We start from the raw sequence: 57,671 nt of genomic DNA, 5'->3' as shown, positions 1-57,671 counted from the left end.
TCGGCCAACGCGGTTACCTGCCGCGCCTGCCAGGCGCTATCGAAACCCAACTCGCGGGCCAGCAGGGCGGCCACCGTGGGCGCGGCGCGCCGGGCGGCGGCAGCGTCCAGAAACAGCAGGCGCACGCGGCGGGCCAGCACGTCCTCCACGGTGCGGGCCAACTCGTGCCGGGCCGCCCACACTACTTCGGCCTGAAGAAATTCAAACTGCGCATCCAGCTTCTCGCCCAGCGCGGGCACGTCGGCAATAAGCTGGCCCAGGGCCGGCTGGTCGCTGCCGTAGGCGGCCAGATGGCCGGGCCGGGCGGTCATTTCGGTAGGGGTTCCTCCGGCACCGTGAATGGGCAGGTGGGCCGTTTGGCTGGGGCTGCCGGGCAGCTGGCCCAGGGCAATGGCGCGGTCGAGGGTGTCCTGGCCCATGCGGCGGTAGGTGGTCCACTTGCCGCCGGTGATGGTAACCAAGCCACTGGCCGAAGCCACGATTTTGTGGCGGCGCGAAACCTCTTTGGTGCTGGTGCCGGCCTCTCCGGCGGCTAGTGGGCGCAGGCCCACGAAGATGCTGCGCACGTCGGCGCGGGTAGGCGGGCGGGTGAGGTAGCGGGCCGCGGTGCGCAGCAGAAAGTCAATTTCAGCTTCCTGGGCGTGGGGTTCCAGGGTGGCATTGGGCACGGGCGTATCGGTTGTGCCCAGCACCAGGCGGCCCTGCCACGGCACGGCAAACAGCACGCGGCCGTCATCGGTACTGGGTATCATCAGGGCCGCCGCGCCGGGCATAAATGACTGGTCCAGTACCAGGTGCACGCCTTGGCTGGGCTGCACCAGCGGGCGGGCGCCCGGCTCGTCGAACTGCCGCACGGCATCCACGAAAACGCCGGTGGCGTTCACTACCGTCCGGGCCCGCAGCTCGTAATCGCGGCCGGTTTCCTGGTCGCGGGCACGCACGCCGGCCACGCGGCCGCGGGCGTCTTTCAGCAAAGCCCGCACTGGGAAGTAATTGAGGGCTGTGCCGCCGTGGTCGATGCAGGTCTGGGCCAGGTTCACGGCCAGGCGGGCATCGTCGAACTGGCCGTCGTGGTAGCGCACGCCGCCGCGCAGGCCAGCCGGGCGCAGGCCGGGCAGCTGGCGCAGGGTTTCGGCCCGGCTCAGGTGCGTGGAGGCACCCAGGCTCAGGCGGCCGGCCAGCAGGTCGTACAACTTCAAGCCAAGGGTGTAGAACGGCCCGCCCCACCGGTTGTAATTCGGAATGATAAACGCCTGGTTATGGCACAGGTGCGAGGCGTTTTGCAGCAGCAGGCCGCGCTCGTGCAGGGCCTCGCGTACCAGCCCGATGTCGCCCTGCGCCAGGTAGCGCACGCCGCCGTGCACCAGCTTGGTGCTGCGGCTGCTGGTGCCCTGGGCAAAATCGGCCTGCTCGAGCAGCAGCGTGCGGTAGCCCCGGCTGAGGCCGTCGAGGGCCACCCCCAGCCCCGTAGCCCCGCCCCCGATGACGATGAGGTCCCAGGCGGGCACGTCCGTCAGCTGCTGCACCAAGGTTTCGCGGCGGTAAGGGTTGGGCAGTGGACCGTGAGCCATGGGCGGAAAATTGAACGAAATCAGAACGTGATGCTGAGAATAGCCGAAACATCAAGTTCTTACTACTCACTACTCACTACTCACTACTCATCGCAGCATTCCTGTTACCTGCTCCACCAGCACGGGCACGGCCAGCGCACCCATCACGGCCACGACTGTCCAGCCGGCGGCCAGCATCCAGCGCGGGTGGCGGTAGCCGTGCATCAGGCGGGGGGTATTGGCCGCTACCAGCACAATGCCCAGCGCAATGGGCAGAATCAGCCCGTTGATGGCCCCGGCGAATACCAGCAGCTGCGTGGGCTTGCCGATGAGCACGAAAATCAGGGTGGAAAGCACGATGAAGACGGAGATGCAGGCCCGCTCGTAGCGCTCGAAAATGGGGTGGAAGGTCTTGAAAAACGACACCGACGTGTAGGCGGCGCCGACCACCGACGAGATGGCCGCGCTCCACAAAATCACCCCAAACACCCGAAAGCCCAGCTCGCCGGCCGCCGCCCGAAACACGCCCGCCGCCGGGTTGTCCTGGGGCAAAATGGCCCCCTGGCTGAGCACGCCCACAATCGCCAGGAACAGCACAAACCGCATAACGGTGGAAATGACAATGCCGCTGACGGCGCTGCGCGTCACCTCCGCCTGGCTGCCAATGCCCTTAATGCCCGCATCGAGCAGCCGGTGCGCGCCCGAAAACGTGATATAGCCGCCCACCGTGCCGCCCACAATCGTCACGATGGCGGCGGCGCTGATTTTGACCGGCAGCAGCGTGTGGTGCAGGGCCTGCAGCAGGGGCGGGTGCGCGCTGAAGGCAATGCCCAAGGTGAGCAGAATCTTGACCGTGCCGAGCACCTTGGTGAACCCGTCGAGCATTTTCCCGATTTCGCGCACCCAGAACAGCAGCAGCGCTACCCCGCAGCTTAGCATCGCGCCCTTTTCATACGACATCCCGGTGAGCACGTTCAGCCCCAGCCCGCAGCCCGCAATGTTGCCGATGTTGAAAGCGAAGCCGCCCAGAATCACCATGCCCGCCAAGAAATAGCCCAGGCCCGGCAGCAGCCGGTTGGCCAAATCCTGGGCCCGCAGCTCGCTCACGGTAAGAATGCGCCAGGTGTTGAGCTGCGCGCCAACATCCAGCACCACCGAAATCAGAATAACGAACCCGAAGCTGGTGAGCAGCTGCTGGGTGAAAACGGTCGTCTGCGTGAGAAAGCCCGGGCCGATGGACGAGTTCGCCATCAGGAACGCAGCACCCAGCGTGGCCCCGCCCCACCAGCGGGTTTTGGGCAATGCCGGCCTCATTGGGCAGTGACCAGCGGGCCAGCTTGCAGCGTCACGCCGGCCGCCTGAAGCTCCGTGTTCAGGCGTTGGGCAAACTCCAGCGCGTGGGCGCCGTCGCCGTGCAAACACACGGTGTCGGCGCGCATGGCCACTTCCGGGCCCTGCTGGGTGCGCACCACGCCGTGTTGCACCATGCGCAGCACCTGGGCAATGGCCACGCTGGCATCGGTGATGAGGGCGTCGGGCTGGCGGCGCGGGGTGAGCGTGCCGTTGGCCTGGTAGGTGCGGTCGGCGAAGACTTCGTGGGCGGTACGCAGGCCCAGCTTCTCGCCGGCTTTGGTGAGCTCGGAGCCGGCCAGGCCGTAGAGGACCAGCTCGGGCTGCACCTTGTACACGGCTTCGGCGATGGCTTCGGCCAGCAGGGCGTTGGTGGCGGCCATGTTGTAGAGCGCGCCGTGGGGCTTGAGGTGATGCAGGCGGCCCCCTTCAGCCCGGGCCACGGCCTGGAGGGAACCCAGCTGGTAGACCGTCATACCGAAGGCCTCGGCGGGCGAGATGTCCATGTTGCGCCGGCCGAAACCTGCCAAATCGGGTAGCCCCGGGTGCGCGCCAATGGCCACGTGGTGCTGCAAAGCGGCGCGCACGGTGGCGCGCATCACGGCCGGGTCGCCGGCATGGAAGCCGCAGGCCACGTTGGCCGAGGTGATGAAGGGCATCAAGGCGGCATCGTGGCCCAGCGTCCAGGCGCCGAAGCTTTCGCCCATGTCGCAGTTCAGGTCAACGGCGGGGAGAAGGGGCATAGGGGTGAAATGAGGTTTGAGTTCGAAAGAACGCCATGCTTCGGCAAGCTACGGCATCGTGCATGAGCGAATATACCCAACTGGCCCATCATAAGTCTGGCCGGAATTTCTGCATGAAGTAGCTAATGTAGTAGCTTCGTTCAACCGGCAGCGGTGTCGCCACCCGGCAGCTGGCAGGCTGCTGATACCCAACAACGTGCCCTGGCACTGCGTTGAATAACTTGCCCGATGGCGCGTGCGCACCAACACGGGCAAACGGGCCGCGTCGTTACCCGTTTGCCCGTGAACGAACCTGGGAATTATTCCCGCTACTTCCGCTTTCTTCTATGGCTGCCTATCCTTATCCTGATGTTCCCGCCGACGATGCCGACCGGCTGCGCAGCGTGCGTGCTTTTGAGGTATTACAGACCCTTACCGAGCCAGTGTTCGATGAGTTTGTGGCCCTCACGGCCCGTATTTTCAACCTGCCCATCTCCCTGATTTCGGTAGTTGAGGAGAAAGAGGTGTTCTACCCGACCAATTACGGATTGCCCGGCCACCAACGGCAGCCCCGCGCCGAAGCCATCTGCTCCACGGCCATTGCCCGGGCTCAGGCCGTCGTGTACCACGATGTCGGGCTGGAGGACGAATCGTCTATTCCGGAGGCGGCGCTGCAGGTGGCCCGGCGCCACGCCTTGCGCTTCTACGCCGGGGCGCTGCTCTACCTGCCCGACCAGCGTACGCTCGGTACGCTGTGTATTGTCGACCGCCAGCCTCGCACCTTTACGCCCGTCGAGCAGCACATTCTGGACCTGCTGGCGGCTTTAGTAAGCCAGACCATTGCCGTGCGCCATGTATGCTACCTGCATTCCGGGCCGGGTGAGGAAAAATGGTCGCGCTTCAGCGCCGAGCTTCAGGAAGAAATACAGGCCCTCAATGCCCTGGTGCGCTACCTCTTTGCCCGCCACGGTTCGCAGGTGCCCGTGCCGGCCGATTTTCTCAATCAGGTTGAACACCGCCTGCGGGACCTGCATGCCATCCTGCGCGATTTTCGGGTGTAAAGCTGAGCATGCGCGGGCGGAATGGCCAAAGCCCGAATGTTGTGCCGCACTGTGCCCAACCGTCTTTTTTGCTCTCAATACCCCTGCGCCCGCTGCCCAAGCGCCCGCTTCAACGCCCGCACCTGTGCTTCCCGCGCAAGGAACAGCGCCTGCGCTTCGGCCACCGACACTTCCCGAAACCGCAGCTGCTGCCCCGGCGCGGCCTGCGCCAGCACCGGCCAATCCACGGAAATAACCTGCGCCAGCCGCGGGTAGCCGCCGGTGGTTTGGTGGTCGGCCAGCAGAGCTATGGGCTGCCCACCGGCCGGCACCTGCACGGTGCCAAACGTGACGGCACTTGATAGCAATTCGGCTTCTTGAAGCCGCGCCAGGTGTGGCCCTTGCAGCCGGTAGCCCATGCGGTCGGCCGCAGGCGTGACGGCGAATGGCTCTCCCCAAAAAGCCCGCTGGCTTTCGGCCGAAAACTGCTCGTACTCCGGCCCGGGCACGGCCCGCAGCACCGGGCGAAAGCGCGGCAGCGGGCACAGCGCCGGGCCCGGCGTGAAGCCGGCCGCAGCCCAGGCAGTGCCCGGCCGCGCCAGTTGCTGCATAATTCTCGCACCAACGGCCGAAGGCTCGCCCGCGGGCAGCGCATCGCCGGCCTGCAGCGCCCGCCCCTCGTGCCCGCCAAAGCCGGCCCGCAGGTAGGTGCTGCGACTGCCCAGCACCAGCGGCACGGCCACGCCGCCCGCTACCGCCAGGTAGGCCCTGCACCCCGCCACGGCCGGCCCAAAGGCCAGCTCGGTGCCGGCCGCTACCCACACCGGGCGGTGCAGGCCCACCGGCTGGCTGTTGAGCGTAGGGGAGAGGTGCGCGCCGGTGAGGGCAATGAGGTGGTCGGCTTCGAAGCGGATGCGGGGGCCGAGCAGCGTGATTTCGAGGCCGGCCGCCGATTCCGCGTTGCCCACCAGCTGGTTGGCCACGCGCAGGGCCAGGGAGTCCATTGCGCCGCTCACGATAATGCCGTCCGGCTGGTAGCCAAAGCGGCCGAGGTCCTGCACGGTGGTCAGCAGCCCGGGGCGGAGGATATGAAGGCTCATGGCTGCTCGATTTTTGCGAATTCCGCCTCCGATACCGCCACGAATCGCAGCCGCTGCCCCGCCCGCAACCGGCTGGGCGTGGCCCACTCCGGGTTGAACAAGGCCAGCGGGGTGCGGCCGATGAGCTGCCAGCCGCCCGGCGTGGGCAGCGAGTAGATGCCCGTTTGCGGGCCGGCAATGCCTACCGCACCGGCTGGCACCAGCGGGCGCGGCTGCGACCGGCGCGGCGTGGCTAGGCGCGCATCAAGCCCGCCCAGGTACGGGAAACCGGGTGCGAAGCCAATCATGTGCACGAGGTACTCGGGCGCTGTGTGCAAGCGCACAACCTCCGCAGCGCTTAGCCCGGCATGCTGCGCCACAAAAGCCAAATCGGGCCCAAATGCGCCCCCGTAGCACACTGGGATGTCCACGGTAGCGGCTTCCTGGGCCGCTGCAGCCGGGGCCGGGGCCGCCAGCAGCTCCCGTAGCTGGGCCGCTACCCGCTCGTAGGGCTCCGGGTAGTGACCGTTTTCGCTCGCCAGCCACGGGTCGTAGTACACGGTGAGCGTGGTGAATGCCGGCACCATTTCGCGCAATCCTGCGAAAGGCTGCGCCGCCAGACGAGCGCCAAACGCCGCGATGGCCGCGTGCGTGGCCGGGCTGATGCTGGTGCCGAACTCCAGCACCACGGCCGCGTCGCCGAGCGGGAACAGCCGGACGGGCAGCGCGGATAGGGGCGGGGCGGTACTCACAGGGTTTGGGGCTAAAGTAGAGACGCATATTTGCGTCTCGTCGTTGAACAATGTTTGACCTGCGCAGTTCCGGCCGGCCAACGACGAGACGCAAATATGCGTCTCTACCGCGCCGGCGCTTGCGGCCGACTCAATCTCCTGTATGAAAATGCTGCTTTCCTACGCCCGGCCTGCCCTACTGGCCCTCGCCTTGCTCGCCACCGCCTGCCACCGCGTGCCGGCTCTCAACACCCCCGTGACAACTACGCTACGGCCCACGATGCCCGTCGAACCCGACCCGCCCATCACGCCGGGCGTGTCCGAAGTGCTGGCGCAGGCTCGCCGGGCCGCCATCAGCAGCGTGGCCTACAATCTCAGCCTGAATATTCCGGCGCAAAAAGCAGAGCCAATTGAGGTTGTCGAGCAGGTGTCGTTTACTCTGAAAAATAACCGCCACCCGGTGCAGCTCGATTTCAAAGCACCCACCGAGTACCTGCACCGCCTCACCCTCAACGGCCAGCCGCTCGCCATCGACCACCACGACGAGCACCTTGTACTGCCCGCTGCCGCGCTGCACCTGGGCCACAACGTGGTGCAAATAGACCTGCGAGCCGGTGAGCTTTCGTTGAACCGCAACGCCGATTACCTCTACACCCTGCTGGTGCCCGACCGGGCCCGCACCGTGGTGCCCGTGTTCGACCAGCCCGATTTAAAGGCCACGTTTACCTTGGCCCTCATGATGCCCCGACAGTGGCAGGCAGTGGCCAATGCGCCGCTGGTTGACTCGACTGAATCTGCTCTCGATGGCAGAGTGCCAGGGTTTAAAACCTACAGGTTTGCCACTTCCGACAGCATCAGTACCTACCTTTTCTCCTTCGCGGCGGGCAAATTTTCGCGAGTAAGCCGTACCGAAAACGGCCAGCCCATGACGCTGCTGCACCGCGAAACCGACCCCACCAAGCTGCGCCTCAGTCTCGGTCCTATCTTCCAGCTGCACGCCGATGCGCTGGCCTTTATGACTACGTATACCGGCCTGCCGTACCCGTTCCAGAAGTTCGATTTCGTGGCGATTCCCGATTTTCAGTACGGCGGCATGGAGCACGTCGGGGCCATCGACTACAAGACATCCAGCCTGTTTCTGGATGACGGCGCGACCCAGGACCAGGCGTTGGCCCGTGCCAGCCTGGTGGCCCACGAAACCGCTCACATGTGGTTCGGCGACCTCGTAACCATCCGCTGGTTCAACGACGTGTGGATGAAGGAGGTGTTTGCCAATTTCATGGCCGACAAGGTGACGCAGGTGGCCGTTAAAAACCCGAACTACGACCTCAAGTTCGTCATCGACCACTACCCCGCCGCCTACGGCATCGACCGCACCGCCGGGGCCAACGCCATCCGCCAGCCGCTGGCCAACCTGCAGGATGCGGGCTCGCTCTACGGCAACATCATCTACCACAAAGCGCCCATTATGATGCGCCAGCTCGAGCGCCTGATGGGCCCCGAAGCCTTCCGCGACGGCCTGCGCGAGTACCTGAAAACCTACGCCCACGGCAACGCCACCTGGCCCGAGCTCATCGCCATTCTCGATGCCCGCACGCCCGCCGACCTGCAGGTCTGGAACCAGGTGTGGGTGAACCAGCCGGGCCGGCCGGTATTCAGCTACGACCTCAACACGAGCGCCTCCGGTCGCATTTCGCAGCTCACCCTCAGCCAGCGCGCCGAGGATGGTTCCGACCGTCTGTGGCCCCAGCTGTTTGAGCTGCTACTGCTCTACCCCGACGGCCACACCAAGGAGCTGCCCGTGAACATGGCCGAGCGCACCGTGGCCGTGCCAGCTGCAATGGGGGAGCCGGCCCCCAGCGCCATCCTTTTCAACTCGACTGGCTTGGGCTACGGGGTATTTCCGGTGATGAAGCCACTGCCCGCGCTGCTGCCGCAGCTAACGAGCCCGGTAGCGCGCGCCGCCGCCTACGTCAACCTCTACGAGAACATGCTCAAAGGCCAGGCCCTCAGCCCGGCGCAGCTGCTGGGGTTTGTGCGCCACAACCTGAGCGACGAGCCCGAAGAGCTGAACCTGAAGCTGCTCACGGGGCAGGCCAGCGCCGTATTCTGGCAGTTTCTCACGCCCGCTCAACGGCGCGCGGTGGCCCCCGCGCTGGAACAGGAGCTGTGGGCCGCGCTCACGAAGAACCCCGCGCCGAATGCCAAAAAGCAGCTGTTCAAAACCTACCAGTCCATTGCCCTGACTCCAGCCGCCCAAACCCGCCTCTACCAAATCTGGCGCTCGCAAAAAGCCCCCGCCGGCGTGAAACTGACCGAGGACGACTACACTGCTCTGGCCCTGGCGCTGGCTGTGCGTGACTACGCGGCCCCCGAGCCCATCCTCACCGCTCAGCTGGCCCGCATCAAAAACGACGACCGCCGCCAGCGCCTGCAATACCTCGTGCCCGCGTTGTCGCCTGACGAGGCTACCCGCGATGCTTTCTTCGAAAGCCTGCGCACCAAAGCCGGCCGTGCCAAAGAAGCCTGGGTAACGGCTGCGCTGGGCTACCTGCACCATCCGCTGCGCCAGGCCACGTCCGAGAAATACCTGCCGGCCAGCCTCGATTTGCTCCAGGAAATCCAGCTCACCGGCGATATTTTCTTTCCGTATGCTTGGCTGCAGGCTACGCTGGGCAGCTACCAGTCGGCCACGGCTGCTGCCACTGTGCGCGCTTTTTTGAAGGCCCACCCCGACTACAATGCCCCACTGCGCGCTAAGCTGCTGCAAGCCAGCGATGACCTGCTGCGAGCCGAGCAGCTGGCACACTAAGCAGCAATTGGCTTATTGTTGTGACTGATAACATATAATTTTTTATATATTGAATGAGAATTTGAGGTTGCCAGCTTTTCTTGTGTATTTTCGGCTCCGGCTGGTTTATATTTGTAGAATTTGATAACTGTGTTTTAAGCGGAGTCCGGGCTGAGTGTTTTTCTCAACCTCCTTTTCTGCACAGTTAACGCACTTTTCTTTGTTTCTATGAATCAATTGTTTACCATGGGTCGCACAGCTCTGCGATTATCACTGGCTGTCAGCTTGCTGACGGCAGCTGGTTGCCAGCACACCGATAACCGCCTTACCAAACACCGCATCGACAGCGAAGAGGAAGAGGAGCGCGAAGGCACCCAAACCGACCGGCCCGACCTGGCCGAAGAGCAGGACGCCGCCCTTACCCGCGACCCCGCCACCGGCACCGTGCCCCGCGAGCGCCTGCTCATCGCCAAAGAACAAGCCGAGCGCATGCTGCAAGCCCGGGCGGCTGCCCAGCAGCGCGGCACCTCGTACGGTGGCAGCCTGAGCGCCGCCAACTGGACCGAAAAAGGCCCCAGCAATATCGCCGGGCGTGTGCTGGCGCTCATGCCCGACCCCAGCGATGCCACTGGCAACAAGGTGTGGGCAGCTTCGGCCGGCGGCGGCCTCTGGAAGTCGGACAACGCGGCGGGCACCACGCCTACTTGGAATAAGGTGAGCGACACCTTCGCCAACCTAGCCGTTTCGACGCTGGCCTACGACCCCACCAGCGCCAACTTCGACGTGATGTATTTTGGTACGGGCGAAGGCTTCAGCAACGCCGATGCCATTCGCGGCCTGGGCATCTGGAAATCGACCGACCACGGCGTGACCTGGACGCAGTTGAGCAGCACCAATTTCAACGTTACGGGCAGCAATGTTTTTAACTTTGTGAATAAAATTGTGGTGGACAAAAACGGCTGGGTATACGCCGCCACCAGTCTAGGCCTGCGGCGTAGCCAAGACGGCGGCACCACCTGGACGGCGGTGTTATTCACAGCCAACCGGGTGGGCGACGTGGAAGTAGACCCGACCACGGGCACCGTATTTGCCACGGTTGGACCCAACACGAATGGCGGCGGCATCTATCGCTCCACCAGTGGCGACCTTAACACCTTTACCAACCTCAATACATTGCCAGGTAACGGTCTGCCGCCTTCCGGCACGACGACCCGCGTTGATATTGCCCTCGCGCCGAGCAACCCGCAGCAGATGTATGCCCTGTTTTGCAGCGGCGGTAGCGGCACCCCCGCCATGACCCGCAACACGTTGTACGGCATCTACCGCAGTGCCGATGGCGGCAATACGTGGCAGGTGCTGCCCCGGCCCGTCGATAGTGACCCTGGCATTGGTTCCGACTTCACCCGAGGCCAGGCCTGGTACGATTTGGCTATCAACGTATCGCCCACCGACCCGGCCACGGTATTCATTGGCGGCATCGACATCTTCAAAACGTCAAACGGCACGGATGCTACTGCCGCCAACGTGGCTTGGCAGCAGACCACCCACTGGTATGGCGGCTTCGGCTTCCAAAACGTGCATGCCGACCAGCACGCCATTGAGTTTGCGCCGGGCTCGGGCTCGCGGGCGTACTTCGGCCATGACGGCGGGGTAGCGGTTACGGCCAATGCCACCGCCGCTATTCCGACCATCACGCCCATCAACACCAACTTCAACATTACGCAGTTTTATGCGGTGGCCGTGCACCCCACCGATGCGAACTACTTCCTGGCCGGGGCCCAGGACAACGGGACCCAGCAGTTTCGCGGGGTGTCGGGCAGCGTTACGCGCGACGTGAACGGCGGCGATGGGGCTTTCTGCGCCATCGACCAGGACCAGCCCGATGTGCAGTTCGCCACTTACGTGTACTGCAACATTTACCGCGACACTAACAAAGGCGACGACTTCTTTCCGGACGTGGTGGAGCAAGACAACACGCACGGCTCCTTCATCAACCCGCTCGAATACGACAGCAAGAACAACGTGCTGTATTACAACTACAGCTCGGGCACCTTGCTGGCCCTGCGCCGCGCCCTCAATGCCAATGCCGGCACGCCCACGCTCTCCACCATCGCCCTGCCGGGAGCTGTAAACGGGGCCATCGTCACGCACGTGGCCATTTCGCCGAACGTGGACGACCGGGTGTATGTCGGCACGAATACGGGGCGCGTTATACAGGTTGACAACGCCTCCACGGCCACACCCACCATTACCACCATTCTTAATATTGGGGTCAACGTGTCGATTTCGAGCATCGGCGTCGAGAAATTTGTGGTTGGTGCAGCAGCCACCCCTGACCAGCACATTCTGGCAACGGTATCGAACTACGGCCAACCCAGTGTGTACCAAACCACTGACGGCGGCACCAACTGGGCCAATGTGGAAGGCAACCTGCCCGACATGCCCGTGCGCTGGGTACTGCCCGACCCCACCGGTAGCAAGCGCGCCCTCATCGCCACCGAACTGGGCGTGTGGAGCACCGACGACCTCTACGCTGCGTCGGTGGTCTGGACGCCTTCCAACAGTAACCTGGCCAATGTGCGCGTCGACATGCTGCGCGTGCGCAAGTCCGACCGTATGCTGGTGGCCGCCACCCACGGCCGCGGTCTGTTCACCTCCGACGTCCTCATTGCCAACCCGCTGCCCGTCGAGCTGACGGCCTTCACGGCCACGCCCGCGTCCGAGGCCGTGCGCCTGGCCTGGACCACGGCGTCGGAGAAAAACAGCGCCCGCTTCGAGGTGGAGCGTAGCACCGATGGTACGGGTTTCGAGCGTATTGGCACGGTCGCAGCAGCTGGCAAGAGCAGCAGCGCCCGCTCCTATGGCCTTACGGATGCTGCTCTGCCTGCCGCGCTCACGCTCTACTACCGGCTGCGGCAGGTAGATATCGACGGCAAGTTCACCTACTCGCCGGTGCGCACCATTGCCCGCCCGGCCAGTGCCGGCGCCTTGGCCGTATTCCCCAACCCGAGCCGCAACGTGGCCACGCTAACTGGTGCTACGCCTGGCACGCTTGTTCGCGTGTTCGATACGGCCGGGCACGCAGTGTTCAGCACCACCACCGATGCTGAGGGCAAGGCTTCGGTGCTACCGCCTGCTGGCCTGGCCGCTGGCGTGTACGTGGTGCGCACCGGAAACCGGACTACCCGTCTCACGGTCGAGTAACGCCGCTCGTGCTTTTTTAGCCGCCGTGGTGGCTCCCGAATGGGAGTTGCCACGGCGGTTTTTTGTTGCAGGCGCAACGCCGGCCGGACCGGTCTGCATTTCATCGTTCAGGTCGTCACAAAGGCGGCCCTCCGCATCAACACTTCCGTGGGCGCTGCTATTGTGGTCTTCGATAGCATGCTTAATGGCGGTTTCGTGGTCAGTGTACAGGTTGAACGATGTAGGGGCGGGGTCGTACCCGGTAGGGCTTGCCCCCGCCCGTCGTTGAACGAAACTGGTCAACGGGCGTCAACGTCCGGGCGGGGGCAAGCCCCGCCCCTACATCCACTGACTCCGAAGCTGCTCTAATGGCGGAATCGCTTGCCTGATGCGCTTCTGGACCGTAGTGGTGGCCGGATTGGCTGCTAACGGCCCTTCGCCGTATATGGGGCCCGCAATGCTTTTGGTTTTGTTCCAACGTCTACAACAGTTCGCCCAAGCCAACCTGGCGGCTCTCCGCCAGAAGGGCTCTTTTGCCCAGAACCTGGCCGTTACATTTTCCGGGTCGGCGGCCGTTACGGCCATTGGGTTGCTGCTCACGCCGGTGATGTCGCGCATCTACCCGCCGGAGAGCTACGGTGGATTCGCGGTATTCTCGTCGCTGGTTAATAACGTGGCGCTGGCTTCAACGCTCACTTATACCTGGGCCATTGTGCTACCCAAAAACGAAAAGCGGTTTTTGGCGCTGGTGCAGCTTTCCATCCTGCTCACGCTGGGCACGCTGGTGCTGCTGGTGGCCGGCGTGGCCCTGCTGGGCGAGCCCCTGGAGCGCTGGCTGCACGCCGAGGCCCTGCACCCGTGGCGCTACGCCATTCCGGTGGTGGCCACGCTGTTCAACCTCAACACCTCGCTCAACAACTGGTACCTGCGGCGCAAGGAGTTTCGCAAGCGCGCGGGCATTGAGGTAGCCACCTCGCTGGTCGGCCGGGGTATCACCATTGGCTACGGCCTGCAGTTTCAGGGGGCCCTAGGCGGGCTCATCATCGGCGAGCTGTTTAATAAAGTCACGGCCTTCATTAGCTTGTTGCGCGGCGGGCTGCACCGGGAAATGGGCGCGCTGTACCGCACGTTTTCGTGGGCGCGCATCCGGTCGGTGGCCTGCGAGTACCGCGACTACCCGTTGTACGTGCTGCCGGCCAACTACCTGGGGGTGGTGGCGGCGCAGCTGCCCATCTTCATGCTCACCAGCGGCTTTGGGGCCACCATGGTGGGCCTGTATTCGTTCTCGGTGTCGCTCATGGAGCTGCCGGTGGCATTGCTGGGCAATTCGCTGGCGCCGGTATTTCAGCAAAAGGCCGTGGAAACCCACCACGAGCACCCCGAGCGGCTGGCCGACTTGTGCCTGCAGCTCTACACCAAGCTGTTCTACCTGGGCCTGCTGCCGTTTGGCATCGTCACCGTGTTTGGCGACTGGCTATTCAAGTTTGCGTTTGGCGCGCGCTGGGAAATGGCCGGCTTGTTCACCAGCTACCTGGGCTACTACTACGTGTTTCGCCTCACCGGCATTGCCCTGAGCCCCGTGCTGGCTTTGCTGAAGCGGCAGCGGGTGGCGCTGCTCAGCACGGGCGCGTTGCTGGCCGTGCGTTTTGCGGGGCTGGCCGTGGGCGTCTACCTGCACGATGTGCGGCTGGCCATGCTCTTGTTTGGCTTGGGCAGCGTGGCGGTGGCCTTGCTCAGCGACCTGTACCTGCTAAAACTGCTCGGCGTGGGCGTGGCCAAAGTGGCACTGCGCACCGTGGGCCTGATGGCCGCCACCCTATTGCTGCTCAAGTTGCTGCGCCTGGGCCTAGCCGCACTGCTGGGCTGGTAGGGTTGAGAGTTGAGCGCGGGCACTTAAAACCTATCCGAATAGACGGTCATGCTGAGCTTGTCGAAGCATCTCTACCGCGCAAATACTTTAGTTGATTGGGTCAGTTACGCGGCAGAGATGCTTCGACAAGCTCAGCATGACGTTCTTTTAATTTCCTGTTCGGATAGGCACTTAAGCTGCCAGCCGAAGCCCCCGGACCAGCTTTTTGGCAATGCGCGCCAGGTGGCGCGGCAGCTGGCTGCGGTCCACATTGAGGGCTTGCCAAAGGTAGGCCAGCTGCTTGCGCCGGTTGCCCAACACGCCCAGCAGGGCGCTGCGCTGGAAGTACAGCTCTTCCAGCGTCTTCGCAAATACTGGATGGTAGTGGGCGGGCAGTCGCCGCTGCAGCTGCCGCGTCTCGAAGATGCGCTTGCGGTTGTGGGCCAGCGAGTTGTTGGTGGGCCGCGACACCCCGCCGGCGTGCAGCCGGTAGCGCGACATCACCCGCGGCAGGTAGTACACGTAGCCCACCTGCGAGCACAGCAGCTGCAGGGTGTAGTCGCCGCTGAAAACGCCCCGGAACCAGCCCGGCAGCGGCACCAGCCGCTCGCGCCGAAACAGCATCGACGCCGTGGGGATACCCCAGCCAAACCGCACCAGGCTGCCCTGCGAAATTGGCCCGGCCAGCCGCGGCAGCCAGCTGTATTTGGTGCTGAACAGGTAAGGCGGCTCCGCACCGTCTTCCACAAACGCCTCGGCGTCGTGCACGCACAGCGCGCAGCCGGGCTGCGCCTCCAGCACCGCTACTTGCTGCTGCAGCTTGTGCGGGTCGGTCCAGTAGTCGTCGCCGTCGAGCAGGGCGATGTAGCGGCCGGTGCAGGTTGCCAGCGTGGCCATCAGGTTGGGCATGATGCCCCGGTTGGGGGCGGCCGGCAGCACCCGCACCTGCTGCGGAAAGCGCCGCTCATAGTCGAGAGCAATGCGGCGGGTGTCGTCGGTGGAGCAGTCTTCGCCAATCACCAGCTCGATGGCAAACGGGGCCTCCTGCGCCAGCACTGACTCGATGGCCTGCGCCAGAAATGCCGCGTGGTTGTAGGTGATGCAGCACACGCTTACCAAGGGCCGGGCTTCGTCCTTATGCATGGGCAGGAGCGGCCGGCGGCAGCACGCGCTTGATGACTTTAGCGGGTGCACCCACCGCTACCACGTCGGCCTCTACGTTTTTGGTAACCACGCTGCCCGCGCCAATAATGGTATTGGCCCCGATGTGCACGCCCGGCAGCACCACGGCGCCGGTGCCCAGCACGCAGTTGGGGCCCAGCACCGCGTGGCCCGACAAGTGCACGCCGGGGCTCAGCTCGCAATAGTCGCCAACCACCACGTCGTGCCCGATGGTGCAGTTCAGGTTCACGAGCACGCCCTCGCCCAGGGTGATGTCGCTGGTCAGCACCGCTCCACTCATCACGTTGCAGCCCTCGCCCAGCACGTTGCCGAAGCGGCCCACCGTGGCTTTAGGCGATACGGTGGAAGTGAGCACGCCCCCCAGGCTGCGCATTTTTTCGGCCAGGTGGCGCCGCACCCGTGGGCTGCCCACCCCCAGGGCAAACGCCGGGTCGTGGGCCAGCCATAGCTGGGCTTCCTCTAGGGTGCGCAACACCGGAAACACCCCAAACAAGGCAGTGGGCAGGCCCGGGGAAAGGTCGTCGTAGAACGCCACGGCGGCTGGGGCTGTGCCCTGATAGAGCACTTCCAACACTTCCTTGGCAAAGCCTTTGGCACCGACGATGAGCATGAGTAATCTATGTGAGGTAAGCCTTGACAGCCGGCCAAGCGCCACCGGAAGGCGACGTAGTAGCCACTGCAGAGAAATCAGAGCGAGGAGATATTCGGCACAAGGTGGGCTTCAAACTGCTGGTTGGTCCAGGTAACGTCGCCCGCGGGTTGCCAGCCGGCTGCCAGCTGCCGGTTCAGGAAGTTGGGCTCCCAGCCGTGGGGCTCCGCAATCTTTTTCACCTTCACCTGAAAGCGGCAGTGCTGAAGGTCAACGTGGTGCTTGCCAGCCCAGAAAGCCGTGAAGCTGCGAATGCCCTCGGCCAGACGCTGCGGCTCAATCTGTTTCGAAACCAGCCCGTAGGTCCATCGCAGCCATACTGCCCCGTAGAGGTAGGCGCCGGGCTGCCCGCTAGGGCGCGTAATGGGCAGAAACTGCTCCACGCCGTCGGGCCCGGTGTAGGTAACGGCCACCAGCCGGGTGTAGCCGGCAAAATGCTCGTCGAGCGCAATGGGGTGGTTGGTGATGCCGAAGAAAGTAATGGCGGGCCCCGCCACCGCGCTGCTGGCCCGCGTCGCGGCCCGCCCCAGCCAGGTGCTTTCCAGGCCCGACTTGCGCCGCAGCAGCTGCAACAGCGGCGTGTTATACGACACTGCCGCTTGCAGCAGCAGCAGCCCGGCAATGCCGCACGCGGCGCCGGCCCGCTTCACCTCGCGCCACGACACGCCGTGCAGCAGCCACCCCGACTCGTCGGCGGGCGGCACCGCGGGCACGCTGTAGCCGCAGGTGTCTGCCGAGCAGCGGTTGGTGCTGCGGTTGCGGGCCACAAACCCGTAGGCGGCCCGGGCCAGGTGGTAAATGCCCGGCACCCGCAGCAGCCACGACAACGGCCGCAGCCAGGCAATGGCCTGAAAAACCCGGATGTAGGTGTCCACACCCTGGAATACCCGGCCGCGGGCGTCCACGCTGTGCACGTCGGCGAGCAGGGCTTGTTGGGCAATGCTCTGCAGCGCGGGCTCCTGCCCGGCTGCCAGCTGCACGCTGCCAAACCGAATGGCCCGGCGCACGTCGAAGTGCTCCAGCACCACACGCGTGCGGGCGCACAGTGGGCACTCGGCATCGTAATAAAACGTGAGCGCCGGCGGCCCGGCCCGCGGGGCCAGCAGGCGGCGCCACCAGCCCGCCGGCACCATCAGCAAATAGATACTGCCAAATCCCAGGGCAAACAGCGGCAGCGTGAACAACACCAGAATGCCCAGGTGCAGCCCCACGCCAACAACCAGCAGGCCGACGCGGTAGCGCCGAAACGGCAGCAGAAACAGAAACAGAAACTCGAAAGCCAGCGTGAGGTAGCCCAGAAATTTCACCAGCACTTCCTGGTTGAGCAGGAAGGAGCCATTCAGCTGCACCTCGTAGGGTAGCGACAGCGTGTGCCACATGCCCAGCCCGGTTAGCCACATGGGCGAGGTGAGCTTATAGAGCGTCGAGTCGAGGTACACGAAGCTGATGCCCACCACCACCGGCACGAAGTAGGCCAGCTGGCTCACGCTGCCGGGCGGCTGGTAGCGGAACTGCGGGGTGGAGTATCGGAGCTTGAGTTGCAGCCGGTCGAGCGACAGCCGCCGGCCGATAGGCAGAAACAGGAACAGCAGGCTCATGCCAGTGTACACCGGCGTCATCATGTAGGAGAAGCTGGGCAGCGAGGCAAAAAACACCAGCGCAAACCCGTAGTTCACCACCGCGGCGGCGCGGGTATGCCAGCCCAGTACCAGCAGCAGCAGCAGCGTGGCCAGCCACAGCACCAGCGGCGTGGTGAAGCTAAGGGGCGCCAGCGTGATGAACGGAACCGGGTCGAACACGAGGTGGCGGAAGTAGAACAGGTGCCCTATTTCGGCCATCATCACCAGGCTAAAGACGATGCGAAAAACGGCCAGGCCTGTGCCATCCACCGGCTTGTCGTAGAGCCGCCGGAAGGTGTGGTACAGCCCGGTTTCGGGTTGGCGCAGGGTTTGAGTTGTCGCCATGCTGCTGAAGAATGAAGAAACCGCCGGAAGGAGTCAGCCTAGGCGGCGGACTGCTGGCCCGGTTGCATGGCTCCGGTGCCCAAGTGGCGCTTCGCTTCCCACCGCGGAAACCGGTCGGCCGCTTCCAGACGCTGGGGCGGCGTGGGTACGTGCTGCCGGGGCCATTCCGGCGCAAGCGAGTAGTGCACCGCCGTCGCAACGGGTGACGCACAGAAATAGCTGGCTGGCATCCGGGGAGCCAGGGCTGCGGCCACAATGGCGGTGATGCGGAGCACGTCGGCAGCGCTCAGGCCCGGGTAAAAGGGCAGGCAGAGGGTGCGCTCCGACACGTCCTCCGATACCGGGCAGCTCGCGCCGGTGTGGTAGGGGAGTCGGTTGAGCGACGGGAAAAAGTAGCGGCGGGTATCCACCTCGTGCTCCGTCAGCAACGCTTTGGTCTTTAGCGCCTGCGCCTCGGTGGCAAACAGGACCGGGAAGTACGCGAAGTTGTAGTCGGTGTCTTCCAGCTGCGACGGGAAGCGCAGGGGCAGGCCCGCCAGCAGCTGCCGGTACTGCTTGTGCAAGGCGGCGCGCTCTTCGATGATGGCCGGCACCCGCGGCAGCAGGCACAGGCCCATGGCCGCGTGCAGCTCCGAATTCTTGCCGTTGATGCCCAGCATGTAGTGCTCGTCGCCCACGTGGCCAAACGACTTCAGCAAACCCGCTTTTTTGGAAAGCGCGTCGTCCTTCACCACGATGGCGCCGCCCTCGCCGGTGTGGAACAGCTTGGTGGCGTGGAAGCTGCACGTGGCAATGTCGCCGTAGCTGAGCAGCGCGCGGCCCCCCACAAGGCTGCCAAACGCGTGGGCACCGTCGTAAATCACCTTCAGCCCGTGGCGTTGGGCAATGGCTTCAATCTGCACCACGTCGCAGGGGTAGCCGTACACGTGGGTGGCCAGAATGGCGCTGGTGCGGGGCGTAATGGCGGCCTCAATCTTGTCGGCGTCGATGCAGAACGTCCGGTTCTCGATGTCGACAAACACCGGCTGGCAGCGCTCCCACAGAATGGCCGAAGTGGTGGCCACGTACGAAAACGGCGTGGTGATAATCTCGCCCGTCAGGTCCAGTGCCCGAATGGCCAGCTGCAGGGCGATGGTGCCGTTGGACGTGAAGTGCACATGAGGCACGCCCAGGTAGTCTTCCAACCCAGCTTCCAACTCCTGCAGCAATGGGCCGTCGTTGGTGAGCCGCGCTCGTTCCCAGACCCCGGCCAGATGAGAAACGTACTCTTCCAGCGGAGGGAGAACAGCTTTGGTAACGGTTATCATGAGCTAATGAAATATGAAAATTATATTATTAAATTGATTGAACGGTAGAGGATATAGTGTGCCACGTACGCACTATTCACGCCAGAGTTAGGCAAAAGGGGCCGCTCCGCTGTGGGGCGTAACTGTCGAAATAGCTGCCCCGCGAGCTAAGGCGTTGGTTTATATGGCGGGGGTAATGCTTATTGTTCAGATGTTAAAAAGCTGACTTTGTTGCTCTGGGGCAGACATATAAGGCAGCGCACATTCGGGTATAGTGGGATATGCGGAAATAGAACTGGTCCATCACCAACTCGAATCTGCACACTACACCGGAGCCGTGCCGGTAGCCCATGCTCCACTGGTAAGCACCCCAGCCCGCCAACCGCATGGGTGCCCACAGCGGAGCCAGGGCGCAGGGTTGTCGAGAAATTTGCTCCGCCTAGCGAGGTGTGCAGCGAGGGGCAGTACGCCGAGTACCAGCAAGCACTCCAGCGCATGTGGGGCTTAACCGAAGGTGGTCTACATGGAAACTAGAAGTCCGGACCTGCTACAGTACCTGCTGCGCAAAAACAGCCTCACAATGCAGGCCGGCGTAGCCGACATCCCGATGGCCTTCGTGGCAACTTATGGCAGTGGGCAGCCGGTTATTAGTATTCTGACCGAGTACGATGCGCTGCCCAGCACAAGCACGCCTCTACCATATTTGGCACACGCAACAAGTCTCCGCCGGCATGGAGCTGATGGAGGACGATTATACGGCCTTGGCTGCGCTGCCCGCGGCTATTCCTTCATGATTGCAGTAACCTTAAGTCGGCGGCTATCCTCGCCGATATAAAAGGCGGCTTCGCGCTGATAAGCGTCCAGGTTCCAGCCGGGGCTAGCTTGTGCTGCCCGCACGGTGGCCTGCAGCAGGGCTGTGCATTGTGCCGGTGGGCACACTGCCCGGGTCGAATCGGCTAATAAAGCGGTATGGCAGCGCTCTAGCTCGGCTTCGAGGGTCTTCACCTGCTCGGCACCGTGCGATGGCATGTTCTCAACGGCCGTACGTTGTAGCTGCAGCTGCCGGAATTCGGCGGATACCCAAGCAGGCAGAACTGCTGGCGAAGCGGCCGGCATTGGGGCAGGGGCCGGCCGGCGTACCGGAGTTCCCACGGGCGCACCGATGCTAACCTGGTGCCGGCGGGCATCCTCGTCGAGGTAAAAAGCGGCTTCGCGTTGGTAGGGCAGCGAATTCCAGCCAGAATTGGCCTGCACCAACCGGGCCGCGGCCTGTTGCAGCGCCGTGCGCTGGGCCGGCGAGCAAATCACGCCGGTTGAGTCGGCCAGGTAAGTCTGGTGGCAATGCTCCAACTGCGTTTCGACTGCCGTAATAGCCTCGGCCCCGCGCTTCGGCAGTTGGGCTACTGGCGTACGCTGTAGCGGCACCTGCCGAAACTTGGCGGCCACTTCGGCGGGGGTGGCCACTGGCGCGAGGGGCGCGGGCTGCAGTGCGGCCGGTGCCGGCACCGGTCGCGCCGACTGCGGTACCACCACGCGCACCCCCGTGCTAACCAGATGCCGGCGCGTATCCTCCCCAATGTAAAAAGAAGCTTCGCGCTGATAGGCTTGCAAATTCCAGGCAGAATTAGCCTGCACGACGCGTAGGGAGGCCTGTTGCAGCGCCGTGCGCTGAGCCGGCGAGCAAATCACGCCGGTTGAGTCGGCCAGGTAAGTTTGGTGGCAACGCTCCAGTTGGGCTTCGAGCGCCGCAATGGCTTCAGCCCCGCGCTGCGGTAGCTGCCCGGCGGCGGTGCGCTGCCGCTTCAACTGCTGAAACGAGGCGGCTACCTGAGCGGCCGAGGTAACTGTCGGCGCGGGGGCGGCTGCCGGCACCGCAGCCGGACGCTTGGCAGAAGTGGCTATTGCTGTACCGATATGTATGCCGGCATGTATTGCCTCTGCTAAAAGGCGCTGTGCCTGCGCGGTAGGGGCTGCGCCAAAGCTGGCGAGAAGGAGCGTAAGCAGTGCTTGTCTTTTCACAATAGAGAAAAAGCGTAAATCAGGGGCACTAATTTACACCAAATCATCAGCACAAATTGTGACTGTGGCCCCGCGACGTCCGGGTGCAACTCCGATTCAGTGCTACTTTCGGGTAAGCCCTATTCTGGCTGGCCCACTCCTATTTCCTGTTCTCTATGAAGAAACGTACCGTGCTCGGCCTGCTCAGTGCCGGGCTGCTGCTGGCCTTTCGCCCACCCCAGCCGCCCACCGAAGCTCTTAAAACCGAAGCCCTGCAGGATTTGCAGGCACATTACGCCGAGTACCAGCAGGCGGCCCAGCGCATCTGGGGCTTTGCCGAAGTAGGCTACAAGGAAACCAAAAGCTCGGCACTGCTACAGGACCTGCTGCGTAAGAATGGCTTCACGGTGCAGGCTGGCGTGGCCGACATTCCGACGGCCTTCGTGGCCACGTACGGCAGCGGGCAGCCGGTTATTGGCATTCTGGCCGAGTACGATGCGCTGCCCGGCCTGGCCCAGCAGGCCGTAGCCGAGAAAACGGCCATTGCGGGCCAGGACGCCGGTCACGGCTGCGGCCACAACCTCTTCGGCACGGCCAGCGTGGCGGCCGGCATCGAAATCAAAAAGCTGCTGAAAGAAGGCAAGCTGCACGGCACCATCAAAGTCTATGGCTGCCCGGCCGAGGAGGGCGGCAGCGGCAAAGTGTACCTGGTGCGCGCCGGCCTCTTCAAGGGGGTGGATGCGGTGGTGCACTGGCACCCCGCCAGCGGCAACGCCACCATGGTGGGCAAGTACATCGCCAATACCTCGGCCAAGTTCCGGTTTCACGGCATTGCCGCGCACGCCGCCGCCGCGCCCGAGCGGGGCCGCAGCGCCCTCGATGGCGTGGAGGCATTCGACAACATGGTGAACATGATGCGCGAGCACGTGCCCCAGGAAACCCGCATTCACTACGTCATCACCAACGGCGGCAAGGCCCCCAACGTGGTCCCCGACTTTGCCGAGGTGTACTACTATGTTCGCCACCCCAACCGCGCCGATGTGCAGGCCGTGTTTGAGCGCGTGGTGAAAGCCGCCGAGGGCGCCGCCTTGGGCACCGGCACCACCATGGACTACGAAATCATCGGCGGCACCCACGACCTGCTCATCAACGAAACTCTGGCCCACGCCCTGCAGCGCAACCTCGAGCAGGTGGGCGGCGTGAGCTACACCGCCGAGGAAGCTGCTTTCGGCAAGAAAATCCAGGAGTCGCTGGGCGTACCCGCGCCGCCCGTGGCCCAGGCCGCCGAAGTGTCGCCCTACCTGCTGCGCGACCTGGGCGGCAGTTCCGACGTGGGCGACGTGAGCTACGTGGTGCCCACCGTGGGCCTGATGGCCGCCACCTGGATACCCGGCACGCCCGCCCACAGCTGGCAGGCCGTGGCGTGTAGCGGCAAGGAAATCGGCAGCAGAGGCATGATGGTGGCCGCCAAAACCATGGCCCTCACCGCTATCGACTTATTCAGCGATGCCGAACTGGTGGCGAAAGCTCAGGCCGAGCTGAAACAGAAAGTTGGCGGCTACGTGTATAAGCCCCTGCTCGGCGACCGCAAACCCGCGCTCAATTACCGCGACTGATGCGCCAACTGCATCGGAAGGCGCGAGGCGTTTGTCATGCTTCGGCTGCGCGGACGCCAGATGAGCATGACGTTCTATTGAAATATATTTCATTACGCACTAATCATCTTTCATTCCCATGAAAAACCTCTCCTCCTGGCACCTGGCCTTGCTGTGGCTGCTGCTACTTCCCACGGCTACCCTGCGCGCCCAGCAGCGGCCGTTTGAGCTAGGCGACCTGGCCAAAATGACCGGCCTCGCCGACCCGCAGTTCTCGCCCGATGGCAAGAGCATTGCCTTGGTCGTGACCACGCCCGACTACGCCGAAGACCGGTTCCTGACCAGCCTGCTGCTGGTGAACCCCGCCACCGGCGAGCAGCGCCCGTTGGTGGCCGGCCGCCTCGGCCTGACGCAGCCGCGCTGGTCGCCCAACGGGCAGGAGCTGGCGTACCTGGTGAAGACCGGCGCGGGCAAGGATTCGGTGCCGCAGCTGTTCGTGCAGGCCCTGCGCGGGGGCGAGCCGCGCCGCCTCACCAACGCCCGCAAGGGCGTGCAGCACTACGCCTGGCGGCCCGACGGCGCCGCGCTGGCGTACGTGACCGCCGACAAGCCCAGCAACGCGGCCGGCCCGCCCGAAAAGGGCTACGACGCTTTTGAGGTGGGCAACAACGACTTGTTTCTGGGAGCGGCCCCTACTTCCTCGCACATCTGGCTGGTGCCGGCGGCCGGCGGCGCGGCCACGCGCCTCACCTCCGGGGCCTGGAGCCTACCCGTAACCATTCCGCCGGGGGCGCCCGCGTCGCCGCTGTCGTGGAGTGCCGATGGCAAGTCGCTGGCTTTTGTGCAGGTAACGGGGCCGTATTCCGGCGATGGCAACACGCGCACCGTGCAGGTGCTGAATGTGGCCGACGGCAAGGTGCGCCCCCTCACCGGCCGCAAAAAGCTGGAAGGCTACCCCACGTTTTCGCCCGACGGCAGCCAGGTTTCCTACTGGTACCCGCGCCAGGGCAACACCAACAACATCAACGAAATTTGGGTGGCACCCGTGGCTGGTGGCGAAGGCCGCAACCTGACCCCGGCCCTCGACCGCGACGTGTTCCGCACCATCTGGATGCCCGACGGCAAGAACCTGCTGCTCGGCGGGCTCGACGGCAACCGCACTTCCCTGTGGCTGCAGCCGCTGAAGGGCGGCGCAGCCAGCAAGCTCAACCTGGGTTCGGTGAGCCCGAACTGGGGTTTTTGGGTAGAAGTAGCCGTGAGCCGCACCGGCGCGCTGGCCTTCATCGGCACCGACCCCGGCCACCCGGCCGAACTCTACTACATGGCGTCGACCACGGCTGCGCCCAAAGCCCTCACCGATTTCCACAAAGAGGTGCGCAGCTTGCAGCTGGGCAAGGCCCAGACCCTTACCTGGCAGTCGGACGGCGTGACGAACGATGGGGAGCTGACCTACCCGGCCAACTACACGGCCGGCAAAACCTACCCGCTGGTGCTCGTTATTCACGGCGGGCCCACGGCGGCATCCACGGCCACATTTTCGGCGCAGGCGCAGCTGTTTGCGGGCCGGGGCTACTTCGTGTTCGAGCCCAACTACCGGGGCAGCGACAACCTCGGCAATGCCTACAAGGCGGCCATTACCCAGGATGCCGGCGCCGGCCCCGGGCGCGATGTGATGGCCGGTCTGGCCCAACTCAAGCGCGGCGGCATGGTCGACACCAACCGCATTGGCGTGAGCGGCTGGAGCTACGGCGGCTACATGACGGTGTGGCTGCTGGGCCACTACCCCGCGCAGTGGAAAGCCGCCGTGGCCGGCGCGGCCGTCACCGACTGGCTTGACCAGTACAACCTGGGCGACTCCAACGTACAGCGCGCCACCGCCATCGGCCCCTCGCCCTGGCTGAGCGAGGCCAACTTTCAGAACTACCGCGAGCAGTCGCCCATCACCCTAGCCGGCCGTATCCGCACGCCCACCCTCATCCTGGCCAATACCGGCGACCCGCGGGTGCCCGTCACGCAGTCGTACAAGCTGTTTCATGCCCTGAAGGACAACGGCGTCGTCACCAAATTCATTGCCTGGCCCGTGCCCGCCCACAACGCGAGCGACCCCGTGCGCCAGCGCGAGCGCAACCGCTTCTGGCTGGAGTGGATGGACACCTACCTACAGCCGGGCAAGACGGCAGAGGCCGGAAAATCCGGTTCGAACTGAGGGGTGAAAAGGCGTTTTATTAGAAGTCTATAATGCCTCAATAGAACATCCACTGAACGTCATGCTGAGCGCCGCCGAGGCATGACGTTCTGCATTTTCAGCACAACTTTTATTCTAGATCCAACCCCCATGAAAACCCTCGCCGACATGGTGCTGCTGGGCGACCCGCGCCTCTACGAAACCTGCGCGCCCGTGACGGAAGCCGACCTGCCCCAGGTGGCCGGTTGGGTGGCCGACCTGCACAACGTGATGCAGGAAGTGCGCGCCAGATACCACTTCGGCCGGGGCATTGCCGCCCCGCAGCTCGGCGTAATGAAGTGCTTGGTTTACCTGCACCTCGACGGCCGCCCCATCGTTATGCTCAACCCCGAACTCACCGAGCTGAGCCCCGAGTTGTTCGAGATGTGGGACGACTGCATGTGTTTTCCGAACCTACTGGTGCGGGTGCAGCGGCACGTCTCCCTCACCGTGAACTACCGCGACGAGCACTGGCAGCCGCAGACCTGGACGGTGCAGGGCGCGCTCTCCGAACTGCTGCAGCACGAATGCGACCACCTCGACGGGGTGCTCTGCACCATGCGCGCGCTGGATGCGCAGTCGTTTCGCTGGCGGCCCTAGTCTAGCGCCTTTTCCAGCACCAGCAGCACCAGCGGCTGCCGTGGGATGCCGTAGCGCGGGTCGGTGGGGAAGGGCTCGGTGGCGCCGTTGAGGTGGTAGCCGCGCCGCTCGTAGTAGGCAATGAGTTCGGCGCGTACCGAAATTACCGTCATTTTACTGGTGGTGCAGTCGTGCTGGCGGCCGTAATTTTCGGCGGCTTCGAGCAGGAATTTGCCCACGCCCTGGGTTTGCAGGGTGGGGGTTACGGCCAGCATGCCGAGGTATACCAGCGGCCCGCGCACCTGCGCGTAGAAGCTGCCCACCAGTTCGTTGGCTTCATTGAGCGCCAGCAGCATAGTTGCGCCAGGCTGGGCCAGCATATCCGCTATTCCCTCTTCGTCGATGCGCTGGCCGTCGAGCAGGTCCGATTCGGTGGTCCAACCCTGGCGGGCGGTTTCGCCGCGGTAGGCGGCATTCACATGGCGGGCGAGGCGGGCCGCATCGGCAGGAGCAGCGGTGGCGAGGTGCAAGTCGGAATTCATGGGGCGAAAGTAGCGCCACTTGTCATCCTGAGCGCAGCGAAGGACCTTATCGCCTAAGAACGGTTTGCAGTAAGCTAGCGGTGCAATCGTGATAAGGTCCTTCGCTGCGCTCAGGATGACATTTACTTGCGCAAATACCCGCCCAAATCCGATACACTCCCAATCCCCAGTTCCCGGGCCTGCCGCCCGCGCATCAGCAGGGCGTAGGTATTGTTGAAACCCAGCGGCGCCAGCCACTCCAGCCCGAAGCGCCGCCGGAATTCGGCCCGCACGTACCCCAGCACTGCGGCAGGCCGCCCGCCCAGCGAGTCGACCACGGCTGCCCGGGGCTGCAGCAGCACGAGCAGCCCGGTGCCGGTGTATTCGGGGTACATATCGATGGCCCCGCTCCGCAGTGCCTCAAAGCAAATGGTGGTGCCGCCGAGGCCGGTTTTGGTTTCCACCGCCAGGTCGGTATTGCCTCGAATCAGGGCCGCGTACATCTCAGCCAGGATGTATTGCTCGGCAAAAATTTTCGAGCCCAGCTTCACCACCGGCGCGCCGGCCACGGCCGCACGCGGGGCGGCCCACAGGCCGCGCCGTCTCAAAAAGGCCTCGGCAATGGCTTTGGGTTCCTGGTGCAGGTAGTCGGCCCGGTAGTTCAAATCGGTCATTACCGAGTCGGCAATCTGGTTGTCGAGTTTCGCCAGTATCGGCCCCAGCTCGGGGTGCTCGCGCAGCAGGGCCGGGCGAATGACGGGCACGGCGTAGTAGGGCGGGAACACCCGGCGGTCGTCGCGCAGCACGCGCAGGCCGTAGGCCCGAATGCGGCCGTCGGTGCTGTAGCCGTCAATCACGTCCACGTCGGCGTGGCGGGCGGCCTCGTACACCAGCGCGGGGGCCAGCACCACGCTCGGCAGGTGCGTCAGGCCGTAGCTTTTGGTGAGGCCCGGCAGCCCGTCGGCCCGGCCCACAAACTCGGGGCTGAAGCCGGCCAGCAGCTTGCCCGTGGTGCGGGGCAGCAAATACAGCCCGCCCAGCAGCGGCAGGGCCACCAGCACGCCTGCGACCACCTGGCCCAGGCGCTTCGTGCTTAACTTTTGTACGCCGCCCAGCAGTGCATCGAACGCCAGCGCCAAGCCGGCGGCGGGCAGCGCCCCGGCCAGTATCATCACCGGGTTGTTGAGCGCGATACCGCCGAAAATGAACTCGCCCAGCCCACCGGCCGCCACGTAGGCTGCCAGCGTAGCTACCCCCACGTTTATCACTGTGGCCGTCCGGATGCCGGCCATGAGTACTGGCAGCGCGAGTGGCAGCTCCACCCGGCGCAGTACCTGCCCGTCGGTCAGGCCCAGGCCGCGGGCGGCTTCCACTACCGCTGGCGACACGCCCCGAATGCCCTCGAACGTGTTGCGGATGATGGGCAGCAGCGAATACAGAAACAGCGCGAAAATGGCGGGCTTTGGCCCAATGCCCAGCAGCGGAATCAGGAAGCCGAGCAGGGCGATGCTGGGCACCGTTTGCAGCACGCCCGCCACGCCCAGCACCGCCGGCGCCCAGCGCGGCCGGCGCGACAGAAACAGCCCCAGCGGCACGCCCAGCAGCACTCCCAGCAGCAGCGAGCCCGCCGTGAGGCCGATGTGCTGCACGGTTTGCTCGCCCAGCTTGCCCGCCTGCTCGCGCCAGAAAGTGAAGAGGGCGCTTAGCCTTTCCATGCGGCCTCCTCTCGTTGCAGGGCTTCTCCGAAAGCGGCCATCAATTGCGCCACGGTGAAGGGCAGGGTGGAAGTAGCAGCTCCGGTCAGAGCTTCCAGGGCCTCGTGTACCGTGGTATGAACAGTGAAATCGACCCTCTGACCTTCGGAATCGGTTCTCTTTGGCTCGAAATCGGAGGTTGGAGGGTCGATTATGACCTGATTTAGTCTGAATTCGGTCCTCTTTGGCTCGAATTCAGTCCCCCAGAGCTCGATTTCGGGCTTCGAAGACTTGATTTCGACCTGATTTGGCCCCGAATCGGTCCTGTTTGGCTCGAAATCGAGGGTCAGACCCTCGATTTCGAGGGTTCGACCCGCAAATACATCGCCCAAAGTCAGCGTACGCAGCTGCAAGGCCAGTTGCTCGCCCGCAAAAAAGCGGCGCACGAAGTCATTAGCGGGCCGGAACAGCAGCTCGCGCGGTGTGCCCAGCTGCTGAATGCGGCCACCGTCGAGCAGCATGATGCGGTCGGCCAACTCGAAGGCTTCGGTCACGTCGTGCGTAACGAGCACCACGGTCTTGGTTTTCAGTTCTTCCAGCTCCCGAAACTCGCGCCGGATGCTGGCCCGGGTAATGGGGTCGAGCGCCCCAAACGGCTCATCGAGCAGGATAATGGGCGGGTCGGCGGCCAGGGCCCGGGCCAGGCCCACGCGCTGCTGCTGCCCGCCCGAGAGCTGCGCCGGCAGCTGCCCGGCGTAGCGCGCCGGGGGCAGGTGCAACCGCGTGAGCAGCGCTTCGGTGCGCGCCGCGATGGCCGCAGGGGCGTGGCCCAACAGGCGCGGCACCACGGCAATATTTTCGGCCACGGTGTAGTGCGGCAACAATCCTACCTGCTGAATGACGTAGCCCATGCCGCGCCGCAGCACCTCGGGCCGCTGCTCGCGCACGTCCAAGCCGTTGATTTCGACGGTGCCGCTGTCCGGCTCAATTAGGCGGTTGAGGAGCTTGAGCAGCGTGGTTTTGCCGCAGCCGCTGGGGCCCAGCAGCACCAGCGTTTCGCCGGCCGCCACCTCAAACGATACGCCCTGCACCACGGCGTGCGGGCCGAATGACTTGCGCAGCTGCGTGGCGCGGATGACGGGCAAATCTGGCTGGGGCATAGCGGGCGGAGGGCAGCAAGGTAAACCCGGCGGGCGCTACGGAGTTATAGGCTACCGCAAACTTCTGCACGCTTACTTCCGCTGCTTATGCCGTTTCGCTACTTGCTTGCCACTGTTGGCCTGGCGCTGCTGGCCCTGGCCACCGGCCCCGCGCACGCCCAACGCTCGCCCGACCGCGCCCGGGTCCGCACGTTCACCATCGCCAGCTTCCGCACCGAAAGCGGGACCACACTGCCGCAGGCCCGCGTGGTGTACGGCACCTACGGCCACCTCAACGCCGCCCGCGACAACGCCATTTTGCTGCCCTCGCACTACCTGGCCGACCACCGCGGCTATGAGTGGCTCATCGGGCCGGGCAAGGCCCTTGATACCACCAAGGTGTTTCTGGTAGCCACCGAGCTGTTTGGCAATGGCCATTCCTCGTCGCCCAGCAACACGCCGGGGCCCTTCCATGGCCCCCGCTTTCCGGTCATGACCATCCGCGACAACGTGGCGGCTGTGCACCAGCTGCTGACGCAGGACCTCAAAATCACCCATCTGCGGGCCGTTATTGGCTTTTCGATGGGCGCGCAGCAGGCGTTTCAATGGGCCGTGAGCTACCCCGCGTTTGCCGACCGCCTCGTAGCCACCTCGGGCACAGCCAAATGCTACCCGCACGGCGTGGTGCGCCTCGAAGGCCAGATTGCGGCCCTCACCGCCGATGCTGCGTTCAACAACGGCAACTACACCTCGCCGCCCACCAAAGGCATTGAGGCCTTCGCCACCGTCTGGACGGCCTGGCTCTACTCGCAGGAATGGTGGCGCCGCGAGCTTTGGAAGGCCGACGCCAAGCCCGGCACCACCTTCGCCCAGGTGCTGCGCGAGTACCGCACCAACTTCATTCCCGGGGCCGATGCCAACGACCTCATCCTCCAAATGCGCACCTGGGAGCAGCACGACGTAGGCACCACCCCCGGCTTTGGCGGCGACGTTGAAAAGGCCCTGCGCAGCATCAGAGCGCCTATCCTGTACATGCCTTCCGAAACCGACCTCTACTTTCCAATCACCGATGCGCGCTACGAGGCCCCCTTCATCCCGGGCGTGGTGCTGAAGCCGATTCCGTCGCTCTGGGGCCACACTGCCGGGGCTGCGCCCAACCCCGTCGATGCCAAGTTTCTGAACGATAATATCCGCAGCTTCTTGGCACAGCCGCGCCGCTGAGCGGCTGGTTGTAATTTCAATAAAAATGATTCCCGCCCGTCATGCTGAGCTTGTCGAAGCATCTCTCCCGCTTCGTTGCAATCAGTATTGATTACTTGCGCGGTAGAGATGCTTCGACAAGCTCAGCATGACGGGCTTTCTCCTGAATTGACTAAGACTCTACCGCCTTTACCAGAGCCGAATATCCGTCATGCCCTTCGGAATGGGCGGCTGGCTACTGAAACCCAGCACGCACCAGTCGGCCTCCACGCCAAAGTTGCCGCCCGGCAGCACGTAGCTTACCCAGCGGGTAATGGTGCGGCCGGTGTAATCGTTGGCCTCGCGGCTGAATTCGCGCAGCAGCAAAACGTCGCCCACCTGAAAATCTTCGTTGTTGCGGCGCACGTCGAACGGCTTGTGGCCGGCCCGCACCGCCGCAAAGCAGTCGGGCCACAGCGGTAGCTCGTGGGTGTGCAAATGGGCCGGGTCGGAGGCGTGAAACTGGGGCGCGAAAGCTTCGGAAGTCGGAGTCAGGGAAGTATTCATCGGGATACGGGGGAGGGGAGGAACCTGCGCCGGGGCAGTGCTGCCGGCGCGACTGCGTGCGGCCTGGTTCGCTCGGTTACAACAAAAATTATTCACTCAAGATACGCGGCAAATAACAAGGCAAGCGGAAGTAACAGCAAGAAAATCAGCAGCGTTTCTGCGAATACGTTTGCGCTAAGCCCCCACTTGTTCTGGTGCCATAACTGCCAGGGCACCCCATGCAATTGCAGCCCCTGCGCGGCCTTACTGTCGTTGCTAGCCTACATTTAACTGTCTCGTCTCCTCATTCTCCCTCTTGCATGAAGCCTACATACCTGCTCGCGTTGCTGCTGTTCCTGTCACTGGCCCGGCCCGCCGCCGCCCAGATGTACTCCACGACTGACCCGTTTGCCCACACGTTCAGCATTGTGGCGCGCGACCCTGCTACCGGTGAAATGGCCGTGGCGGTGCAAAGCCACTGGTTTTCGGTGGGCACTTCGGTGAGTTGGGGCGAAGCCGGCGTGGGCGTGGTGGCTACCCAGTCGTTTACCAACAAATCCTTCGGCCTGCGCGGCCTGGCCCTGCTCAAAGGCGGCAAAACGGCCCAGCAGGCGCTCGATGAGCTGCTGAGCAACGACGAAGGCCGCGACGTGCGCCAGGTCGCCATTCTCGACAACCAGGGCCGCGTAGCCACTCACACCGGCAAAAAGTGCGTCGACATGGCCGGCCACCAGCAGGGCGCGCAGTTTTCGGTGCAGGCCAACATGATGCTGAACGCCAGCGTGTGGCCCGCCATGGCCAAGGCGTACGAAGCCAACGCCAAGCTGCCTCTGGCCGAGCGCGTGCTGGCGGCCCTGGATGCCGCGCAAGCCGCCGGTGGCGACGTACGCGGCCGGCAGTCGGCAGCGCTGCTCGTGGTGCGCGGCACCGCTACCGAAGGCCCCTGGGCCGACCGCCTCATCGACCTGCGCGTGGACGACAGCGCCGCCCCGCTGCCCGAGCTGCACCGTCTCCTCAGCCTCGACCGTGCCTACGACCACATGAACGCAGGCGACCTAGCCGTGGAAAAAAACGACATGCCCACCGCCATCCGCGAGTACCAGGCCGCTGAAAAAATGTTCCCCCAGAACCTGGAAATGAAGTATTGGCACGCCATTACGCTGGCTAATAAGCAGCAAGTGCCCGCCGCCTTGGCGCTGCTGAAACCCATTTTTAAGCAGGAGCCCAACTGGCGCGTCCTCACGCAGCGCCTCCCCAAAGTGGGCCTGCTTACGGTAACAGATGCTGAGCTAAAGCAAATTCTGGCGCTATAACCACAGTACGCTACAGTAAAATTGCCCGTCATGCCGGGCGCAGCCGAGGCAGCTCGCGTGGGGTAGTAATCCAATCGTTTTAATTAGTGGTGGAACGCGAGATGCCTCGGCTGCGCTCGGCATGACGTTCTTTGTGTGCGCTATAATGCTACCTCAATCAATGAAAAGAATTCTTTCCCTCGCTACTGCTTTCTTACTAAGCACCACCATCCAGGCCCAACCGAAGGTCGGCGGCAGCCAAACCCCGCTCACCGTACCCAAGCCCGTGGCTGACGCCCTCGAGCAGGTAAAGCCCGAAGCCATCAAAGCCCACATCGCCTACCTGGCCGACGACCGCCTGCTGGGCCGCAAAGCTGGCACGCCCGGTTACCAGATGGCCGTCGACTACATAACGGAACAGTTGAAAACGTTGGGCGTGCAGCCCGCCGGCGAGGCCGGTACCTTCATTCAAAAAGTGCGGTTGCGGCGCGCCTTCCTCAAGCCCGGGGCCACATTTGCAGTCCGCGAGTGGCAGGGTACTACCCTGCAACTGGTAGCGGGGCAGGACTACGTGGTGTACCCCAGCCCCGAGCTCCCCATGACCCGCGTGGCCGATGCGCCGCTGGCCTTCGCTGGCTTCGGCATCAGCGCGCCTGAGCTGGGCTACGACGATTACGCCGGCCTCGACGTGAAGGGCAAAGTGGTGGTGATTGTGCGCGGCGCGCCCCGCACGTTTGCGTCCACGGTCGCCTCGGCCAGCCAGGATTTGGCCGGGCTGCTGAAGGCCGCCATCAACCACGGCGCAGTAGGAATGATATTGGCTTCGGCCCACGCCGGCAACCTGCCCGACCTCAAAAACGGCACCTACAGCGTGCTCGGAGCCGATGGCAAAATTGCCGTGTCGCGCACATTTGCCGCCGGTAGCAAGCAGCAATTCTACGGAGCCGTGAACGCGGCGACGCTCCAGCGCTTCCTGCAAACGGCGGGGCTCGATACGACGCAGGTATTTGCCTCCATGCGCAGCGGCAAACCTTACTCGCGAGGCCTGAAAACCACCATTACCGCCACCACGCAGTCTACGTACCAGGACATTGAGAGCTACAACGTGGTGGGCAAATTCGTGGGCTCTGATGCGAAGCTGCGCAGCGAATACGTGGTGCACTCGGCCCACCTCGACCACCTCGGCGTTACGGCCCCGGTGCAGGGCGACTCCATCAACAACGGCGCGCACGACAATGCTTCGGGCGTAGCCTGCGTGCTCGAAATCGCCAGAATCTACTCCCAGCTCAAAGACAAGCCGAAGCGCACCATGCTCTTTGCGTTTATGACCGGCGAGGAGTTGGGACTGTTGGGCTCGGCGGCTTTCGCGGCTTACCCTACGGTGCCCAAGGCCGAAATTGTGGCCGACATCAACATGGACATGCCCACCATTATTGCCCCGCTGCTGAGCGTGGTGGCGCTGGGTGCCCCGCATTCTACGTTGCTCAAGCCCGTGCAACGCGCCACCGCCTACATGAACATTCCGCTCGAAAACGACCCCGAGCCCGAGCAGAACCGCTTCATCCGCAGCGACCAGTATAGCTTCGTGACGGCCGGCATTCCCGCCCTGCACCTCAAATACGGCAACAAAACCGCCGACGGCAAAAACAACCTCAGCGAAGAAGTGCAGAAGTGGCGCGCCGTAACGTACCACAAGCCCCAAGACGACATCAATGGCCGCTTCGACTTCGAGGCCGGCAAAAAGTACGTGCAGCTTTGCTTTCTGGTGGGCTACCAGGTAGCGCAGGAATCGGCCCGGCCGCAGTGGAACAAGGGCGACTTTTTGGGGATGCGCTACGGCCGGCGCTAAGCTGCCAATTTGGCCCGGCTATCGCAATCGGTTGTGGTAGTTTGGTGAGTAAATTGATTAAAAATCAATGATTTGGAGAGTGGTTTGTGCGTCTATATTTGCGCCAAATCACTCTCTTTTTTTATGCCCACCCACTTCAACTTTGCGCATTGCAAGCCGCTGCTGGTCGCGGCGGTAGCCCTGCTCGGCGCCTGCCAGTCCAACCCATCCACTACCGAAACCACTGCCGCCAGCAAGCCTGCGTTAGCCGACTCGGCCGCCGCCCAACAGCCGCTGTCGCAGCCATTGGTGAAGGACATTTACACCGCCGACCCGTCGGCGCACGTTTTCGCCGGCAAAATTTATATTTACCCTTCACACGACATCGAAGCCGGCATTCCGGAGAATGACAAAGGCGACCATTTCGCCATGCGTGACTACCACATCCTGTCGATGGACAGCGTGAACGGCCCCGTAACGGACCACGGCGTGGCGCTCGATACCAAGGACATTCCCTGGGCTGGCCGCCAACTGTGGGCCCCCGATGCCGCCTTCAAAAATGACACCTACTACCTCTACTTTCCGGTGAAGGACAAGCAGGACGTTTTCCGCATCGGCGTAGCCACCAGTACCTCGCCCAGCGGCCCGTTCAAGGCCGAAGCCACGCCCATGGCTGGCAGCTTCAGCATCGACCCGGCCGTGTTTCAGGACGCCGATGGTAAGGCCTTCCTGTATTTCGGTGGCCTCTGGGGCGGCCAGCTGCAGCGCTGGCAAACTGGTACGTACGACGCCAACGCCGCCGAAAAAGAGCCCAGTACCGCCGTACCCGCTCTCAATGCCCGCGTCGGCAAACTCTCGGCCGACATGAAGCAGTTCGACGGCCCCGTGCAGGAACTGAAAATTCTGGACGAAGCCGGCAAGCCCCTGCTGGCCAACGACACCAAGCGGCGCTTCTTCGAGGGTGGCTGGCTGCACAAGTACCAGGGCAAATACTACTTCTCGTACTCGACCGGCGATACCCACCTGCTGGTGTACGCCGTGGGGGACAAGCCCACCGGTCCCTTCACCTACCAGGGCGTCATCATGGAGCCCGTGCAGGGCTGGACGACGCACCACTCCATCGTTGAGGTGAAGGGCAAGTGGTACATCTTCTACCACGACACGCAGCTCTCGGGCAAAACATGGCTGCGCAACATTAAAGTAACGGAGCTGAAACGCCGTGCCGATGGCAGCATCGAGACGATTGTGCCGTAATGCACTGCTCAATAGTGAAATAGAAAGAACGTCATGCTGAGCGCAGCCGAAGCATCTCGCGTGCAGCAGTAAATCAATCGCTGCAACGATGCGAGCGAGATGCTTCGGCTACGCTCAGCATGACGTTCTTTTAGTTAGACCAGCACCCCGAAACTTTCCCCTGCTCCTAATGCTTTAAGGATTCGTACTTTTGCAGCCGCACGCGGCCTCGCCGCTTTTTAATAATACCTACGACAATGTCAGTTTATCCCGAATACATGGTGGCGCCCATCCGCCAGGACCTTACCGAAGTGGGCTTCGAGCAGCTGATGACCCCCGAGGAGGTTGATTCCGCTCTTGCCTCGAACGAGGGCACCGTGCTGGTGGCCGTGAACTCGGTGTGCGGCTGCGCCGCCGCCAAGGCCCGCCCGGCTCTGAAAATGGCCCTCGCCAGCGCCGACAAAAAGCCCGGCAAACTCGTTACCGTGTTCGCCGGTATGGAAACCGATGCTGTGGCTAAAATGCGCGAGCACCTGCTTCCGTATCCTCCCTCATCGCCTTGCATCGCCCTGTTCAAAGACGGCGAACTGGTGCACATGATTGAGCGCTACCACATCGAAGGCTCCGACGCCATGCGCATCGTGAACAACCTGCAAGGCGCTTTCGAAGAGTATTGCTAGGTTTTAAAATGGTCAATTATTAGTGATGAATGGTGAACGATTGACCGTCAACCACTGACCATTAACTATTTATTCCCGATTCATAAATGGTCGTTCCGCTGGCGGGGCGGCCATTTTTGTTGTTGGCCTCTTCCTGCTTGGCCGCGGGCTTGGTGGTGGCAATGAGGATGGCCCCAGCCGCCATTAAGGCTGTGCCTAATACCACCTGCCACGTTAGCTTCTCCTTGAGGAAGACGGCCGCCATCGTCACCGAAAACACCAGCGTGATGTTGGTGAGCGGCGACACCCGCGAAGCATCGCCCATCGAAAGAGCCCGAAACACCAGCAGCGACGAAGCGGCCGTAAGCACGCCGGCTACCACCAGCACCAACCAGGTTTTGCGCTCAATCTTACCAATTTCGGGCAGCAAATCCTGCAATAGCACCGTACCCCAGGCCACCGCCAGAATCAGCACCGCTTCGATGGCGAACACCAGGCTGGGCGGTACATCTTTAATTGCGGCTTTCGACAAGGTAACAACCGAAGCCGAGGCCAGGGCGGCCAGCAACGCAAGAACTATCCACATGAGCGAGCGGGAAAACACCCACCTACGGCAGGCAAACGAGTACGCTTTGGCGTACGCGACCTAGCTATTAGGGTTGGCCGTCGGCTTCCTACCGCGACACCACTTTAAATTTGGTGCGGCAGCTGAACTTGCGGCCGGCTTCGGTGTCGTTGTAGGGCTCGGTAGCGCCGTAGCCGGTGGCAGTGAGACGCTCGGCTTTGATTTTGTGCGCCACGAGGTAGGTCATAATCGCCTGTACCCGGCTGGCTCAGAGCCGGCCTTTTTGCACCGACGTTCCCAAGGCTGCATGGCCACCGCAAGTTTCAGCCATTCCAGCCCACAAAAAAGCCCCCGCAACGAAATTGCAGGGGCTCATTAACTGGAAAATTCTGAGAACGGGCGCGCCTTAGTTGGCCACTTCGCTCAGGAATTTCACGCGTACCAGGCGCAGCTCTTCCTCGGTGAAGTCATCGCCGAGCTCCTTCATCGCCACGGCAATGTTGTCGGTACTGGCCGACATGAAGTAATCGTAAATCTCGTCGCGCACTTCCTCTTCCACCATCTCCTCCAGGTAGTAGTCGATGTTGAGGCGGGTACCCGAGTAGCAGATGTGTTCGATTTCCTCCATCAGCTCGCCCATCGTGATGCCCTTGGAAGAGGCAATGTCCTCCAACATCATCTTCTTGTCAATCTGCTGAATGACGTAGATTTTGATTTTGGAGCGGTTCACGGCCGACTTCACCACCACGTCCTCGGCGGTTTCGATGTCGTTGTCTTCCACGTACTTCTTGATGGCGGCCACGAAGGGCGCACCAAACTTCTGGGCCTTGCCCTGGCCCACGCCCGACACGTGCGTGAGGTCGTGCAGCGAAGTGGGATAGGTGGTGGCCATCTCCTTCAGGCTCGGGTCCTGGAAGAGGACGTAGGGCGGCAGGTTTTTCTGCTTGGCTACCTGCTTGCGCAGCTCTTTGAGCTGGGTGAACAGCGCCTCGTCGTGGCCGGCGGCTTGCATCTCCTCCACCTTTTCCTCGTCGGCCTTCTGCTCCTCGTCGAAGTTATGGTCGCGGGTGAGCGTGATGGCATACGGGTTTTCGATGAAGTTCATGCCCTTGTCGGTGATGCGCACCAGGCCCAGGCTGTCAATGTCCTTCTCCAAAAAGGTGTTCAGCAAGCACTGGCGCAGCACCGAGTGCCAGAACTGCGCGTCGCCCAGCTCTTTGCCCTGCCCGTAAATCGGCAGCGCGTTGTGCGCGTAGCTTTCGATGTGCGGGTTGTTGAGGCCCAGCAGCACTTGCCCAATGTGGTTCAGGTTGAAGCGCGCTTCGGTTTGCACCACGGCGCGCAGGGCCATGCCCACGGCTGCTTCGCCTTCAAACCGTTCCTTGGGGTGCTTGCAGTTGTCGCAGAAGCCGCAGTCCTGCTCTAGCACCTCGCCAAAGTAGTGCAGCAGCTGGCGACGCCGGCACACCGACGACTCGGCGTAGTTCGTCATCTCGGCCAGCAGCTGGTGGGCGTTGTCGCGCTCGGTCACGGGCTTGTCCTTGCTGAACTTCTCCAGCTTGAGAATGTCATCGTAGCTGTAGAACATCAGGCAGTTGCCTTCCAGGCCGTCGCGGCCGCCGCGGCCGGTTTCCTGGTAGTAGCCCTCAATGGATTTGGGCGCGTCGTAGTGCACCACGAAGCGCACGTCGGGCTTGTCGATGCCCATGCCGAAGGCAATGGTGGCCACAATTACGTCGCACTCCTCGTTTAGAAACGCGTCCTGGTTGTCGATGCGTACCTGCTGGTCGAGGCCGGCGTGGTAGGGCCGGGCGCGCACGTCGTTCACGCGCAGCAGCTCGGCAATTTCCTCCACTTTCTTGCGGCTCAGGCAGTAAATGATGCCGGCCTTGCCCTTGTGCTGCTTCACGTACTGAATCAGCTGCTTTTTGGTGTTGTGCTTGGCGCGCACCTCGTAGTAAAGGTTGGTGCGGTTGAAGCTGGTTTTGAACACCGAGGCGTCGTCCATCTGCAGGTTTTTCTGGATGTCCAGCTGCACTTTGGGCGTGGCCGTGGCCGTGAGGGCAATAATGGGCACGTTACCGCCCAGGTTGTCGATGATGCCGCGAATCTTGCGGTACTCGGGGCGGAAATCGTGGCCCCACTCCGAAATGCAGTGGGCCTCGTCAATCGCCACAAAGCTGATGGTGGATTTCAGCAGGAAGTCGATGGTATCGTCCTTGGTGAGGCTTTCCGGGGCCACGTACAGCAGGCGCACCTCGCCGCTTATCACGTCCCGCTGCACCCGCTTCATCTCGGTTTTGGTCAGAGTCGAATTGTAGACCTGCGCGTTCACACCAAAAGCCCCCAGCTGGTCAACCTGATTTTTCATCAAGGCAATGAGGGGCGAAATAACGATGGCCGTGCCCGGCACCACCAGGGCCGGCAGCTGGTAGCAGAGGCTCTTGCCCGCGCCGGTGGGCATAATCACAAACGTGTTGTGCCCGGCAAGTACGTTTTGAATAACAGCCTCTTGGGTCCCCCGAAACTGGCCGTAGCCGAATACTTCCTTTAGTGTATGTTTCAAATCGGCCGTGAGGACCGGGGCTTCTTGGAGGGCAACTGAAGACATGAGATATAGGCGCTGGTGAAAAGCGGACCGGTTCGCGGTTCATAACGAAGATAAGCAATGACGCATATTTTCCGCATGAAAAAAGACGTTTTTCGTGAATTGTGGAAAACAATTTTGTCATATTGCTATGTCGGTGGAAGGTCAGGCAAGTGCAGCGCCGGTACCCAGAGTTGGGTAAGGTTTGCAGCGGGCGAGTTGGCTGGCCCGAATCTCCAAATCCTGTTTGGACGCTACAAATTGTCCTGGAGTCTTGTTGGAAAGTCGATGCGCGATGGAAGGGCGTTGTTTCGGGCTGAGGAAGCGGGCTTAGCTTCTATCCCCCAATTTTGCAAAATCAACCTTACCCCGTGCTCATGTCCGCTTTTGCTCAATCTTCCGAAGGTATTGCCGCTGCCGGAGCCGCGCCTGCTACTGCCGATGTGCTCGCCATTGCCCGCCAAGTGCTGCACGAAGAAGCCGACGCCGTGCGCGCCGTAGCCGATGCCCTGGCTGCTACGCCCGATTTCGTGGCCTGCGTGCAAGCCATCCTGCAGCTGCAGGGCCGGGTGGTGGTTACGGGCATTGGCAAAAGTGCCCACATCGCCGGCAAAATCGTGGCCACGCTCAACAGCACCGGCACCCCGGCCTTGTTTATGCACGCCGCCGATGCCATTCACGGCGACCTGGGTATGATTCAGCCCGGCGACTTCGTTGTGGCCATCAGCAAGAGCGGCGACACGCCCGAAATTAAGGTGCTGGTGCCGTTGCTGCGGCGCAAGGGCGTGCCTCTGGCCGCGCTCGTGAGCAACGCCGACTCCTACCTGGCCCAGCAGGCCACTTACATCCTGCACGCACCGGTGAGCAAAGAGGCCTGCCCCAACAACCTGGCGCCCACTACCAGCACCACCGCGGCCCTGGCCCTGGGCGATGCGCTGGCCGTATGCCTGCTCGAAAGCCGGCAGTTCACCGCCGCCGACTTTGCCCGCCTGCACCCCGGCGGCACCCTCGGCAAGCGCCTTTATCTGAAAGTGGGCGACCTCAGCCGGCAGAACCAGCGCCCGCAGGTGCAGGACGATGCGCCGCTGAAGGACGTGCTGCTCGAAATATCGGGCAAGCGCCTCGGGGCCACGGCCGTGCTCGATGCCGCGGGCCAACTCGCGGGCATCATCACCGACGGCGACCTGCGCCGCATGCTGGGCAGTTTTTCGGACCTGGAGAGCTTGCGCGCGCGCGACATTCTCACGCCCCGCCCCGCTACGATTGATGTGGAAGATTTCGCCGCCGAAGCCCTGGCCCGCATGCAGAGCCGCAACATCACGCAATTGGTGGTAACGGAGGACGGCGCGTTCGCCGGCTTCATTCACCTGCACGACTTGCTGCGCGAGGGACTGGTGTAGGAGAATTAGTCTGTATGTGGGGCTATTTGGTAGGCTCCACTTCTACGCTCAGCGCGCTTTCATAGCGGGGCCAGCAGGTTTGAGCGGCCGGAATACGCTGCCAGCCTTTATTTAAAACGTATGCCCAGGTTCGCGTATCAGCGAAGGCGTAGGGAGGACGCAGCAGCGGGCCTACTGGCTTATAGCCCACCATGTGTGACTGCGCGTAAAATTTATCGCTCCCAAGTATGTACTCCAGTGCCAGGAAAAAGCCGGTGGCTGGCAGAATGATGTCATAATCACTCAGGTCATAGCTAAACACCCCTTCTGTTCCTGAAGATATCATATAATTCTCCGTCAGCAAATCTTCGCCCGGCGGCTGTGCCGGTCCGTTGTAACGGTAAAGACGTATCCGGAAGGGTTCGCGGAAAAACCCATTCTGCCCAATGCGGAAGGTGATTGCCCGCAGCTTACGCGGCTGGTGGACGCTGCTGTCCTGAATCAGAAAAGCCCAATAGTTACTCGGCATCCCATTCCACGGCGCGGTGCAAAGCGATAGATGGATTGAGTCGGCCGGGTGTAAGTTGCCGTTGGGTGGAAACCGGTAGAGATTGTGCAGCAGCGGCAGCGTGATGTGCTGCGTGGTATCGGCCGGAATGTAGGCGCGGCCGGCATAACCGGGTAAATCAACTGCGAGCTCATCCTCTCCCGCGATAGGGTAAGCTTTATGTTTTGCCGCCGGGTATCTCAACCGAAAAAAACCGTCCTTAGCGCTGGTAGTCTGTGCGCCGTTTTTCGCAACAGGCACCCCGGCTATCGGCTGTCGGCTCACCGCATCGAGCACATAGCCGGAGACCCGAAGCATCCGCCTTTTATAGAGAGACCGAGCGGCGGACTGCGGAGCGTGCCCCGCGCAGCCCGCCACCAGAAATCCTGTCAGCAGCCAGATGCAACAGCAGCGGAAGCAGCACAGAAACAAGGTAGGACAGGAAAGGAGAGCAGACATCGAACGGAATACAGTAGCCACAGTCCCGAAAGATACAGCGGCGCCTAACTAGAACCGACCGGGCTCCCGGCCAACGCGCGGCACGATGTTCTTCTGACTAACCTGCGAACCGCCAGCGCCGCGGCGGGCGCAGGTTCGGCTTCGGCCTTACCTTTGTCGCAATGAATTCTACGTACCTCATCGTGATGGCCGGCGGCATTGGCAGCCGGTTCTGGCCTTTCAGCCGCACCCACCATCCCAAGCAGTTTCATGACGTGCTGGGCGTGGGGCGCTCCATGCTTCAGCTTACCGTGGACCGTTTTGCGGGGGTGTGCCCGCCCGAAAACGTGTTTGTAGTAACCAACCGCGACTACACGGCGCTGGTGCAGGAACACCTGCCCGATTTGCCCGCCGACCAGATTCTGGGCGAGCCCATCGGGCGCAACACCGCACCGTGCATTGCCTACGCCAGCTACCGCATCGCGCAACGCGACCCCCAAGCAACTATCATCGTGACGCCGGCTGACCACGCCGTATTGCGCGAAGACGAGTTCCGCCGCCTGATTGGCATTGCCATTGATGCGGCCCGGGCCGATGACGTGCTCATCACGCTCGGCATTCAGCCCTCGCGCCCCGATACCGGCTACGGTTACATCCAGTACATGGACGACCAGAGCCTGCCCGGCGGCCAGCTGCACAAGGTGAAAACTTTCACCGAGAAGCCTAATCTGGAGCTGGCTAAGATGTTTGTGGAGAGCGGCGACTTCCTCTGGAATTCGGGCCTGTTCGTGTGGCGCGCCGACGTGATTCTGCAAGCTTTTCACCAGTACCTGGGCGACATCGCCGAGGTGTTCGAAGAGGGCGCCGATAAGCTGGGCACGCCGCAGGAAGAGGAGTTCATCGGCGAGGCCTACTCGCGTTGCCGCAACATCAGCATCGACTACGGGGTGATGGAAAAGGCTGACAACGTGTATGTGCTGCCCGCCGACTTCGGCTGGAGCGACGTGGGCACCTGGGATTCGCTGCACCGCATTGGCGAGCGCGACGCCAACAACAACATGGTGAACGGCGACGTGCTGCTCTACGATACCAGTGGTTGTGTCATCAAAACGCCTTCGGAGCGCCTGGTAGTAGTGCAGGGCCTCGAAGACTACATCATTGCCGAGTACGACAACGTGCTGCTCATCTGCAAGCGCAGCGAAGAGCAGCGCGTGAAGGAGTTCGTGGCCGACGTGAAAGCCAAAAAGGGCAGCGGGTATAACTAAGGCTGCCTAGAACGTGGTAAGAGCCCCAGCGGGGCGGCATATCTGTAGTACGATTACATATAAAGAATGCCAAAGCCCCAGCGGGGCGACACTCGTCGAACGAGTGCCGCCCCGCTGGGGCTTTATAAATGGCATTGGCGGTTCACTACCGATATGCCGTCCCGCTGGGGCTTACCGTTTCAGTTAAGCGTTTACCCGCTGGCGGGCCACTTCAAACAGCATGATGCCAGCAGCTACGCTCACGTTGAGCGACTGAATCTGACCAGCCATCGGCACTTTCAGCTTCACGTCGGCCAGGTTCAGCAGGTCGGGCGAGATGCCGTCTTCTTCCGAACCCATGAGGATGGCCACGGGGCCAGTGAAATCGACTTCGGCGGCGCCCACGGCTTCGTCGGCTTTTTCGGTACAGGCCACGATGGTGACGCCCGACTGCTGGAGGAAACGGATGGTTTCGTGCAGGTTGTTCTCGCGGCACACGGGCAAGATGTTCAGCGCGCCGGCGGAGGTTTTCAGGGCGTCGCCGTTGATTTGAGCGGCACCGCGGCTGGGGACCACAATGGCTTGCACGCCCAGGCACTCGGCCGTTCGGGCAATGGCGCCGAAGTTGCGCACGTCGGTAATGCGGTCGAGCAGCAGCAGGAAGGGCACTTTGCCTTCCTCGAACAGCCCGGTTACAATGGTATCGAGGGGCGCGTAGTCGATGGGCGACACGAAGGCCACCGCGCCCTGGTGGTTTTTGCGGGTCAGGTTGTCGAGCTTCTCCACGGGCACCAGCTGCACCTGAATGCCAGCCGCGCGGGCAGCGGCCGAAATATCCGTAACGAGGCTATTTTTGGTGCCGCGCAACAGGAAAATCTTCTCCAGGGTGCGGCCCGCATTCAACGCTTCCTGAATGGGGCGCAGACCAAACAGCATGTCGATGCTGGCGGCCTGGGCGGGGCGGTTTTCGTAGCGGGGGCGCTCGCCGCCGGCGTTGCTGCCGCGCTGCTCGGTGCTTTCGCTGCGCTCGCGGTAGGGCGGCCGCGACTCGCCGCGGTCGGAGCGACCGGTGCGGTCGCCGGCGGCTTCGTCGCGGTTGTCGCTGCCGCCGCGGCCTTTGGGGCGGGCAGGGCGTTCGTCGAACTCGCTGCCGCCGCGGTCGGGGCGGAACTGTTTGGGGGTGACGGGGCGGTTGGCGCCGTCGTAAAAGCGGCGGCCGGCTACCGGGCGGGCAGGTCGCTGGGGACGTTCGGGCCGGTCAGGGCGGTCGGTGGGGTTCTCCATTTTTCAACGGCGGCATACCAGAGCAGTTCGTACTCGGGCCGGCGCACCAATTCGTAATAATCAGGTGCAAAGGTACTCGGTCGGGGCCGGAAGCTGTAGGTGATGGGCCCACCCGTCAGGCCACCGTCGGGATAATACCACCGCTCCTCGCCATCGGCCAGGCGGCGCACGCCCGGCGGCGGCCCCAATACTACGTACAGCAGGCCCTTATCCGTCAGCCAGCCGGCTTTGTGCGCGGCAAACAGGCGGTTAGCAGCCGTCACGCGGCCGTAGTAGCTTTTTATCAATTCCTTGCCCAGCCGTTGGTTGCCCTGGGCGATATCGAGCCAGAACTTATCCACGGCCCGCTTGGGGTCGGGCGCATCGGTCAGCTTCTGGCGCTCCTGGCTGGTGGTGAGGTAGCGTAGCGGCTCAATAAGTTCGGCCGCGGTGCTTAGCGCAGGATAGGCGTTGGGCGCCACCAGCACGGCCAGCGTGCGCGGCGCGATACCGCCCACGCCGCCCACTTTCAGCGCATACAGCCCGGGCTCCTGAAAGCGGAGCAGCTGGCCGGGGCGGACTTCGGCCGAGTCGAGCACGGGCAGTACCCGCGGCCCGGCAGGCATGGCGGCTGCATTGGTCATGGGCGGCAGGGCGGGCAGCGGGTTCACGGCGTAGCGCTTCCAGCGCACGGGTTGCAACAGGCCGTAGCTCTCGACCCCGAAGACTTCGCCGGCCCGCAGGTAGCGGCGGGCCAGCGGCTGCCCGGCCGAATCCGTGAGCACGAAGGGGCGGGCCCGCACGGCCTCGGTCAGGCGCAGCCAGGCGGTGGTGGTCGGCTCCTGGTAGTCGTCCTTCGTATCGGCCGCAGCGGTGGTGACTTGCAGCGCGGCCCCGGCAGGCAGTTGCGCAACGGGCACGCAGAAGCTGAGTTGCACGCCGCCATCGGGCGCGGGGCGCGGGTGCTGGGCGCGGCGCGCGATGCTGTCCTGCCACAGCGGGGCGCGGGCTTCGTAGCTGGGCCACAGGGCCACCCGCAACGCGTGGCCCGGCCCCAGGCGGGCGGGGGCGGGCAGGCGCAGGTACAGGCGCAGGCTGTCGCCCTCGCGGCGGGTATCCACGGTCAGGGCCGGGGCGTCGCGGTAGAGGCCGGCGAAATCGGGGCGCGGGGTGGCCAGTGGGGCGGCGGCCAGCAGCGGCAGCAGCCCGCCGAGGCAGTACCAGAGGCGGGAAGGGGAGGGCATGGCGGGTGGCAAACGCAGAGTGGTAAAGTCGTCTTCTCTTACGGAAGGTCGCACCGAAAACGCGACTACCGGCCAGTGGGGGTGGGACCACGCCTGCTAAAGCACACAAAAATGGCCCGTTGAAAAGTCTGATACGCGCAAAAGTTGGTTTGCAGCTGCTGCCGGGGGGGGCTAAACTGCGGAGGATTTGGGGCGCAGCGGTTTTATGAAGACTTCCTCAATAGGCTAACGCTGTAGCCACTTTTCCAGCCTACTTTCATTTCTCTCCTTTCCCCTCACTAATGAAAACCTGTTTCTACCTGGTCTTGGCCGTCACGTTACTGGCCGGCTGCAAAAAAGACGACCCCGCTGCCGGCCTGCCCGCCGCCACGCACACCGGAGCCAACACCGCCGGCTGCCTCATCAATGGTCAGCCATTCGTGGCCACGGGCTTCGGCAGCGGGCCCGGCAGAGTCGCCGGCTTGGGCGGCGGCTTTGCCTACGACAGTGCCTACTACCTGCGCCTCAATGGAAAGCTTGGTGGGCAGGATGGCAGCCTACATATTTTTCTGAATAGCGTTCCAGATTACAAGAACCAAGCTTTGCTTGGAGAATATTTATTAAATAACTCGACTTCTTACTTACCAATAGCGCTGCCTGGACAATGCTTGAGTTATGCTGCTTTTTTTCCTAATGACAACACACAAGAGGTGTATAGAACCGACGCACAGCATACAGGTAAAGTCGAAATTACCTATGTAGATATTAGCAATGTTAGAGTTAAACGTGTCTCCTCTGGCACGTTCGAGTCCACGGCCGTGAGCAACCTGAACCCGAACAAAACACTACGGGTCACCTCGGGCCGGTTCGACCGTCAGCAATAAGATTTCCCCTACTTCCTTTTCCGCACTCTTCTCCTTTCTGTCCCATGAAACCTTACTTGTTCCTTGGCCTGGCAGTCGCATTGCTCACGGCCGGCTGCAAAAAAAATGACCCCGAAGCCGATTTGCCCGCCGCCACGCACACCGGAGCCAACACCGCCGGCTGCCTCATCAATGGTCAGCCATTCGTGGCCACGGGCTTCGGCAGCGGGCCCGGCAGAGTCGCCGGCTTGGGCGGCGGCTTTGCCTACGGCGGTGACTACTACCTGCGCCTCGATGGAAAGCTTGGTGGGCAGGATGGCAGCCTACATATCTATTTGAGAAGCATCCCGGATTATAAGTCCAACTCATTAATTAGAACTTATCTACTAAATGAGTTATCAGCCTATATACCCATTGCAAGTCCAACGCAATGCCGCAGCTATGGGGCGTTTTTCCCAAATGATAATTCGGGCGAAGTGTACATCACTGATAATATTCATGTAGGCAAAGTAGACTTTGTCTATGTAAATCTGGCCGACTTGAACAGGCCTATAACGGCCGGCACGTTCGAGTTCACGGCCGTGAGCAGCTTGGACCCCACGAAAACCCTGCGGGTCACGTCAGGCCGGTTCGACCGCCAGCAATAAGCTTTTCGCCCACTTTCTTTTCTGCGCTTTTTCCTTTCTGTCCCATGAGACCTTACTTATTCCTCGGCCTGGCCGCCACGTTACTGGCCGGCTGCAAAAAAGATGACCCCGCTGCCGGCCTGCCCGCCGCCACGCACACCGGAGCCAACACCGCTGGCTGCCTCATCAACGGCCAGCCGTTTGTGGCCACCGGCTTTGGCAGCGGGCCCGGCAGAGTCGCCGGTATGGGCGGAGGCTTTGCCTGTGACAGTGCTTACTACCTGCGCCTAAACGGAAAAATTGGAAGTAGCGAAGGAGCGATTCATTTATTTCTGAACTCATTTCCGAGGTTCAAAAATAGAATGTTGGCAGGCGTGTATATCCTAGACAAAGATACCCCTTATATGCCAGCGGCTATTTCAAGCCAGTGTCTGAGCTATGCAGTCTTCTTGCCGAATGATAATTCGCAAGAATTGTTTGGAACAACTTCCAAAGCTGTCGGCTCTGTAAATATCACTCACGTTGACGAAGTCAATAGAATTGTATCCGGCACGTTCGAATTTACGGCCGTGAGCAGTCTGGACCCCACAAAAACCTTGCGTGTCACCTCAGGGCGGTTTGACCGCCAGCAATAAGCTCTTCTACCACTTTCTTTTCTGCGCTTTTTCCTTTCTGTCCCATGAGAGCTTACTTGTCCCTTGGCCTGGCCGCCGCGTTGCTTACGGCTGGCTGCAAGAAAAACGACCCCGAAGCCGACCTGCCCCCGGCCACGCAAGAGGGCAAAAACACGGCGGGCTGTTTAATCAATGGCCAGGTCTTCACCGCCAGCGGCTTCGGCAGCGGGCCCGGCAGAGTCGCCGGCATCGCGGGCGGCTTTGCCGAAGACAGCTTATACCAATTGCGGCTGAACGGCAAGGCAGGAGGTAAAGAATATAGCATTAGTGTATTCATTGCCAATTTTCCACGCACTGGTAAGCTACTTGTGGGTACTTATTCGCTGAATAAGAATACTCCATATTCTCCTCCCGAGCTTCCTTGGCACTGTCAGAATCACGCGACTGTAACACCGAATGATTACTCAGGAGAACTGTACGGCACGACCAGTATCTACACCGGTCAAGTACGGATAACCCGGGCGGATATAGCCCAGCGTATTGCTTCCGGCACGTTCGAGTTCACGGCCGTGAATAATCTGGACCCCACCAAAACCTTGCGGGTCACCTCCGGTCGGTTTGACCGGCAGCAATAAGCTTTCCAGACGCTGCCGCGTTAGCCGCTCCCAGATTCGGGTGCAGCACTAGCCGCGCCGGCTTTTTCCTGCTACTTTGCCGCGTGCCGGCCGGGCCGCCCCGGTCGGCGATTTTCCTTTCCTCTTTTCACTGTTTACCCGCATGAAAGACTACCAGAACGACAAGTACGAGAACTTCTTCCTGCACCTGAAAGCCTCGCGGGAAACCCTAGCCAAATTCGCCGAGTTTACGGCCACGGCCGTGGCCGCGCCCGGCGTCGAGGCCCTCATTGCCGGCCACGGGGCGGCGTTGGCGACCGCCGTGGCCGGGCTGCGCACCGACCTGGTAACGCGCCGGGGCCAGGGCGGCAATGCCCAAACCGGTACCGGGGCCGAGCAAACGGCGTTCGAGGCCTTCAAAACCTTCATTCAAGCCACCGATGTGAAGGTGCTCCGGCCCTATTTCTTCGACCACGCCGACGAGGAAAAGACGTACTACCCCGACAAGCTCAGCGGCCTCACCCAGGCCCCGGTGAAAGCCCGCGCCACCCGCCTGGCCGCCTACGTGAAAGCCCTGCAAGCCTCGCCCGACGACGCGGTGAAGGCCCAGGGCCCCGCCGCCGCTGCCCTGCTGAAGCAGTACACCAAAGCCGCCACCACCAAAACCAAGGCCCGCACCGACCTGCAGGAAACCCTCGCCGACCTCGGCCCCGGGGCCCGGGCCGTGGCCGAAGCCCTCTGGGATGTACACACCGCCGCCTGCTACGCGCACCGCCGCGCCCCGCAGCAGGCCCGCCGCTACTTCGACTACGCCAGCCTGCCCAAGCGAGTGTATGCTAAAAAGCCCGGCACTACGCTCCAGGCGGGTTAAGCACCTTTGGCAGCGCTGCCGGGTGCCTCTTAAGGGGGTAAGAAGGGCCAGGCAGCGCTGCCGGGTGCCTCCCAGGGGGGTAAGAAGCATTCGGCAGCGCTGCCCGGTGCCTCCCAAGGGGCTAAGAAGCATGCGGCAGCGCTGCCCGGTGCCTCTCAGGGGGATGAGGGAGCCCCGGCAGCTCTGCCGGACGTGAAAACCGCCCCACTGGCCGGCCCACGCACTGCGGGCCGGCCAGTGGGGCGGTTTTCACGTCCGGCGGCGCGTATCTTTAGTGCACCTGACAACGCACGACCAGGACGAACCCCAACCCCCGAAACCGATGCTGAAAAACGACTACTCCCGCGCGCTCCGGTGGGGGCACATGGGCTGGCTGGCGCTGGCCCTACTGGCCCTGCTGACCCTGCCGGGCAGCACGGCCCGGGCGCAGGCCCCCGCCTTTACGCAGGCCACTTCGTTTGGATTTCAGGCCGGGGGCGGGAGCATCTCGGGTGATAAGCTGGCCGCCGATGCCCAGGGCAATGTGTACGTGACGGGGACCTACGCGGGCGACATCGACTTTGGCAGCATCCACCTCAGCGGCGACGGCGGCTTTGTGGCCAAGCGCGGGCCCACGGGCAATTGGCTGTGGGCCCTGCGCATCGAGAAGGGTGGGAACTTCGACAGCCAAAATACCGACATTGCCGTCGACGACAACGGCTACCCCTACGTGCTGGGCAACCTTCCCGCCGCCGGGGCGCAGTTTGGCAGCACCACCCTGGCCTTGACGGGCGTGTTCGTGGCCAAGCTCGACCCCGCCGGCACCTGGCTGTGGGCCGTGGCCGGCGGCAGCAGAACCGCGCTGGGCAACTGCACCGGCACCAGCCTGGCCGTGCAGGGCAACGGCAGCGCCCTGGCCATCACGGGCCGCTTCGCGGGCAGCGTGAGCTTCGGCTCCCTTGCCGTGGCCACCACCAGCCCGAACAACACCGATGCCTTCGTGGCCCGCCTCGACGGGGCCGGCAACTGGCTGTGGGTGCAGCGCGGTGGCGGCAGCCAGTACGACCAGGGCCGCACCGTGGCCCTCGATGCCGGCGGCAACGTGTTCTGCACGGGCGACTACAGCAGCAGCACGGCCACCTTCGGCACCACCGCGCTCCCCCTCACGCCGGCGGGGGGGATAGTCGTGGCTCCCAGCGATATTTTCGTGGTCCGGCTCGATGCGGCCGGCAACTGGCTGTGGGCCTTGAGCGTGGGCAGCAACGACATAGACACCGCCGTGGGCCTGGCCGTGGGCAGCGACGGCAACGCCTACGTGGCCGGCAACTACCAAGGCTCGATGGTGACGCTGGGCAGCACCACCCTCAGCCACCGCAACTTCAACGGCCAGCCCTCGAACGAGCTGTTTGTGGCGAAGCTGACCCCGGCCGGTACCTGGCTGTGGGCCACGCGGGCGGGCGGTGCCTACGGCGCGATGGGCATCAGCCAGGCCGTGGACCTGGTGGGCATGGACCTGGCCGTGGATGCCGCCAACAACCCCTGCGTGACCGGCTCCCTGCAGGTCGGCGCCAACGTCGGCACCAGCGCCACGGCCTACTTTGGCACCAACACGCTGCTGGCCACGCTCTCCATCGACCTGTTTGTGGCCCGCCTCACGGCCGCCGGCACCTGGCAGTGGGCCCTGAAGGCCACGGGCACGGGCACGGACCGGGGCCGGGGCATTGCCAGCAGCAGCACCGGCACCGTGTACGTGGCCGGCGACTTTGCCAGCAACCAGCTCACACTGGGCAGCAGCGTGCTGACCCTGGGCGGCACGACCGACCTGGTGCTGGCCGAGCTGAGCAGCAGCGGCACCGTGCAGCGCGTGGCCACAACCCGGGGCCGCGGCGAGAGCGAAGCCAGCGCCCTGGCCAGCGATGCGGCCGGCAACACCTACGTGGTGGGCAACTTCCGCAGCGAAATCACGCTGGGCACCACCACCCTGCGCAGCCTGGGCGACCGCGACATTGTGGTGGCCAAGCGCGCGCCCGACGGGCACTACCTGTGGGCCGTGCGCGCCGGCGGCACCGAAAACGACCGCAGCCACGGCATCGCCGTCGATGGCAGCGGCAACGTGTACATCACGGGCGAATACCACAGCTTCACGGCCGGGTTTGGCAGCACCAACCTCACCGGCGGCGTGGCCAATAGCTTCACCGAGGCCAACGTATTCGTGGCCAAGCTCGATGCCCAGGGCAACTGGCTGTGGGCCACCCAGGCGGGCGGCAGCGGTTACCTCAACGACGATATCAGCAACGGCATCGCCGTCGATGGCAGCGGCAATGCCTGCATCACCGGGTATTTTCAGGGGGCTTCGGCCACCTTCGGCAGTACCACGCTCACCAACCGGTCGGGCGCGACCACGCGGGGCAGCAACCTGTTTGTGGCCAAGCTGGCCCCCGGCGGTAGCTGGCTCTGGGCCGTATCGGGGGGCTCGGTGGGCACTACCGCCATTGCCGACCACGGGGCCGCCGTGGCGGTGGACGGCAGCGGCAACGTCTCGGTCACGGGGGCGTTTTCCCGGGCCACAGCCGTGTTCGGCAGCATCACCCTCAGCAGCACCAATGCCCCCAGCAACTCTTCGCGCGAGGCGTTTGTGGCCCAGCTCAGCCCGGCGGGCAGCTGGCAATGGGCCGTGCAGGCCGGCGGCCCGCGCGACGACTTTGGCACCGGCCTGGCGGTGGATGGCAGCGGCAGCGTCTACGTATCCGGCTCCATCAACCAGACCATCACGAGCACGTCCACGGCCTATTTCGGCACCATTCCGCTCGTTGCCGCCACCGGCCACGCCTTTGCTGCCCGGCTTAGCCCGGCGGGCAGCTGGCAGTGGGCCGTGCAGGCCGGCGGCACCAACTACTATGACCTGGGCGGCCCCATTGCAGTCGACGGGTCTGGCAACGCCTACCTGGTGGCCGGCGTGGGCAGCACCGACCTCACATTTGGCAGCATCCACCCCACCACCACGCACCTGGGCGAGCTGGCCGTCGCCAAAATCGACCCGGCCGGCACGTTCCTGTGGGTGGTGCTGGGCAGCGCCCTCAACACCAACGGCAACGGCATCGTGAATGGGGCCGGCCTGACGGTGACTAGCAGTGGTATCCTTTATCTGGTGAGCACGTTTTATGGCCCCCAGGCTTCCTTCGGCCCGTTTTCCGTGGTGGGCAGTGGCAGCTACGTCGGCTACACCGGCATCCACGGCCGCACTGGCTACATTGCGCAGCTGGGCGGCACCGTCACGGGCACGCTGCCCGGGCTGGCTGCCCGCCGCGTGGCCCTGTGGCCCAACCCCACCCGCGAAACCGTGCAGGTGAGTGGCTTCGCGCCCGGCCAGGCCGTGCGGGTACTCGATGCCCTGGGCCGGGTGGTGCTGCGCGCTACCGTGCCCGCCGCCGGGCCGCTGCTGCTGCACCTGCCGGCCACGCTGCGGGCCGGCATCTACCTGGTGCAGGCTTCCGGCCAGCAGGCCCGCCTGCAGGTAGAGTAACGCTGGGCATGACTAACGAAAATGGCCGGCCCTCGCAAGGCATCCGGCTGTATCTTCTGGGCACGGCCTTGCGTCTCGACCGCACCGCTTTCCATGTCGGCACCCACGCTCAGGCCGAAGTTTATCATCGGTAGCAGCCCGAAACGATGGTCGAACGCCTGCGCGCCGCCCAGTACCTGAACAGCGTGGCGTTCAACTTCGACCTCGATAACCCGCCGCGCCTCGACCGCACCGCGTTTTCGTGCCGCGCCCACCCGCACCGCCAGTAGGAGCCTGGTTGAGCAGATAAGTAGTTGGGCAAAAGTAATCGGGGCATCGCCCGGCCCGGTCCGACCGCCCTAGGCGGTCCGACCGGTTGTCGTCAGGGCCAAACTCGGTGGTGCTTCAACCGGTCGGACCGCCTAGGGCGGTCGGACCGGACCAATGCCGAATTACTGTTGCATCCCTCCTCAAAACAAGTAGCGCAGACATTGCCACACCAAAACGGCCGGCCCGCAATGCGCGGGCCGGCCGTTTCCTTATTCATCCACCCAAAGCTTACTGCGGGTAGTACTGCTGCATGAGGCCGCGGGCCTTGTCGGCGCGGGCACGGTCGCCGGCGCGCTCGGCGGCCATGTACACGCTTTGCAGGCCCACGAGGTAGCCGCGCTGGTCGTCTTCGAACAGGCTGGCGTCGGGCTTGGTGGCGTAGTAGGCCAGCATCTGCTCCGAGCGCTGGGTCATGGTGTCGAGAATCTGGTCGGCTTTGGCTTTTTCGCCGCCTGCTACCAGGGCCGGCACCAGCTGCGGCGAGTAGTAGTCGTACGGAACGGCGGCGTCGGGCATCAGCTCCAGGGCTTTGTCGGCCACTTCTTTGGCTTTGGCTACGTTCTTGTCGGCCAGGTAGGCGTTGGCCAGGCGGGCGAATTTGTCGCGGTAGTTGGCCGGGAAGCGCAGGTTGTTCTCGTCGTAGAAAATCTTCGCGTTTTGCAGGCCGCGGTAGCTGAAAACCTTCATCAGGCGCTCGTAGGTGAGGTCCTTCTCCACGAAGCCGTCGTCGCCGCTGCGGGGGTCGTAGTTCGGGTCCTTCAGGGGCAGCAGGCGGTAGGCCATGCCTTCCATCTGGAAGTAGGGCTGCAGGTTCATGTAGTCGCCGGGGTTCACGGTGCTGCTGAAATAGATGGGGCGCTGCCAGTTGTTGGTGGCAATCATGTCGAGAATCACCAGGTTTTTCTTCTCGATGGCGCGCTTGCCCATGCTCCATTCCATCTTATCCACCAGGTGCTTTTCGCGGTCTTTGGGGATGATGCCAAGCTTTTTCACCGCCGCCGTGTCGATGGGCAGGAAGAAGTTCGGGGTCGGGAAGCTCATCATGCTCGGGCCGCCTTCCTGGTACTGCACCTGCAGCAGCGGGTTGTTGGCCTTCACCAGCTCAATAAATTCCTTCAGGTTCACGCTGGGCACGGCCGGGTTGGCGGCGAAGGGCAGCATGTCGTTGGTGCCCTGGGCGTAGGCCGTGGCCGGCATCGAGATGGGGAAGCCCTGCGACAGGTACGAGCGGCGCTTCATCTGGGCGATGTACCAGTCGGTGTTCAGGTAGCTGAGCACGGCCACGCGCACGTCGGTGCGCACGCCTTCCACCTCCTGGGCATACCAGAGCGGGAAGGTGTCGTTGTCGCCGTTGGTAAACAGGATGGCATCCTTGGCGCAACTATTGAGCAGGTTCTTGGCCGAGTCTACCGAGTTGTAGCGGTTGCTGCGGTCGTGGTCGTCCCAGCCCTGGGCCACCATAATGCCCGGAATCAGCAGGCCGGCAGCCAGCGCCAGGCCAGCGCGCAGGCCGTCGGCCTTCACCACTTTGCCGAACAGTTCGGCCAGCCCCAGCACGCCCAGACCAATCCAGATGGCGAAGGCAAACGTGGCCCCGGTGAAGGTGTAGTCACGCTCGCGCGGTTCGCGCGGCGGCTGGTTGAGGTAGAAGACAATGGCCAAACCAGTCATCAGGAACAGCAGGCCGGTTACCCAGGCATCCTTGCTGTCGCGCCGGCTCTGGAACCACAGGCCAATCAGGCCCAGGATGAGCGGCAGGGCCAGGAAGTTGTTGTGCGCCGGGCTCTCGCCAATGCGGGGGGGCAGCGACTTCGCGCTGGGGCTAAAGGGCGTAACCACGCCCGCCTGCTGCACGTCGGACTCGCGACCCACGAAGTTCCACATGAAGTAGCGCCAGAACATGTGGCCCATCTGGTAGCGGAACAGGAAGCCCAGGTTCTGGCCCATGGTGGGTTTCACGCCGTCCTGAATATCTACCCACTTCTTGTAGTTGGCAATCTGGTCGGGCTCGTAGCTGTAGATGCGCGGCAGCAGCATCTTGTCTTCGTCGCGGTACACGGGCTCCTGCTGACGCGGCAGAATCTCCTTGTAGGTGCCGGCTTTCAGGTCGCGGGCGTAGCGGGGCGAACCCTCGGAGTAGTCTACCGGCTGGGCGTTGAACTGCGGGCCGTACAACAGCGGCCGCGAGCCGTACTGCTCGCGCTTGAGGTAGCTCACGAAGCTGAGCACATCCTCCGGGTCGTTTTCGTTGATGGTGGGCTGGAAGGAGCTGCGAATCGGAACAATCAGGTAGCTCGAATAGCCAATCAGAATGAACACGAAGCAGAGCATGGCCGTGTTCAGCAGCTGGCTGCGGCGCTGGTACGAAAGGCGGAAGCCAAACCAAATCAAGCCAATGAAGACAATGAGGAAGATGAACAGGCCCGAGTTGAAGGGCAGGCCTACGGTATTGACGAAGAACACCTCGAAGTCGCCGGCCAGCGTGGGCAGGCCGGGAATGATGCCTGCCAGAATGGAGCCCACAATCAGCATGCTCACCACCAGCACGATGATACCGCCCTTGAGCGAAGGGTTGGCGGTGCGGCGGTAGTAGTAAATGAAGCCCAGCGCCGGCAGCGTAAGCAGGTTCAGCAAGTGCACGCCGATGCTGAGGCCGATAACGTAGGCAATCAGAATCAGCCACTTGTCCGAGTCGGGTTCGTTGGCGTGGGCCTCCCACTTCAGCATAATCCAGACCACGGCCGCCGTGCATAGGGTCGACATGGCGTACACCTCACCCTCCACAGCATTAAACCAGAACGAATCGGAGAAAGCAAAAGCCAGGGCTCCTACCACACCGGCGCTCAGAATGAGCAGGCTTTGGTAGCTGCTGGGCTCGATGGCCTCGGCGCCCAGGCCGCTGTTGGCCACGGCCTCACGCAGCACCAGCTTGCGGGCCATGCGGGTGATAATCCAGAATAGGAATAGCACGGTGAAGGCGCTGCTCAAGCCCGAGAGGGCGTTGACGAGCACCGCTACCTTGGTTACGTCGCCAAACGAAAACAGCGAGAACAGGCGGCCCAGCAGCAGGAAGGTGGGCGCGCCTGGGGGGTGCGGCACCAGCAGCTTGTAGGAACAGGCGATGAACTCGCCGCAGTCCCAGAACGAAGCGGTGGGCTCCAGGGTGAGCAGGTACGTGAGGGCGGCAATGGCAAAAACCACCCAGCCAACGAGGTTATTCAGGCTTTTAAAGGAGCGCATACAATCAAATGAGGCACAAATACCCGGCCGTGTGGGTACAGAACGCGGCCGGAACAAGAAGCAGGCGTATTGGTGAAAAGGCAAAAGTAGGCAATGCACCGTTGCACCGCGCCACCAACTGTCAATTCGGGCTAGAAACACAAAAAGCAGCCCGAGGCTGCTTTTTGTCAAATCATTAAGTCGTGCTCGGCTAGTTCTGCAGCACGAGGCGCTTGGTAGTGGTCACCCGGCCATCTACCAGCAGGCTGTAGAAATACACGCCGGCGTGCAAATCACCCAGGTCGAGGGGCAGACCCGTGGCCGTCAGTTCGGGCCGCAGGGCCACCGTGCGCACTTCCTGGCCGATGATGTTGCTCAGGCGCAGCTTGTAGTCGGCACCGGCTTTCTGGTTGAGCTGCACCGTTACCTGTCCGCGCGAGGGGTTGGGGTATACATTCAGTTCCACGCCGGCGGCGCGGGCATCGAGCGTGGCCGTGGCCGTACCTGCCACAGTCAGAACACCGTATTGGCCTATTCCCGGTGCACCATGCGCCGTGCAGTGGTACGCGAAGGTGCCCGGCGTGCTGAACGTCCGCATAAAAGTGGTGTTGCTTTGGTTCATCTGGAACGTGGCCCAGGCCCCATTATCCGACGCGGTTGGGTGGCTGAGCTGCCCAACGTAGCTCCACGTCACCACATCGCCCACATTAATGGTGCGGATGTCGCGGTCCTGCGTGGTATTGCCGGGACCATGGTAGAAATTGTCGCCGACCAGAATGGTGATGTTGGCAGCCAGCGTGGGCGCCAGCGACAAAACCAGCAGGGCCAACGCAACCATCGAACGAGTAAAGAGTTGCATAGTTAAAGCGGAAGGAGTGATGGTGAAGAGGAGAAATTGCTGTGTTAAAGATTTACAAGCACCGTGCCGGGTTGCAGCGTGCCAGGCTGTCAGCTAACACCAGCAGCTGCCTTTCAGTTTGATAGACTGCAACAGGGCGCAAAAGTTAAATACTGGTGGCATTGCTAACTCGCACCATTGACCAAAACGGTTGTCTCGGGGAATATTTTTTATTCGCAATCCTCCATATTTCCCTTGGGCCACTGCCTTGGGCCACTCCCTTGATGCGCCGCCCGCCGTTTTGGTTGCTAGGCGTGCCGAATTTCCTGCAGGCCAAACCGGCGCAGCTCGTTGCCAATGGCCACGGCCAGCCGCCCGTCGTCCTCCACCCCAACAATCTGGCCGTCCACGGTTTTTCCGTCGATGATGAAGGGGTGCGTTTCCTGGTAACGGTACAGGGCCTGCAGGTAGTCGCGCCGCAGGGTGCCCACCTGCCCGGCCCGCAGCTGCAGGTAGCGCCGCTCCAGGCACTCCAGCAGGCGAGCCGCCAGGGTGGCGCGGTCGTAGGCCCGGCCGGTAAGCCGCGCAAACGAAGTGGCCGTGGGCAGCGCCAGCTCCTGCTGGTTAATGTTCAGGCCAATGCCGACGATGCTATATTGAATTCTTGGCCCGCTCAGGCTGTTCTCAATCAGGATGCCCCCCAGCTTCTGGTTGCCGTAATAGAGGTCGTTGGGCCACTTCAGCTTTAGCAGCGGGTCGGGGCCGAGCAGGGCCGTGGCCCAGTCGTGCACGCCCAACGCCACGGCCTGGCTGAGGCGAAACTGTTCGGTGGCGGCCAGAAACGTTGGCTGCCACACCACCGACAGCATCAGGTTTTCGGCGGGCGCGCCTTGCCACTGGTTGCCCCGCTGGCCCCGGCCGGCGGTCTGAAAGTCCGTTATGACGGTGCAGCCTTCGCTGGCCCGGTTTTGGAGAATCATGGTTTGAGCCTCCGAATTGGTCGAGGCGCAGGCCGGCAGCCATAACATTTGTTGGCCCGTAAATAGGGTTTGAGGGGTGACAACCACAGCCTTCTTGCGCGTATCGTTAACTTCGTAGACTTTCAG

Annotated in this window: 45 protein-coding genes (1 of these 45 only partly in view); 22 read left to right on the top strand and 23 right to left on the bottom strand. The window is 63.1% G+C overall.

The window, feature by feature from the left end:
* From ABD837_RS15810 to ABD837_RS15800, 3 genes are all read right to left on the bottom strand, one after another.
* On the bottom strand, window positions 1-1,571 hold the 5' portion of the coding sequence (locus ABD837_RS15810) for a glycerol-3-phosphate dehydrogenase/oxidase (RefSeq protein ID WP_345056398.1). The gene continues 31 nt to the left of window position 1, outside the view; the window shows 1,571 of its 1,602 coding nt (coding positions 1-1,571); its start codon is at window positions 1,569-1,571; its stop codon lies beyond the left edge, outside the window.
* Between the two features lie 87 nt (window positions 1,572-1,658).
* A complete protein-coding gene (locus ABD837_RS15805; RefSeq protein WP_345056396.1) occupies window positions 1,659-2,864 on the bottom strand; it encodes an NRAMP family divalent metal transporter in 1,206 nt (401 codons plus the stop codon).
* Window positions 2,861-3,643, bottom strand: a complete 783-nt coding sequence (locus ABD837_RS15800) for a LamB/YcsF family protein (RefSeq protein ID WP_345056395.1) — start codon at window positions 3,641-3,643, stop codon at window positions 2,861-2,863. Before ABD837_RS15800 ends, ABD837_RS15805 begins: the two co-directional genes overlap by 4 nt.
* A gap of 326 nt (window positions 3,644-3,969) precedes the next feature.
* Here ABD837_RS15800 and ABD837_RS15795 point away from each other — a divergent pair, with 326 nt between their 5' ends.
* A complete protein-coding gene (locus ABD837_RS15795; protein WP_345056393.1) occupies window positions 3,970-4,683 on the top strand; it encodes a GAF domain-containing protein in 714 nt (237 codons plus the stop codon).
* Between the two features lie 74 nt (window positions 4,684-4,757).
* Here ABD837_RS15795 and ABD837_RS15790 read toward each other — a convergent pair whose 3' ends face one another.
* Together ABD837_RS15790 and pxpB are read right to left on the bottom strand one after the other, a co-directional pair.
* Window positions 4,758-5,762 carry a 5-oxoprolinase subunit C family protein gene (locus ABD837_RS15790; protein ID WP_345056391.1) on the bottom strand — a complete coding sequence of 335 codons (1,005 nt, stop codon included), beginning with the start codon at window positions 5,760-5,762 and terminating at the stop codon, window positions 4,758-4,760.
* Window positions 5,759-6,493, bottom strand: coding sequence for a 5-oxoprolinase subunit PxpB (pxpB, locus tag ABD837_RS15785; RefSeq protein ID WP_345056389.1), 735 nt, complete (start codon window positions 6,491-6,493; stop codon window positions 5,759-5,761). The genes ABD837_RS15790 and pxpB overlap by 4 nt, the downstream gene beginning before the upstream one ends.
* A gap of 142 nt (window positions 6,494-6,635) precedes the next feature.
* Between pxpB and ABD837_RS15780 the strand changes: the two genes are divergently transcribed.
* From ABD837_RS15780 to ABD837_RS15770, 3 genes are all read left to right on the top strand, one after another.
* Entirely contained in the window at window positions 6,636-9,284 is a 2,649-nt protein-coding gene (locus tag ABD837_RS15780; RefSeq protein WP_345056386.1) for a M1 family metallopeptidase, read from the top strand.
* Window positions 9,285-9,491: 207 nt separating this feature from the next.
* Window positions 9,492-12,467, top strand: a complete 2,976-nt coding sequence (locus ABD837_RS15775; protein WP_345056384.1) for a T9SS type A sorting domain-containing protein — start codon at window positions 9,492-9,494, stop codon at window positions 12,465-12,467.
* A gap of 448 nt (window positions 12,468-12,915) precedes the next feature.
* Window positions 12,916-14,316 carry a lipopolysaccharide biosynthesis protein gene (locus tag ABD837_RS15770; protein ID WP_345056382.1) on the top strand — a complete coding sequence of 467 codons (1,401 nt, stop codon included), beginning with the start codon at window positions 12,916-12,918 and terminating at the stop codon, window positions 14,314-14,316.
* Window positions 14,317-14,487: 171 nt separating this feature from the next.
* Here ABD837_RS15770 and ABD837_RS15765 read toward each other — a convergent pair whose 3' ends face one another.
* The 5 genes from ABD837_RS15765 to ABD837_RS15745 form a co-directional block, all read right to left on the bottom strand.
* On the bottom strand, window positions 14,488-15,438 hold the full coding sequence (locus ABD837_RS15765) for a glycosyltransferase family 2 protein (protein ID WP_345056381.1): 951 nt from the start codon (window positions 15,436-15,438) through the stop codon (window positions 14,488-14,490).
* A complete protein-coding gene (locus tag ABD837_RS15760; protein WP_345056379.1) occupies window positions 15,431-16,087 on the bottom strand; it encodes an acetyltransferase in 657 nt (218 codons plus the stop codon). Before ABD837_RS15760 ends, ABD837_RS15765 begins: the two co-directional genes overlap by 8 nt.
* Window positions 16,088-16,164: 77 nt before the next feature.
* Window positions 16,165-18,090: a DCC1-like thiol-disulfide oxidoreductase family protein gene (locus ABD837_RS15755; RefSeq protein WP_345056377.1), complete on the bottom strand. Its 1,926-nt coding sequence runs from the start codon at window positions 18,088-18,090 to the stop codon at window positions 16,165-16,167.
* Window positions 18,091-18,128: 38 nt separating this feature from the next.
* Window positions 18,129-19,397 carry a DegT/DnrJ/EryC1/StrS family aminotransferase gene (locus ABD837_RS15750; protein WP_345056375.1) on the bottom strand — a complete coding sequence of 423 codons (1,269 nt, stop codon included), beginning with the start codon at window positions 19,395-19,397 and terminating at the stop codon, window positions 18,129-18,131.
* Window positions 19,398-20,156: 759 nt separating this feature from the next.
* Window positions 20,157-21,395, bottom strand: a complete 1,239-nt coding sequence (locus tag ABD837_RS15745; RefSeq protein WP_345056373.1) for a hypothetical protein — start codon at window positions 21,393-21,395, stop codon at window positions 20,157-20,159.
* 155 nt (window positions 21,396-21,550) lie between these two features.
* Between ABD837_RS15745 and ABD837_RS15740 the strand changes: the two genes are divergently transcribed.
* The 3 genes from ABD837_RS15740 to ABD837_RS15730 all read left to right on the top strand — a co-directional run bounded on the left by ABD837_RS15740 (window position 21,551) and on the right by ABD837_RS15730 (window position 25,793).
* Window positions 21,551-22,990, top strand: coding sequence for an amidohydrolase (locus tag ABD837_RS15740; protein WP_345056371.1), 1,440 nt, complete (start codon window positions 21,551-21,553; stop codon window positions 22,988-22,990).
* A gap of 118 nt (window positions 22,991-23,108) precedes the next feature.
* Complete coding sequence (locus ABD837_RS15735) at window positions 23,109-25,175, top strand: S9 family peptidase (RefSeq protein WP_345056368.1); 2,067 nt, start codon at window positions 23,109-23,111, stop codon at window positions 25,173-25,175.
* A 129-nt stretch (window positions 25,176-25,304) separates the two neighbouring features.
* The gene (locus ABD837_RS15730) at window positions 25,305-25,793 is read left to right on the top strand and encodes a peptide deformylase (RefSeq protein WP_345056366.1); all 489 of its coding nucleotides are present in this window, start codon (window positions 25,305-25,307) and stop codon (window positions 25,791-25,793) included.
* Here the strand turns inward: ABD837_RS15730 and ABD837_RS15725 are convergent.
* The 3 genes from ABD837_RS15725 to ABD837_RS15715 all read right to left on the bottom strand — a co-directional run bounded on the left by ABD837_RS15725 (window position 25,790) and on the right by ABD837_RS15715 (window position 29,147).
* Window positions 25,790-26,314, bottom strand: coding sequence for a GNAT family N-acetyltransferase (locus tag ABD837_RS15725; protein ID WP_345056364.1), 525 nt, complete (start codon window positions 26,312-26,314; stop codon window positions 25,790-25,792). The genes ABD837_RS15730 and ABD837_RS15725 overlap by 4 nt on opposite strands.
* Window positions 26,315-26,436: 122 nt before the next feature.
* Window positions 26,437-28,008, bottom strand: coding sequence for an ABC transporter permease/substrate-binding protein (locus tag ABD837_RS15720; protein ID WP_345056362.1), 1,572 nt, complete (start codon window positions 28,006-28,008; stop codon window positions 26,437-26,439).
* Window positions 27,996-29,147 carry an ABC transporter ATP-binding protein gene (locus ABD837_RS15715; RefSeq protein WP_345056360.1) on the bottom strand — a complete coding sequence of 384 codons (1,152 nt, stop codon included), beginning with the start codon at window positions 29,145-29,147 and terminating at the stop codon, window positions 27,996-27,998. Before ABD837_RS15715 ends, ABD837_RS15720 begins: the two co-directional genes overlap by 13 nt.
* Before the next feature lie 87 nt (window positions 29,148-29,234).
* Between ABD837_RS15715 and ABD837_RS15710 the strand changes: the two genes are divergently transcribed.
* Window positions 29,235-30,347, top strand: coding sequence for an alpha/beta fold hydrolase (locus ABD837_RS15710; protein WP_345056358.1), 1,113 nt, complete (start codon window positions 29,235-29,237; stop codon window positions 30,345-30,347).
* Window positions 30,348-30,515: 168 nt separating this feature from the next.
* On the opposite strand, the gene ABD837_RS15705 is transcribed toward ABD837_RS15710, so the two are convergent.
* Complete coding sequence (locus tag ABD837_RS15705; RefSeq protein WP_345056356.1) at window positions 30,516-30,872, bottom strand: ASCH/PUA domain-containing protein; 357 nt, start codon at window positions 30,870-30,872, stop codon at window positions 30,516-30,518.
* Between the two features lie 299 nt (window positions 30,873-31,171).
* Here ABD837_RS15705 and ABD837_RS15700 point away from each other — a divergent pair, with 299 nt between their 5' ends.
* The 4 genes from ABD837_RS15700 (at window position 31,172) to ABD837_RS15685 (ending at window position 35,884) form a co-directional block, all read left to right on the top strand.
* Entirely contained in the window at window positions 31,172-32,164 is a 993-nt protein-coding gene (locus tag ABD837_RS15700) for a DUF1028 domain-containing protein (RefSeq protein ID WP_345056354.1), read from the top strand.
* 160 nt (window positions 32,165-32,324) lie between these two features.
* Window positions 32,325-33,992 (top strand): M28 family peptidase, encoded by a 1,668-nt coding sequence (locus ABD837_RS15695; protein ID WP_345056352.1) that lies wholly within the window; start codon window positions 32,325-32,327, stop codon window positions 33,990-33,992.
* 123 nt (window positions 33,993-34,115) lie between these two features.
* Window positions 34,116-35,225 carry a glycoside hydrolase family 43 protein gene (locus ABD837_RS15690; RefSeq protein ID WP_345056350.1) on the top strand — a complete coding sequence of 370 codons (1,110 nt, stop codon included), beginning with the start codon at window positions 34,116-34,118 and terminating at the stop codon, window positions 35,223-35,225.
* A 236-nt stretch (window positions 35,226-35,461) separates the two neighbouring features.
* On the top strand, window positions 35,462-35,884 hold the full coding sequence (locus ABD837_RS15685) for a BrxA/BrxB family bacilliredoxin (protein ID WP_345056348.1): 423 nt from the start codon (window positions 35,462-35,464) through the stop codon (window positions 35,882-35,884).
* Window positions 35,885-35,945: 61 nt separating this feature from the next.
* Here ABD837_RS15685 and ABD837_RS15680 read toward each other — a convergent pair whose 3' ends face one another.
* The 3 genes from ABD837_RS15680 to recQ form a co-directional block, all read right to left on the bottom strand.
* Window positions 35,946-36,449: an EamA family transporter gene (locus ABD837_RS15680; protein ID WP_345056346.1), complete on the bottom strand. Its 504-nt coding sequence runs from the start codon at window positions 36,447-36,449 to the stop codon at window positions 35,946-35,948.
* A gap of 88 nt (window positions 36,450-36,537) precedes the next feature.
* Window positions 36,538-36,675 (bottom strand): hypothetical protein, encoded by a 138-nt coding sequence (locus tag ABD837_RS15675; protein ID WP_345056344.1) that lies wholly within the window; start codon window positions 36,673-36,675, stop codon window positions 36,538-36,540.
* Between the two features lie 159 nt (window positions 36,676-36,834).
* On the bottom strand, window positions 36,835-39,039 hold the full coding sequence (recQ, locus tag ABD837_RS15670; RefSeq protein ID WP_345056342.1) for a DNA helicase RecQ: 2,205 nt from the start codon (window positions 39,037-39,039) through the stop codon (window positions 36,835-36,837).
* Window positions 39,040-39,392: 353 nt separating this feature from the next.
* Between recQ and ABD837_RS15665 the strand changes: the two genes are divergently transcribed.
* Entirely contained in the window at window positions 39,393-40,415 is a 1,023-nt protein-coding gene (locus tag ABD837_RS15665) for a KpsF/GutQ family sugar-phosphate isomerase (RefSeq protein WP_345056340.1), read from the top strand.
* Window positions 40,416-40,437: 22 nt separating this feature from the next.
* On the opposite strand, the gene ABD837_RS15660 is transcribed toward ABD837_RS15665, so the two are convergent.
* Window positions 40,438-41,400, bottom strand: coding sequence for a peptidase associated/transthyretin-like domain-containing protein (locus ABD837_RS15660; protein ID WP_345056338.1), 963 nt, complete (start codon window positions 41,398-41,400; stop codon window positions 40,438-40,440).
* A 161-nt stretch (window positions 41,401-41,561) separates the two neighbouring features.
* On the opposite strand from ABD837_RS15660, the gene ABD837_RS15655 reads away from it, so the two are divergent.
* Window positions 41,562-42,644: a mannose-1-phosphate guanylyltransferase gene (locus ABD837_RS15655; RefSeq protein WP_345056336.1), complete on the top strand. Its 1,083-nt coding sequence runs from the start codon at window positions 41,562-41,564 to the stop codon at window positions 42,642-42,644.
* Between the two features lie 183 nt (window positions 42,645-42,827).
* On the opposite strand, the gene rlmB is transcribed toward ABD837_RS15655, so the two are convergent.
* Both rlmB and ABD837_RS15645 read right to left on the bottom strand, forming a co-directional pair.
* Complete coding sequence (gene rlmB / locus ABD837_RS15650; RefSeq protein ID WP_345056334.1) at window positions 42,828-43,907, bottom strand: 23S rRNA (guanosine(2251)-2'-O)-methyltransferase RlmB; 1,080 nt, start codon at window positions 43,905-43,907, stop codon at window positions 42,828-42,830.
* Window positions 43,844-45,130, bottom strand: coding sequence for a GWxTD domain-containing protein (locus ABD837_RS15645; protein ID WP_345056332.1), 1,287 nt, complete (start codon window positions 45,128-45,130; stop codon window positions 43,844-43,846). The genes rlmB and ABD837_RS15645 overlap by 64 nt, the downstream gene beginning before the upstream one ends.
* A gap of 281 nt (window positions 45,131-45,411) precedes the next feature.
* Between ABD837_RS15645 and ABD837_RS15640 the strand changes: the two genes are divergently transcribed.
* The 8 genes from ABD837_RS15640 to ABD837_RS15605 all read left to right on the top strand — a co-directional run bounded on the left by ABD837_RS15640 (window position 45,412) and on the right by ABD837_RS15605 (window position 52,468).
* Entirely contained in the window at window positions 45,412-45,993 is a 582-nt protein-coding gene (locus ABD837_RS15640; RefSeq protein ID WP_345056330.1) for a Riean_0653 family protein, read from the top strand.
* 44 nt (window positions 45,994-46,037) lie between these two features.
* Window positions 46,038-46,619 carry a Riean_0653 family protein gene (locus ABD837_RS15635; protein ID WP_345056328.1) on the top strand — a complete coding sequence of 194 codons (582 nt, stop codon included), beginning with the start codon at window positions 46,038-46,040 and terminating at the stop codon, window positions 46,617-46,619.
* Between the two features lie 44 nt (window positions 46,620-46,663).
* A complete protein-coding gene (locus ABD837_RS15630; protein ID WP_345056326.1) occupies window positions 46,664-47,233 on the top strand; it encodes a Riean_0653 family protein in 570 nt (189 codons plus the stop codon).
* A gap of 56 nt (window positions 47,234-47,289) precedes the next feature.
* Window positions 47,290-47,847 (top strand): Riean_0653 family protein, encoded by a 558-nt coding sequence (locus ABD837_RS15625; RefSeq protein WP_345056324.1) that lies wholly within the window; start codon window positions 47,290-47,292, stop codon window positions 47,845-47,847.
* 142 nt (window positions 47,848-47,989) lie between these two features.
* Window positions 47,990-48,697, top strand: coding sequence for a hypothetical protein (locus ABD837_RS15620; protein WP_345056322.1), 708 nt, complete (start codon window positions 47,990-47,992; stop codon window positions 48,695-48,697).
* Window positions 48,698-49,019: 322 nt separating this feature from the next.
* Window positions 49,020-52,199, top strand: a complete 3,180-nt coding sequence (locus tag ABD837_RS15615) for a beta strand repeat-containing protein (protein ID WP_345056320.1) — start codon at window positions 49,020-49,022, stop codon at window positions 52,197-52,199.
* An 8-nt stretch (window positions 52,200-52,207) separates the two neighbouring features.
* Window positions 52,208-52,333: a hypothetical protein gene (locus tag ABD837_RS15610; protein WP_345056318.1), complete on the top strand. Its 126-nt coding sequence runs from the start codon at window positions 52,208-52,210 to the stop codon at window positions 52,331-52,333.
* Between the two features lie 12 nt (window positions 52,334-52,345).
* A complete protein-coding gene (locus ABD837_RS15605) occupies window positions 52,346-52,468 on the top strand; it encodes a hypothetical protein (RefSeq protein ID WP_345056316.1) in 123 nt (40 codons plus the stop codon).
* Window positions 52,469-52,736: 268 nt separating this feature from the next.
* On the opposite strand, the gene ABD837_RS15600 is transcribed toward ABD837_RS15605, so the two are convergent.
* The 3 genes from ABD837_RS15600 to ABD837_RS15590 form a co-directional block, all read right to left on the bottom strand.
* Window positions 52,737-55,748 carry a glycosyltransferase family 117 protein gene (locus ABD837_RS15600; RefSeq protein WP_345056314.1) on the bottom strand — a complete coding sequence of 1,004 codons (3,012 nt, stop codon included), beginning with the start codon at window positions 55,746-55,748 and terminating at the stop codon, window positions 52,737-52,739.
* A gap of 190 nt (window positions 55,749-55,938) precedes the next feature.
* Window positions 55,939-56,586 (bottom strand): T9SS type A sorting domain-containing protein, encoded by a 648-nt coding sequence (locus ABD837_RS15595; RefSeq protein ID WP_345056312.1) that lies wholly within the window; start codon window positions 56,584-56,586, stop codon window positions 55,939-55,941.
* 287 nt (window positions 56,587-56,873) lie between these two features.
* Window positions 56,874-57,593: a biotin--[acetyl-CoA-carboxylase] ligase gene (locus ABD837_RS15590; RefSeq protein WP_345056310.1), complete on the bottom strand. Its 720-nt coding sequence runs from the start codon at window positions 57,591-57,593 to the stop codon at window positions 56,874-56,876.
* Window positions 57,594-57,671: the final 78 nt, after the last annotated feature.

The sequence above is a fragment of the Hymenobacter glaciei genome (genome assembly GCF_039539585.1).
GTDB classification, from domain to species: Bacteria; Bacteroidota; Bacteroidia; order Cytophagales; family Hymenobacteraceae; genus Hymenobacter; species Hymenobacter glaciei.
This window is presented reverse-complemented; position numbering and strand designations above follow the sequence as displayed.

What these genes read in the sequence shown, in the direction of transcription:
- ABD837_RS15805 (WP_345056396.1), bottom strand. Translation starts at nt 2,864, where the DNA reads ATGAGGCCGGCATTGCCCAAAACCCGCTGGTGGGGCGGGGCCACGCTG.
- ABD837_RS15800 (WP_345056395.1), bottom strand. Translation starts at nt 3,643, where the DNA reads ATGCCCCTTCTCCCCGCCGTTGACCTGAACTGCGACATGGGCGAAAGC.
- ABD837_RS15795 (WP_345056393.1), top strand. Translation starts at nt 3,970, where the DNA reads ATGGCTGCCTATCCTTATCCTGATGTTCCCGCCGACGATGCCGACCGG.
- ABD837_RS15790 (WP_345056391.1), bottom strand. Translation starts at nt 5,762, where the DNA reads ATGAGCCTTCATATCCTCCGCCCCGGGCTGCTGACCACCGTGCAGGAC.
- ABD837_RS15780 (WP_345056386.1), top strand. Translation starts at nt 6,636, where the DNA reads ATGAAAATGCTGCTTTCCTACGCCCGGCCTGCCCTACTGGCCCTCGCC.
- ABD837_RS15775 (WP_345056384.1), top strand. Translation starts at nt 9,492, where the DNA reads ATGAATCAATTGTTTACCATGGGTCGCACAGCTCTGCGATTATCACTG.
- ABD837_RS15765 (WP_345056381.1), bottom strand. Translation starts at nt 15,438, where the DNA reads ATGCATAAGGACGAAGCCCGGCCCTTGGTAAGCGTGTGCTGCATCACC.
- ABD837_RS15760 (WP_345056379.1), bottom strand. Translation starts at nt 16,087, where the DNA reads ATGCTCATCGTCGGTGCCAAAGGCTTTGCCAAGGAAGTGTTGGAAGTG.
- ABD837_RS15755 (WP_345056377.1), bottom strand. Translation starts at nt 18,090, where the DNA reads ATGGCGACAACTCAAACCCTGCGCCAACCCGAAACCGGGCTGTACCAC.
- ABD837_RS15750 (WP_345056375.1), bottom strand. Translation starts at nt 19,397, where the DNA reads ATGATAACCGTTACCAAAGCTGTTCTCCCTCCGCTGGAAGAGTACGTT.
- ABD837_RS15740 (WP_345056371.1), top strand. Translation starts at nt 21,551, where the DNA reads ATGAAGAAACGTACCGTGCTCGGCCTGCTCAGTGCCGGGCTGCTGCTG.
- ABD837_RS15735 (WP_345056368.1), top strand. Translation starts at nt 23,109, where the DNA reads ATGAAAAACCTCTCCTCCTGGCACCTGGCCTTGCTGTGGCTGCTGCTA.
- ABD837_RS15730 (WP_345056366.1), top strand. Translation starts at nt 25,305, where the DNA reads ATGAAAACCCTCGCCGACATGGTGCTGCTGGGCGACCCGCGCCTCTAC.
- ABD837_RS15725 (WP_345056364.1), bottom strand. Translation starts at nt 26,314, where the DNA reads ATGAATTCCGACTTGCACCTCGCCACCGCTGCTCCTGCCGATGCGGCC.
- ABD837_RS15720 (WP_345056362.1), bottom strand. Translation starts at nt 28,008, where the DNA reads ATGGAAAGGCTAAGCGCCCTCTTCACTTTCTGGCGCGAGCAGGCGGGC.
- ABD837_RS15715 (WP_345056360.1), bottom strand. Translation starts at nt 29,147, where the DNA reads ATGCCCCAGCCAGATTTGCCCGTCATCCGCGCCACGCAGCTGCGCAAG.
- ABD837_RS15710 (WP_345056358.1), top strand. Translation starts at nt 29,235, where the DNA reads ATGCCGTTTCGCTACTTGCTTGCCACTGTTGGCCTGGCGCTGCTGGCC.
- ABD837_RS15705 (WP_345056356.1), bottom strand. Translation starts at nt 30,872, where the DNA reads ATGAATACTTCCCTGACTCCGACTTCCGAAGCTTTCGCGCCCCAGTTT.
- ABD837_RS15700 (WP_345056354.1), top strand. Translation starts at nt 31,172, where the DNA reads ATGAAGCCTACATACCTGCTCGCGTTGCTGCTGTTCCTGTCACTGGCC.
- ABD837_RS15695 (WP_345056352.1), top strand. Translation starts at nt 32,325, where the DNA reads ATGAAAAGAATTCTTTCCCTCGCTACTGCTTTCTTACTAAGCACCACC.
- ABD837_RS15690 (WP_345056350.1), top strand. Translation starts at nt 34,116, where the DNA reads ATGCCCACCCACTTCAACTTTGCGCATTGCAAGCCGCTGCTGGTCGCG.
- ABD837_RS15685 (WP_345056348.1), top strand. Translation starts at nt 35,462, where the DNA reads ATGTCAGTTTATCCCGAATACATGGTGGCGCCCATCCGCCAGGACCTT.
- ABD837_RS15680 (WP_345056346.1), bottom strand. Translation starts at nt 36,449, where the DNA reads ATGTGGATAGTTCTTGCGTTGCTGGCCGCCCTGGCCTCGGCTTCGGTT.
- ABD837_RS15675 (WP_345056344.1), bottom strand. Translation starts at nt 36,675, where the DNA reads ATGACCTACCTCGTGGCGCACAAAATCAAAGCCGAGCGTCTCACTGCC.
- recQ (WP_345056342.1), bottom strand. Translation starts at nt 39,039, where the DNA reads ATGTCTTCAGTTGCCCTCCAAGAAGCCCCGGTCCTCACGGCCGATTTG.
- ABD837_RS15665 (WP_345056340.1), top strand. Translation starts at nt 39,393, where the DNA reads ATGTCCGCTTTTGCTCAATCTTCCGAAGGTATTGCCGCTGCCGGAGCC.
- ABD837_RS15660 (WP_345056338.1), bottom strand. Translation starts at nt 41,400, where the DNA reads ATGTCTGCTCTCCTTTCCTGTCCTACCTTGTTTCTGTGCTGCTTCCGC.
- ABD837_RS15655 (WP_345056336.1), top strand. Translation starts at nt 41,562, where the DNA reads ATGAATTCTACGTACCTCATCGTGATGGCCGGCGGCATTGGCAGCCGG.
- rlmB (WP_345056334.1), bottom strand. Translation starts at nt 43,907, where the DNA reads ATGGAGAACCCCACCGACCGCCCTGACCGGCCCGAACGTCCCCAGCGA.
- ABD837_RS15645 (WP_345056332.1), bottom strand. Translation starts at nt 45,130, where the DNA reads ATGCCCTCCCCTTCCCGCCTCTGGTACTGCCTCGGCGGGCTGCTGCCG.
- ABD837_RS15640 (WP_345056330.1), top strand. Translation starts at nt 45,412, where the DNA reads ATGAAAACCTGTTTCTACCTGGTCTTGGCCGTCACGTTACTGGCCGGC.
- ABD837_RS15635 (WP_345056328.1), top strand. Translation starts at nt 46,038, where the DNA reads ATGAAACCTTACTTGTTCCTTGGCCTGGCAGTCGCATTGCTCACGGCC.
- ABD837_RS15630 (WP_345056326.1), top strand. Translation starts at nt 46,664, where the DNA reads ATGAGACCTTACTTATTCCTCGGCCTGGCCGCCACGTTACTGGCCGGC.
- ABD837_RS15620 (WP_345056322.1), top strand. Translation starts at nt 47,990, where the DNA reads ATGAAAGACTACCAGAACGACAAGTACGAGAACTTCTTCCTGCACCTG.
- ABD837_RS15615 (WP_345056320.1), top strand. Translation starts at nt 49,020, where the DNA reads ATGCTGAAAAACGACTACTCCCGCGCGCTCCGGTGGGGGCACATGGGC.
- ABD837_RS15610 (WP_345056318.1), top strand. Translation starts at nt 52,208, where the DNA reads ATGACTAACGAAAATGGCCGGCCCTCGCAAGGCATCCGGCTGTATCTT.
- ABD837_RS15605 (WP_345056316.1), top strand. Translation starts at nt 52,346, where the DNA reads ATGGTCGAACGCCTGCGCGCCGCCCAGTACCTGAACAGCGTGGCGTTC.
- ABD837_RS15600 (WP_345056314.1), bottom strand. Translation starts at nt 55,748, where the DNA reads ATGCGCTCCTTTAAAAGCCTGAATAACCTCGTTGGCTGGGTGGTTTTT.
- ABD837_RS15595 (WP_345056312.1), bottom strand. Translation starts at nt 56,586, where the DNA reads ATGCAACTCTTTACTCGTTCGATGGTTGCGTTGGCCCTGCTGGTTTTG.
- ABD837_RS15590 (WP_345056310.1), bottom strand. Translation starts at nt 57,593, where the DNA reads ATGTTATGGCTGCCGGCCTGCGCCTCGACCAATTCGGAGGCTCAAACC.